Source organism: Methylobacterium sp. Leaf117, from assembly GCF_001422985.1.
Classification (GTDB): domain Bacteria; phylum Pseudomonadota; class Alphaproteobacteria; order Rhizobiales; family Beijerinckiaceae; genus Methylobacterium.
The window spans coordinates 273,896-330,049 of sequence record NZ_LMNL01000037.1 but is presented as its reverse complement, the minus strand read 5'-3'; the positions used below and the strand labels follow the sequence as shown (position 1 = coordinate 330,049).

The following is a 56,154-nucleotide window of genomic DNA, read 5'->3' as shown; positions in this document are numbered from 1 at the left end:
CCCGGCCCAGGACCCAGTCGCCGATCGGCCCGATCAGGCCCGTCTCCTCGGCCAGCGGCACGAACTCGGCGGGCGGGACGAAGCCGCGTTCGGGATGGCGCCAGCGCAGCAGGGCTTCGAAGCCGGTGAGTTGCCCGGACCCGACCCCCAGGATCGGCTGGTAATGGACCTCCAGGGCGCCCGCCGCGAAGGCGGTGCGCAGGTCCTGCTCCAGGGCGCGCCGCCGTTGAAGCCCCGCCTCCATCGCGGGTTCGAAGACCCGGTGGGTGTTCCGGCCCGCGGCCTTGGCCTGGTACAGGGCGAGATCGGCATTGCGCAGGAGACGGTCGGGATCGGTCCCGTCCCGGGGCAGGCGGGCGAGCCCGATGCTGACGCCGATCCGGACCGCCTGCCCCTGGATCGGGAAGGGCCGGCCGAGGCTTCGGATCAGCCGGGCGGCGAGGGTCCGCACGCGCTCGACCGGGATCGGCGCGGAGGCCGGGTCGTCCACCATCAGGATCGCGAACTCGTCGCCGCCCATGCGCGCGACGACCACCTCCCGTCCGACCGCCGGCCCGGCTTCTCGGCCCTCTTCTCGGCTGCCTTCTTGCCCGGATTCTTGCCCGGATTCTTGCCCGGATTCTTGCCCGACCCCCTCCAGCAACCGTTCGGCGACGCCGCACAGCAGCGTGTCGCCGGCGGAATGCCCGAGGGTATCGTTGACGGATTTGAAATGGTCGAGGTCGAGGCAGAGCAGCCAGGCCCCGACGCCGCTCCAGCGCGGCTGCGCGATCACCTCCGCGAGGCGGTCGCGCAGCCGCACGCGGTTGGGCAGATCGGTCAGGGCGTCGTGATGCGCCATGTGGGCGATGCGGGCCTCGGCCCGGCGCCGCTCGGTCACGTCCACCACGGCGGCCAGCACCGCCGCGCGCCCATGGAACTCGAGGCGGCGCTCGAACAGGTTGACCTCGATCCGGGTGCCGTCGGCCCGCCGATGGACCCGGGGCAGGCCCGGATCCGTCATCGCCCGGGTTGCGGGCTCGAGGTCGCCCTGGGTCAGGGCGAGGAAGCGATCCCGGGCGTAGCCGTAATGGACCAGGGCCGCATCGTTGACCGCGAGAAAGCGATGATTGTCGCGGTCGACCAGCCACATCGGCAGCGGGTTGTTCTCGAACAGGAGGCGCGCGGACGCCTCGCGGGCCTTCAGGTCGCCCACATCGACGAAGGTCAGGGCGAGGAGATCGCCGATGCAGCCGGCCTCGATCTTCAGGTGGAGGACGGCCCCGTCCGGCACCGGAACGCTGAGCTCGAACACCGCACGGCGTTCCGCCTCGATGATGCGGAACAGGCGCCGCAGGGCCCGGGTCTCGACGAGGCCCGGGACGATATCGGTGAGGCGCCGCCACTGCAGCTCCGGGATGGTCCGGCCGAGCATGCGGGCGGCTCCCTCGTTGGCCGCAACGATCTTGAAATCGTTCAGCCGCCCGTCGGGGCCGCGGACCGTGCTCAGGGCCAGCATGCCCTGGTCGGTGGCGCCGAAGATCGCCTTCACGAGGTCGTAGCGCGAGGGCGGACCCGACAGGCTGACCAGGACCAGGGGCTGCTCCGCGCCCCAGGACAGGGGCAGGGCCAGGAACGTGATGCCGGTGACGATGCCGTCCTGCACGCGGTCGCAGCGTGTCCGGGCGGGACCGTTCTGGTCGAGGGCCCGGGCGACGACCTCGTCGAGAGGCTGGCGCACGTCCTCGCCGAGATCCGACACGGCGCAGCGGACCTCGCCGGGAACCCGCTCGCTGCGCCCGAGCCAGATGGCGAAATGGCTGCCGCTCCAGAGGATCCGGGTCGGCCGGCCGTCCTGCGTGGCGATCAGGGCGGCGTGGTCGGCATGGCGCCCGAGCGTGCCGAGCACCACGGACTCGTAGGTGGGGATCGCCTCGCCGGCGCGGCGGGCGGCGTGCCAGCGATCGATCAGGGGCGTCGGCCGCGCGGCGTCGCGTCGCGATCCCCGGGGTTCGCCCTGGCCCTGGCTCGGCATCGACCCCGCTCCCCTGGTTGCAGGCGGGAGGCTGCGCACGGGAAGGTTGACGCCAGGTTCATCAGCCGGCGCAGGACACTGATCCTTGAAAACCGATCGTCGAAAACCGGTCCGTGCCCTATCCGGCGCCCAGCAGCCGGATCGCGGCGTCGCGCTCGAACAGGTAGAGCAGCACCCGCAGGGCCTGGCCGCGCGTGCTCTTCAGGCCGGGATCGCGCTGGACCACGAGTTGCGCATCGTCGCGGGCCACCTGCAGCAATTCGGCGTCGGTCTCCAGGCTGGCGAGGCGGAAGGCCGCGAGGCCCGATTGCCGGGTGCCCAGCACCTCGCCCTCGCCGCGCAGGCGCAGGTCTTCTTCCGCGATGCGGAAGCCGTCCTCGGTCTCGCGCATCATCTCCAGGCGCGCCCGCGAGACCTGCCCGAGGGGACCGCGATAGAGCAGCAGGCAGGTGGAGGCGCGGGTACCCCGCCCGACCCGGCCGCGCAGCTGGTGGAGCTGGGCCAGCCCGAAGCGCTCCGCATGCTCGATGACCATGATGGTCGCTTCCGGCACGTCGACGCCGACCTCCACCACCGTGGTGGAGACCAGGATCCTGGTCTCGCCCCGCTGGAAGCGCTCCATGGCGGCGTCCTTGTCGGGCCCCGGCATCTTGCCGTGGATGAGGCCGACCGCGTCGCCGAAGCTGTGGCGCAGATCCGCGAAGCGCTCCTCGGCGGCGGCCAGATCGACGAACTCGGATTCTGCCACCAGGGGGCAGATCCAGTAGACCCGGTCGCCGGCGGCCACGGCCCGGCCCAACCCCGCCACCACCTCGTCGAGGCGGTCGGTGGAGACGAGGCGGGTGGCGATCGGCTGGCGTCCGGCGGGCTTCTCGTCGAGCACCGAGACGTCCATGTCGCCGAAGCAGGTCAGCGCCAGGGTGCGGGGAATCGGGGTCGCGGTCATCACCAGGATGTCGACGGCGGCGCCCTTGGCCCCCAGCGCCAGGCGCTGGTGCACGCCGAAGCGGTGCTGCTCGTCCACCACCGCCACGCCGAGATCGGCGAACACCACGCTGTCCTGGAACAGCGCGTGGGTGCCGACCACGATGTCGACCGCGCCGGATGCCAGCGCCGCCAGGGTGGCGCGACGCTCGGAGGCCTTGTCGCGCCCGGTGAGGAGGCGCAGGCGCAGGCCGTCGGTGAGAGGCGCCAGGCGCTCGAAATGCTGGCGCGCCAGGATCTCGGTGGGGGCCATCAGGGCGGCCTGGCGCCCGACCTCCACGGCCGACGCCATGGCGAGCAAGGCCACGGCGGTCTTGCCGGAGCCGACATCGCCCTGGAGCAGGCGCAGCATGCGCCGGTCGGAGGCGAGATCGGCGCGGATCTCGGCGACGGCGCGGCTCTGCGCCCCCGTGAGCGCGAAGGGCAGGGCGGCCTCGATCCGGCCGCTCAACCTGCCGTCCCCCGCATTGGCCCGGCCCGGGGCGCGGCGGTTGCGGGCGCGCATCAGGGCCAGCGCCAGCTGCGAGGCGAGAAGCTCGTCATAGGCGAGGCGCCGCCGGGCCGGCGTGCGCGGCGGCGCGGTCATGCCCTCCGGCACGGGCGGCGGCGCGCTCTCGGGCCGGTGCTCGGCCCGCAGGGCGTCGGCGAAGGCCGGCAGCCCCTCGCGGGCGATCCAGGCCGGGTCCTGCCACTCGGGCAGCACCGGCAGGCGCTCCAGGGCGGCATGGGCGAGCTTCGAGATCGCCCGCGAGGTCAGCCCCTCGGTGGCGCCGTAGATCGGCTCGACCACGGGGAGAGCGGCCAGCCCTGCCTCGTCGACGATGCGGGCGGGATGGACCATCTGGCGGTGCCCGTCCCAGAGATCGATGCGCCCGGTGATGTAGCGGTGGCTCCCGAGCGGCAGCATCTTCTCGACCCGGGCCTGGGGCATGCCGAAGAACACCAGGGTGATGTCGCCGGTGGCGTCCTCGACCAGCACCCGGAACGGCCGCCGGCCGGCCCCGGGCTGGGGCGCCCGGTAGCCCGTCACGGTGACGCCGAGGGTCACCGGCTCGCCAGGGGGCGCCTCCGCGATGGAGCCCATCAGGCGACGGGCGACGCCGCCCTGCGGCAGGTGGAACAGGAGGTCGACGATGCGGGCCGGCTGCTCGGGCGTGCCGAGCAGCCGCTCGATCATCGGCGCCATCTTGGGGCCGATGCCCGGCAGCCCGCGCGCGGGCGCGAACAGGGCATCGAGGATGCTCGGACGGAGCAGGGGCTGGCGCGGCGCGGCGTCGGTCATGCGGCTCGTTGGAGGGAAGGCACGGATGGGATGCGGAACGGGCGCCACCGTGCGTGACGGCGGGATGGTGGCGCGGGCGGCTGTCTCTATATACACCCACGAAGGCTTGGTCCTGCGACGGATGCCGCATCGGGGCCGGGCAGGGGATGGCATGATCCGGGGATCCCCGGATCACAGCATCCCGGGATCCCCGCATCACAGGCTGACCGCATGTCCGGCACCACCCGCACCAGCGCCGACCTCGATCCGCGCCGCCGCCGCACCCTCTTCCGCGCCTGGCACCGCGGCATCCGCGAGATGGACCTGATCATGGGTCGCTTCGCCGATGCCGAGATCGGCACCCTCTCGGAGGAGGAGCTGACCCTCTTCGAGGCCCTGATCGAGGTGCCGGACCGCGACCTGTTCCGCTGGCTCACCGGCGAGGACCCGACGCCCGAGAACTACGACACCCCGGTCTACCGCCGCCTCAAGGCCTTCCATAAGCACGACGCGCCGATTCATTAGGGGGCGATGGCGACAGGGGGCGATGGCGACCCGTTCGCGCCCCTCGGTATCGCCTGTCGATCCTGCCCCGTGCAGACATCCTGTCTGGCTTGAGCCGCAAGCGTCGGCGTCGGCCCGGAGCATCACGCCATGACGTCCGTCGCGTTTCCAGACATCCGCATCACCGCCGGGTTGATCGACGACGGTCACGGTCGGCTCCTGCTGGTGCGGAAACGGGGCACCCGCTGGTTCATGCAGGCCGGCGGCAAGATCGAAACGGGCGAAAGCGCGCGGTCGGCCCTGTGCCGTGAACTCCACGAGGAAATCGGCGTGACGCTGGAGGAGGGCGAGGCCCGCCATCTCGGCTGTTACCGGGCTGTCGCCGCCAACGAGACCGGGATGATGGTTCAGGCCGAACTCTTCCATCTGAGACTGGCCGGGACGCCGACGATCGGCTCGGAAATCGAGGAGGCGATCTGGGTCGCGCACGACGCAGCAGGGGGCCTCCCGCTGGCCCCGCTCACGCGCGACCATGTCCTTCCGCTGGCAAGAGCCCTTCCCCTGGCAAAAGCCCTTCCGCTGGCAAGAGCGCTCTGAACGTCCGGTCCGGCACCCACGGAGACCGTCGATTCCGTTTCGGTGTCACGCTGATCGACGGCGTCCGATTGCAGAGGGATCGCGTTCGCGCCAAGTCTTGCGCCGACCGCAACCTGCAGCTGCATCTTTCGGGGTGCAGCGGCGTCAGCCGAGACGAGCCCTGTGAGCGCATCCATCGCGACCGCGAAGAACGGGGCGGCCCTCGCCGCCGTTTCCCTGTCGGCCCTCATGCTGGGACTCGAGATCTCCAGCATCCCGGCCATCCTGCCGACCCTCGAGCGGGTCCTGCCCGCCGACTTCCGGCAGCTGCAATGGATCGTGAACGCTTACACGATCGCCATGACGACCTGTCTCATGGCGATGGGGGCCCTCGCCGACCGCCTCGGGCGAAAGCGCGTCTTCATGGCCGGCGTTCTCGCGTTCGGCCTCGCCTCCTTGGCCTGCGGGCTGGCAACGCAGGCGCCGGTCCTGATCGCCGCCCGCTTCGTGCAGGGTGCGAGCGCCGCCGCCATGCTGGCCTGCCAGATCGCCATCCTGTCCAACCAGTTCCGCGATGGGGCGGAGCGTGGCTCGGCCTTCGGCTGGTGGGGCGTCGTCTTCGGCTTCGGTCTCGGATTCGGCCCGCTGATCGGCGGGCTCACCGTGGCGGTTGCAAGTTGGGAATGGGTGTTCCTGGTTCATGTCGAGCTCGCCGCCGTGACGTGGGCCGCCGCGAAGGCCGGCATCACGGAATCCTTCGACACCCAGGCGGTGCGGTTCGACTGGCCGGGCGTGGCCACGCTCTCCTTCTCCGTCTTCGCGCTGGTCTATCTCATCACGCAGGGCGAAGCGCCCGTCCCTGCCAACCCCGCAGCCCTCGCGCTCGCCCTCGCGGGCCTTGCGAGCGTCCTCGCCTTCCTTCTGGTGGAGACGCGCACGCCTCGCCCGATGTTCGACTTCGGCGCCTTCCGCAACCGGGCCTTCTCCGGCGCCCTTCTCGGCGCGGCCGGCATGAACTTCAGCTTCTGGCCCTTCGTGATCTACCTGCCGATCTACGTCCAGGCGGTTCAAAACCTCGACAGCGTCCGGATGGGTCTGGCGCTTCTCGCCTAGACGTTGCCGACGCTCCTCGTCCCCCCGCTGGCCGAGCGATTGCTCCTGGCGCGCGGACCCCGCTTCGTGATCCCGCTCGGCCTCCTCACCATCGGCCTGGGCTTCGTCCTGATGCGGCTGGGGGCAGGCCTCGGCGAAGCGGCCTGGGTCACCCTGCTGCCCGGCTGTGTCGTGACCGGTCTCGGCGTGGGCCTCACCAACACGCCCGTCGCCAACACGGCGACAGGCTCCGTCGCGATCGAGCGCGCCGGCATGGCCTCAGCCATGGACATGAGCGTGCGGATGATGGCGCTCTCGATCAGCATCGCCCTGATGGGCCTCATCCTCGTCCGGGGCATCCGCGCAAGCCTGGAACCCGTCGCGCCCCACGCGGCTTCAGGCCTGACCGCGCTCTCCGAATCCGTCGCCGCCGGCAACCTCGCCGCGGCCGAGGCCGCCGGTATCCCCGTTGAGATGGCCCGTCACGCGCTCGGAGAGGGGTTCGATGCGGTGATGCTCTATGGGGCGACAGCAGCCTTCGGGTTTGGGTGTCTCAGCTTGTTGACCCTGAAGGGCGGAGCAAGGATGCCGGCTCTCCGCTGACGCATGGGATTTGTCAGGGATCATCGGGTTTGTCAGGGATCCGTGGAAACCGGTGATCCCGACAGGACAAACGAAAACGAAAGCGTCTCAAGCCTCGCGCTCCGCGGATCAGGTGCCGAACCCCGTCGTCGTCCGAGTTTCGAGTTCCGAGCGTCGGCAAACGGCAGGCTGTCGTCGAAAAGACTTGACAATATTCCTATATTGTGCCTCTATCCTCACACCTGCCGCCCGAACGAAGCGGGAGCCTGACCGGAGACCGACCGGGTGGGCTGGAGGGCGGCGGGGCGGTGCCCGCGTCGGTGGCTTCGGTCGCTGCCGCCTCGGGCGACGGCTCGTTACAACCGTTGGCTCGGGTCTGGGCGGCGCGCCGGGGGAGGAAATGCCCTCGCCGTTCGACCCGTCCCTGGGGCAGCGGGGAAAAGCTGCGGCGCCGCCCATGACGAGGCGGCGTGCGACGAAGGCTCGCTCCGAAGCGTGCGGGGTCTCTCCGAAACCCGCCGAACTTAGCGCCAGCACGAGATCCGTTGGAGACATCGCGACGTGAACGGCCCCGGCGGCGACGCCGGAGCCCGGGACGCCGGGGGACCGGCAACCATCAAAAGCGCACAGAAGGGTTCCGCGGCGTCCCGCGTCCCCGTTCGGCGTGTTCCTTGGGCCATGCCCCCGGCGCAAAACCGCGCGCGGGGGTAAAGCCGCTTGGGGGGGGGGCCGCTTGGGGGGGGGCCGGCCGCACGCCGCTGCGCTGGATCAACGCGGCGGGGTGCGTTAACGCCGGTACGGCGCGGGGCAGGTCTGGTAAGGACCGGGCTCAGGGATACATACGCGTTCGTCGCTTCCGGGTCCGCGCCCGGGGGAACGCAACGTCCTTTCGAGGCCGCCGCGGCGGTCCTTCCGAGACAGGAGGGCGGACGGAGACAGTCGCTTCCGCCCGGCCCAGCACGAGTTCAGAACCCCGACCCGATGGCCAAGCCCCAGACGAACCCGCCTCAGATCAAAGCGGCCGCCCCCGCGCCGAAGCCCCAGACGGCGCGCTTCGCCCTGCCGAAATCCGGGGCGCTGGCCCGCGCCCTCGACGCGCTGAAGCGCGGCGACAGCCCGACCCTGGCCAATGTGCCGGAGGGCTTCGACGCCCTCGTGGTGGCGGATCTGGCCCGGGCGCTCAGCCGCGATTTCGAGGGGCCGGCGGTGCTGGTCCACGTGGCCCGCGATTCCGGGCGCTCGGCCGCCTTCGTCAGTGCCCTGAAGTTCGTCGCGCCCGAGATCGAGACGATGAGCGTGCCGGCCTGGGACTGCCAGCCCTACGACCGGGTCTCGCCCAACGGCGCCATCGCGGCCCAGCGCATGACGGCCCTGTCGCGGCTCGCCCGCTCGCGCTCCTCGGAGGAGCAGCCCCGCATCCTCTGCACCACCGTCAACGCCCTGATCCAACGCGTCCCCCCCCGCGAGAAGATCGCGGTCGAGACGTTCTCGGCCGCCATCGGCAACGTGGTCCCGATGGACACGGTGACGGCCTGGGTCGAGGCCAACGGCTTCCTGCGCACCGGGACGGTGCGCGACACCGGCGAGTACGCGGTGCGCGGCGGCATCCTCGATCTGTCGCCCCCCGGCCTGCCCAATCCGATCCGCCTCGACTTCTTCGGCGACACCCTGGAGTCGATCCGCGCCTTCGATCCCGAGACCCAGCGCACCGTCGGGCAGCTGCGCTCCCTCGACCTCGTGCCGATGAGCGAGGTGCAGCTCACCACCGAGACGATCCGGCGCTTCCGCCAGGGCTATCTCTCCACCTTCGGGGCGGCCACCCGCGACGACCGGCTCTACGAGACCATCAGCGAGGGCCGGCGCTATGCCGGCCTCGAGCACTGGATGCCGCTGTTCTACGACCATCTCGACACGCTGTTCGACTATGTCGGCGGGGTGCCGCTGGTGTTCGACGCCCAGGTGGACGAGGCGGCGGGCGAGCGCCTGACCCTGATCCGCGACTATTACGACGCCCGCGCCGAGGCGATGAAGGCACCGTCCCCGGGCGTCGCACCCTACAAGCCGCTGAAACCCTCCGCCCTCTATCTCACGCCGAACGAGTGGCGCGACCGGGTGGCCGCGGCCTCGGTCGCCCGGCTCTCGCCCTTCTCGATGCCGGAGAGCCCCGACCGGGCGACCATCGACTGCGAGGGCCGTCAGGGCCGCACCTTCGCGGCCGAGCGCGCCGACGAATCCGCCAGCGTGTTCGACGCCGCCGTCGCCCACGTGAAGGACCTGCAGGGGTCCGGTCATCACGTGATCCTGGGCTCCTGGTCCGACGGCTCGCGCGACCGGCTCTGCTCGGTGCTGGCCGATCACGGGCTGAAGAAGCCCGTCGCCATCAACACCCTGACGGCGGTGAACGCGCTGAAGCGCGGCACCGACGTGGCGGTGGCGGTGTGGGGCCTCGAATCCGGCTTCGTCGTCGACCGGCTCGCGGTGATCTCGGAGGGCGACATCCTCGGCGACCGGCTGGTGCGCCAGAAGCGCAAGGCCAAGCGCCCGCAGGACATCATCCTGGAGGTGCAGGCCCTCCAGCCCGGCGACCTCGTGGTCCATGCCGACCACGGCATCGGCCGCTTCGTCGGCCTCAAGACGGTGACGGCCGCGGGGGCGCCGCACGATTGCCTCGAGATCCAGTATGCCGGCGGCCTGCTGCTGCTGCCGGTGGAGAACATCGAGCTTCTGACGCGCTATGGCTCGGAGGATGCCGAGGTCGCCCTCGACCGTCTCGGCGGCGGCGCCTGGCAGGCCCGCAAGGCCAAGATGAAGAAGCGCATCCTGGAGATGGCGGGCCAGCTCATCCGGATCGCGGCCGAGCGCTTCGTCCGTCAGGCGCCCCGGCTCCACGCACCGGAAGGCCTGTACGACGAGTTCGCGGCGCGCTTCGCCTTCAACGAGACCGAGGATCAGGCCAACGCCATCGACGCGGTGCTCACCGACCTCAACGCCGGCCGGCCGATGGACCGCCTCGTCTGCGGCGATGTCGGCTTCGGCAAGACCGAGGTGGCGTTGCGCGCCGCCTTCGCGGGCGCGCTCGGCGGCAAGCAGGTGGCGGTGGTGGTCCCCACCACGCTGCTGGCGCGCCAGCACTACCGGACCTTCGCCGAGCGCTTCAAGGGCCTGCCCGTCGAGGTCGCCCAGATGTCGCGCTTCGTCTCGAACACCGAGATGAAGCGGGTGCGCGACGGGCTCACCGCCGGCACCGTCGACATTGTCGTCGGCACCCACGCGCTGCTGGCCAAGACCGTCGCCTTCAAGGATCTCGGCCTCATCATCGTCGACGAGGAGCAGCATTTCGGCGTCGCCCACAAGGAGCGCCTCAAGGCGCTCCAGGCCGACGTCCACGTGCTCACCCTGTCGGCGACGCCGATCCCCCGCACCCTGCAGCTCGCCATGACGGGGGTCCGCGAACTCTCGATCATCGCGACGCCGCCGGTGGATCGCCTGGCGGTCCGCACTTCGGTGACGCCGTTCGATCCCCTGCTGATCCGCGAGGCGCTGCTGCGCGAGCGCTATCGCGGCGGCCAGTCGTTCTACGTGGTGCCCCGCATCGAGGACCTCGCCGAGGTCAAGCGCTTCCTCGACCAGGAGATGCCCGAGACCACCGTCGCGGTCGCCCACGGCCAGATGGCGGCGGGCCAGCTCGAGGACGTGATGACGGCCTTCTACGAGGGCAAATACGACGTGCTGCTCTCGACCACCATCGTCGAATCCGGCCTCGACATCCCCACCGCCAACACCCTGATCGTGCACCGGGCCGACATGTTCGGCCTCGCCCAGCTCTACCAGCTGCGCGGCCGCGTCGGGCGCGCCAAGGCCCGGGCCTACGCGCTGTTCACCACCCCGGCCAACCGCACCCTCACGGTCCAGGCGGAGAAGCGCCTGCAGGTGCTCCAGACCCTCGATACCCTCGGGGCCGGCTTCCAGCTCGCGAGCCACGACCTCGACATCCGCGGGGCCGGCAACCTCCTCGGCGACGCGCAGTCCGGCCATATCAAGGAGGTCGGCTACGAGCTCTACCAGCAGATGCTGGAGGATGCCGTCACCGCGCTCAAGGCCGGCATCGACGAGCCGGTGGAGGAGGCGTGGTCGCCCACCATCGCCCTCGGCGCGCCGGTCACGATTCCGGAAGACTACGTGGAGGATCTCACGGTCCGCCTCGGGCTCTATCGCCGGCTCTCGACGCTGGAGAACGACGCCGAGATGGAGAGCTTCGGCGCCGAGCTGATCGACCGCTTCGGCCCCCTGCCGCCGGAGGTGGAGCAGCTCCTCAAGATCGTCACCATCAAGATCCTGTGCCGCGACACCAACGTGGAGAAGGTCGAGGCCGGCCCGAAGGGCGTCGTCGTCCACTTCCGTGACAAGGCCTTCGCCAACCCGCAGGGGCTGGTGACCTACGTCGCCGAGCAGGCCTCCTTCGCCAAGGTGCGGCCGGACATGAGCATCGTGTTCATCCGCGAACTCGACACCATCCCGGAGCGCCTCAAGGTGACGACCACGATCCTGCGCAGCCTGTCGACCATCGCCCGCCGCAAGAAGGCCGCCTAAGCCGCGAAGCGACGGGTCTCCCAAACGCGAAACGGGCGCGCCGCGCGGCACGCCCGTTTCGAAAAGCCGTTCTCCAAGAGCCGTTTCGGCCCGGTCGCTCAACCGATTCCGGTCAGAGGTCGGGCTCGTTGAGCACGTAGGGACCGATCTGGCTCTGCAGGTCGATGGCCGTTCCGGACCGGCGCGCCATGCCCTCGTCCACCACGATGACGGGAATGCCCGCCTGCCGCATCTGCTCCCGCAGACGCTCCGAGAGCTGGGCATAGGCCGGATCCCGGCGGGACGAGGCCTGGAGCAGGATTGCGGCCGGGCGCGCGATCACCGCGAGCACGTCGTGCGCCGCCTCGAGCGAGGCGGTGACGCTGGCATAACCGAGCTCGGCGAGTTCGGCGGCAAGCGAATGATCGATGGCGCGGTGACCATCATCGACAACGAGAACTTGTTGCAGCGCACCCATGAGCATCAGTGCTAGCCCATCCATCGTCCCTTGGAAAGAGACCCGTGTGACAACACACATGGGGGCGGTTGGTTCGCCGGCCACGTTTCGAACATGACCGTGACGTCGGCCGCCTGACCGGAACCTGAACCGATTCGGTGCGCCGCATCATTCCGTGCCGGAACGGCGCGAAGGTTTCGGCGCAAGATCCTCCAACGACCCGACAATCCGGTTCGCGGCGCTGCGCGCCCGCATCCCTCGCCCTTTGACCGCGCGCATGACGGGCAGCGCCCGGATCATCGGCTCCCGCGTGACGGGAGCATGACGCGTCAGGCGCGACGGATCGCGAGGGTCTGGTCGTCCTCGACATCGACCGAGAAGGCCGAAGCCGCCCAGGCATCCACCGTTTCGGGGATGGTGATGTCGCGCTGCAGCGCGCCGGCATGGCAGGCCCGGCCCCGGAAGGCGAGGCGTCCGTCGGGGTCCCGCCGCAGGGCCATCAGGGTCGAGAACAGGTGCCCGCGCTCGGGATAGGTCAGGGACAGGGCGACATCGTTGGCCTCGCGGGCCCCGGCGAGCAGGGCGGTCTCCTCGAAGGCGACCGCATCGATGACCGGCCGGTTCGCCTGCGGGGTCAGCCATCGGGGGCCGAGGCGTCCCGGCGCGCGATGGGCAAGGACGATTCCGTCGAGGGAGGTCGGCAGCCGGCTGGCGGCGAGGTTGCGTTCCAGGGCGGCGGGCACCACGAGCCGGGTCGGCAGCGGCCCGTCGAGGGTGGCGGCGAAGCTGCGGGCCTCGAACACCGGGAGCGTCTCCAGGCCGGCTCCCGCCACCAGGGCCGCACCAAGCCCGGTGACGAGGCCGCGCAGGTCGGTCTGCGGCAGCAGGCTGAGAATGCGGTCTCCGGGCTGGACCCGGGCCGTGACGAGGTAGACGGCGATCGCCGCGAGCAGCGCGTCGCCGCTGCGATGGACGGGCCGTGCGGGGTCTCCCTCCGCGAAGCTGATGAACCCGCCGGGTCCGGGCGCGAAGGGGCCGCCCGCCGCATCCAGGACCATCGCGTCGAGGTTGATCACCCCGTCGGGAACGTCGGGTCCGAAGGCGGCGAGGTAGCGCAGGCCGAAATAGCGCACCGCGACGCGACACAGGCGCTGCGCCGGGGCGAGGGGGCCGAACCGCGTCTGGGTGATGACCGCCGGGAGGCCTGCGGTCTGCACCGCCGCAAGCAGGCCGTCCTCGTCGAGGGCGAGCGGCAGCAGGCACGGGATGTGACCGGCGGCCTCCACGGCCAGATAGGCGAGAAAACTCTCGGAGCTGCCTGCGAGTGCGATGCCGATGCGGCTCGCCGGTGCGAGGCGCCAGCCGCGCAGGCCGTTGGCGAGGCGGGCCACGATCTCCGCCGCCGCCGCGTAGGTCCAGGTAATGGCGGCCCGTCCGCTCCACAGGGGCTTGTGCGGCGGATCGATGAAGGCGACGCGGTGCGGATGCGCCTGCGCCGTGGCGGCGAGCAGGGTACAGAGACGCTGCGCCCGGGGCGGAACCCGTACGGTATCCGGACCCTCGCCGGCCGGGCCGGAACCCGCCCCCGGACCGATCAGGGCCGGGCGGTCGCGGCCGGCGGGGGGAAAGCCAGTCATCCGGCCACTGGCCTGGGACAGGGGAATCCCTGCCCGGACGGAGTCCAGAAGGTGGGCGGCTTGAAGATGGGCTGCATGCTGCGCCGGCACGTGCGCTGACTCCCGAGACCCTTCGTTCATGGGGCTTTAGGGTTAAGCGCCCCTTAACCGATCGGCCGCCGGGCAACGGCTTCGATGTCATGTCTTCGCCGCATTCGGGAGGAAAGCAGGCCGCCTTGTCGTCGAGGCGGGACTGGCCATGAACGGTCTGGTCCGAGGGGTGCCGCGGCGCGGGAAGGATCTTCCACGGCGCCGGTGCGGTCCCGGTTCCATCAAGTCTCTCCGTCCCGGGGGAATTCGGTCAGAAGGCGCCGTTTCGGCAGGCTTGGGTTCGGTGATTCCGCCGACCGGGTGCCGGAAGTCCGCTCCGACGCCCGAAGCGCCCTTGCAGTCCGAACCGTTCGATGCGAATCCGCGCCCCAGCTTCGAGGCGCATCCCGCGAGCCGAATCCGTTACGCCGTATCTTAAGGGGTCAGAGCTGATGTTCTTCGCCAACCATCCTGCGCGCCCGCTGCGCGTCGCCGCGTTCCTCGCCCTGGCGGGTGTTACCGGAGTCGCGGGTCTCGCCGGACCGGCCCTCGCGCAGGCGCCGAAGGGTAAGGCTGCGCCGGCCCCGACCGCTCCCGCCCCGACGGCTCCTGCGGCTGCCGCGCCGACCGGCGCAGCCCAGACGGGGCCGCAGATCGTCAACGTGAAGTCCGATCCGGCCCAGACGGAATGGACCAAGGTCTGCGGCAAGGACCAGGGCAGCGGCACCGACGTCTGCTACACCACCCGCGACTTCGTCTCCGACCAGGGCCAGCCCGTGCTGGCAGTCGCCGTCTACGAGATGAAGAATGCCGCCCAGAAGCAGGAAGTGCGGGTCATCCGCTACCTGCTACCCCTCGGTCTGCTGCTGCAGCCGGGCATTCGCTTCACCATCGACGGTCAGCAGGGCACCGCGGGCAAGTTCGCCGTGTGCTTCCCCAACGGCTGTTTCGCCGAGGCCGGCAATGTCGGACCCGAGATCATCGCTGCAATGAAGAAGGGCACCACCCTCAACGTCAGCGTCCAAAATCAGACCCAGCGCGAAGTCACCTTCGCGGTGCCGATCGCGGGCTTCGGCAAGGCCTTCGACGGCCCGGCCATCGACCCGAAGGTGCTGGAGGAGCAGCAGAAGAAGCTGCAGGCGGAACTCGAGAAGCGCAGCGAGGACATGCGCAAGAAGCTTGAGCAGCAGAACGCCTCCGGCGCCGCCCCGGCGGCGGGCGCACCGGCCACCGCGCCGAAGCCTTGAGATCGCGAGGCTGAGACCTTCGATCCTGCCGGCCGCGCAAGCGGCCGGCCCCAACGAAACGAGGCCGGGCGCGATGCCCGGCCTCGTTTCGTTTCGGGGTATGGCCGGCCGGATCCTCGGGCCGCGCCGTCGCCGTCGCCGTCAGTTGGCGTGGGCGGCCCCGCGCATGCGGTAGCTGCCATCGTCGCCGCGCTCGAACACCTCGGCGATGCCGGTATGGCGCAGGGCCTCGCCGGAGGTGTCGGGCACGAGGTTCTGCTCGGAGACGTAGGCGACGTACTCACTTTCCGCGTTCTCGGCGAGCAGGTGATAGAAGGGCTGGTCCTTGCGCGGGCGGACTTCCTCGGGAATCGCCAGCCACCACTCCTCGGTGTTGTCGAACACCGGATCGATGTCGAAGACGATCCCGCGAAACGGGTAGATGCGGTGACGCACCACGGCACCGAGGCCGAACTTGGCGGTTCTCATCATGGAATCGGCAGTGGTCGTATCAGTCATGATCACAAAATAAGATGCCTCGGTGCCGTTGTCATCGGCGGCCCAGCGCCGATGACAGGGAGGCGGAGGGAAAAGCTCAGGCGAGACCGTAGGTCTTGGCCAGATCCGGGTCCTTCTCGGCAACGAGCCTGGCGAGATCGACGATGACCTTGGCCTGCTTCCAGGTGGCGTCGTCCTGCATCTTGCCGTCGAGCATCACCGCGCCCGTGCCGTCGGGCATCGCCTCGACGATCCGCACCGCGAAGGCCACCTCGGCCGGATCGGGCGCGAAGACCCGCTTGGCGATGGCGACCTGATTCGGGTGCAGGGTCCAGGCCCCGGCGCAGCCCATCAGGAAGGCGTTGCGGAACTGGGCCTCGCAGGCCTCGCCATCGGAGAAGTCGCCGAAGGGGCCGTAGAAGGCTTTGAGGCCGTTGGCCATGCAGGCATCGACCATTTTCGCGATGGTGTAATGCCAGAGGTCCTGCTGGGCGGAGGCGCGGGCGGCGCCATCGCTCGTCGGGTCGGCGATGACGCGGTAATCCGGGTGGCCGCCGCCGACGCGAGTGGTCTTCATGCCGCGGGAGGCTGCGAGATCGGCAGGGCCGAGGCTCATGCCGTGCATGCGGGGCGAGGCGGAGGCGATGGCATCGACGTTGGCGACGCCCTCGGCGGTCTCCAGGATGGCGTGGACGAGGATCGGCTTCGAGACGCCGTGCCGTGCCTCGAGCTGGGCCAGCAACTGGTCGATGTAATGGATATCCCACGGCCCCTCGACCTTGGGCACCATCACGACGTCGAGCTTGTCCCCCACCTGGGACACGATCTCGAACAGGTCGTCGAGGATCCAGGGCGAGTTCAGGGCATTGATGCGGGTCCAGAGGCCGGTGCCGGTGCTGGCGAAGTCGGTCGCCTGCGCCATCGCCACGAAGCCCTTGCGGGCGGCCTCCTTCTGATCGATCGGCACTGCGTCCTCGAGATTCCCGAGCACCACGTCCACAGTGGCGGCGAGTTCCGGCACGCGGGACCGGACCTTCTCGTTGTGGGGCGGAACGAAGTGGATCATCCGCTCCAGCTTGATCGGAAGCTCGCGGAACGGGGCCGGCGCGCCGGTGGCGAGGGGCTGAAAGAAGCGACGTGGCAGTTTCATGGGCGTTTCGGGCTCCCGGTTCTTCTTGATGAGATGGGCGTGCCGGACCAGCCGTTAGGGCAACCTCAGGCCCCCCGTAAAGGTGTGCGGGCACACGCAAGCCATTTGCCACGCCGCTGCCTGGAGTGAAGTCGCGGAACGGGCGGCCCCGCCTCACGTTCTCACGATCGAGGGGGCTCCTCACCAGATACGAAGGACGGACCCATGTCCGGATCATCGATCAGCCGAACCGGCTTGCGCCATCCGGCTCTGCTCTGGGCCACCGTCATCGGTCTCAGCCTTCCGCAGACGGCCTTCGCAGGCGAGCGCGCCAAGCCCCACGTGGACACGGCGTCGGCCGAGAATCAGGTTCGATCCGAGAAACAGAGCGGGCGCGTGATCTTCACGGCGGCCGAGGCCGCGACCGCCCGGCCGGACGGGCTTTCCGCGGACATCCGCCTCCCCGGCGACGACGCCGGCGCCTTCCGCGCCCTGATCGATCAGGCCTCCGCCGCCGATCGGCCCTGGCTCGTGCTCTCGGGCGGGGGCGAGAACGGCGCCTTCGCGGCGGGCCTGCTCAACGGCTGGAGCGAGGTCGGCACCCGACCGGATTTCGGGGTCATCACCGGTGTCAGCACCGGCGCCATGATCGCTCCCTTCGCCTTCATCGGCGCGCGTGGAGACGCCGCGCTGCGGGAGAACTACACCGAGATCTCGGCAGCCGACGTGTTCGAGTTCGGCGGCACCAACGAGGCGCTCACCGACACCTGGCCGCTCAAGCGCCGCATCGACCGGGCGGTGACGCCGGCGCTGCTTGAGGCGGTGGCGGCCGAGCACGCCAAGGGTCGCCGCCTTCTGGTGGCGACCACGGCGGTGGACGGCGAGCGCCCGGTCCTGTGGGACATGGGCGCCATCGCGAAGGCCGGCGGCCCGAAGGCCCTGGCGCTGTTCCGGTCGGTGATCCTGGCCTCGTCCGCGGTACCGGGCGTGTTCCCACCGGTCATGATCGACGCGGTGGCGGGCTCCGGCAAGCGCTTCCAGGAGATGCACGCCGACGGCGGAACCACAGCGCCGTACTATCTCGCCCCGGAATCGGTGCTTCAGGCCAAGGACCCGACACCGCTGCCGACTCGTCAGGTCTATCTCGTGGTCAACAACACCCTGACGCCCGACTTCCAGATGGCGTCGCGTACCACCTTGAGCGTGCTCGGCCGCTCGATGTCGGCGGCGATCAAGGCGCAGACCCGCGCGGCGCTCGCGCTGAGCGAGGGGTTTGCCCGGCGCACCGGCCTCGACCTGCAGGTGGCCCAGATCGACGGACGCTTCGGCAAGACCTCGTCCGCGCCTTTCGATCAGAGCTACATGAAGGCGCTGTTCGCCCACGGCGTGGCCCTGGGCAAGGCCGGCACGGCCTTTCAGGACAGCCGAACGGACCCGGCGGAGATCGCCACCGGTTCGGTGGAGCGCCGGGCTACGCAGGACGCTCCGGTCCGAAGCGTGGCCGGACGCTGATCAGCGCATCAGGCTCGGCGCGCCGAGGCGGGGCAGCACGCCCTCGCGCATGACGACGCGGCGCAAGGGACCGATCGTCGTCATGGCGAGGAGCCCGAGGCCGCGCAGGGCGTCCACCGGCAGGAGGCTGGTGAGAAGGCTGCGGTTGAGGGCGTCGACGGCGGTATTCCGCAAGCGCGCGTCGAGGTCACGTCCCCGGGCGAAGGCCGACAGCGCGGCGCGCGAGCCCGGGTCCCGCCCATCCTCCACCGCCCGCATCACCACGTCGCGCAAGGACGCCGCGTCGCGCAAGCCGAGGTTCAGACCCTGCGCCCCGATGGGTGGGAAGACGTGGGCGGCCTCGCCGATCAGGGCGAGGCGGGCCGCGACCGGACTTGGCACGGACAGGCCTCGCATCGGCACCAGGCCGCGCGGGCCGTCGATGCGCATGGCGCCCAGCATCGCCTGGGCCTGATGCCCCACCGCCCCGGCGAGGGCCCCGTCGTCGAGGGCCGCCAGGCGCTTGGCCGGACTCTCGCCCATCACCCAGACCAAGCTCGAGCGGTGCCCGCCGGGCAGCGGCACGAGGGTGAACGGCCCCTGCCGGGTGTGGAACTCGGTGGAGACGTCACGGTGCGGCCGCGTATGGGCCAGGATCGTCGTGAGGGCGCTCTGCGGGTAGGTCCAGGTGCGCGGCACGATGCCGGCGGCCTCACGGACCTTCGAGCGCGCGCCGTCCGCCCCGGCCACGAGGCGGGCCGACAGGGTGGCGCCCCCCGCCAGGGTGATCGTGGCCGCGTCGGCGCCTGCGGCGAAGCCCGCGGCGTCTTCCTCGAACAGGGTGAGGTTGGCCGCCGCCCGCGCCTCGGCCCGCAGGCCCTCCACGAGGCGGGCGCTCTCGACGTTCCAGCCGAAGGCGTCGAGCCCGATCTCGGTGGCGACGAAGCGGGCCGGCGGCGGGCGGAACAGGCTACCGGTGTCGTCGACGATGTGGAGTTCGGCCAGCGGGCTCGCATGCGGCGCGATCGCCGCCCAGACCCCGAGGGCGTCGAGGAAGCGCACCGATCCGTCGAGGAGCGCCACCGTGCGCCCGTCGGCCACGGGGGCGTGCCGGCCGACCAGGGCCGTGGCGACGCCGTCGCGGGCGAGCGCCAGAGCGAGGCTCAGGCCCGCCGCGCCGGCTCCCACCACGGCGACCGCGAAAGGCTCGGGTTTCGCGAAAGGTTCGGATTTCGGAGGAAGTGTCGCCACGGCTTCGCGGACTCCTGAACGGCATCGGGCCGAGCATCGGCCCGGGGCTTAGCGAAAGACCCTGACGCTTACAGAGGCGTGTCACCGCGCCGGTCAAGGCCGCGATGGTGCCGCAGGGGCGGGGCTTGTACCATCCGGCGCAAGGCCGTGACCATCGGCTGCCCGGAGGCCACCCCGATCATGAGCCTGTTCATCGCGCTGCTGGCGCTCGGCTTCCTGATGCTCGTCGCCTACCGGGGCTTTTCCGTCATCCTGTTCGCGCCGGTGGCGGCCCTGCTGGCGGTGCTGCTCACCGATCCATCGGCGGTGCTGCCGGTCTTCTCCGGCCTGTTCATGGAGAAGATGGTCGGCTTCGTGAAGCTGTACTTCCCGGTGTTCCTGCTCGGCGCGGTGTTCGGCAAGGTCATCGAGATGTCGGGCTTCTCCCGCTCGATCGTGACTGCGGTGATCGACCTCGTCGGCGCACGGCGGGCGGTGCTCTCCATCGTGCTGGTGTGCAACCTGCTCACCTATGGCGGCGTCTCGCTCTTCGTGGTGGTCTTCGCGGTCTATCCGTTCGCGGCGGAGGCCTTCCGCCTCAGCGACATCCCCAAGCGCCTGATCCCCGGCACCATCGCGCTCGGGGCCTTCTCCTACACGATGGACGCGCTGCCCGGCACGCCGCAGATCCAGAACATCATCCCCACCACCTTCTTCGGCACCAACACCTGGGCCGCCCCCTGGCTCGGGCTGATCGGCGCGGCCTTCATCCTGGTGGTGGGCGTCGCCTATCTCGACCGGCGCATCGCCTCGGCCAAGCGTCAAGGCGATGGCTACGGCACAGGCCACAGCAACGAGCCGCAGGTGATGGACGAGGCCGCCCGCGCCCACCCGGCCATCGCGCTCCTGCCGCTGATCGTGGTGGGGGTGTCGAACCTCGCCTTCACGGCCGTGATCCCGCGTCTCTACGGCCCCAAGGCCGAGACGGTTCTGGCCGGCCTCGACAAGCCCATCGTCACCGCGGTCTCCTCCGTGACCGCGATCTGGGCGGTGGAGTTGGCGCTGCTCGCCGGCATCCTCACCGTGCTGGTCTTCGCGTGGCGCCCGGTCTCGCAGGGCTTCGCCGAGGGCAGCCGCGCGGCGGTGGCGGGCTCGCTGCTGGCGGCCATGAACACCGCCTCGGAATACGGCTTCGGCGCGGTGATCGCCGCGCTCCCGGGCTTCCTCGTCATCCGCGACGCGCTCGCGGCGATCCCCAACCCCCTGGTCAACGAGGCCGTGACGGTGACGGCGCTCGCCGGCATCACCGGCTCGGCGTCGGGCGGCATGAGCATCGCGCTGGCGGCCATGTCCTCCACCTTCATCGCGGCCGCGCAGGCCGCCAACATCCCCATGGAGGTGCTGCACCGGGTCGCCGCCATGGCGAGCGGCGGCATGGACACGCTCCCCCATAACGGCGCGGTCATCACCCTGCTGTCGGTGACGGGCCTGACCCATCGGCAGGCCTATGCCGACGTCTTCGCCATTACGCTCCTGAAGACCGCGGCGGTGTTTCTGGTGATCGGCGTCTACTATCTCACCGGCCTCGTCTGAGCCGGTGTGCCGGCGCCCGCCTCCGACGCGACGAGCCGCAGGGCGAGACGGGGTGAACGGCCGGAGGCCCCTGTCCGGTGCGCCGCCGCACATGGCGCGGCCCGAGAGGGATGAGACCCTGCGGCATTGCCGGCGCACCGGGACCGTCTATGTCGCTGCTCATCGGGGTCTTGGACCCGGGCGGTGTCGACGACCGACCGGAGCCCCGTCGAAGATCATTCGAAGACCATTCGAAGACTTGCATTAGGGAACGACACGATGCCGAAGGCGATCCAGGTTCACGAGTACGGCGGCCCCGAGGTGATGCGCTACGAGGACGTGACCCTGCCGACACCAGGCCCCGGCCAGATCCACGTCCGCCAGACCGCCATCGGGGTCAACTTCATCGACATCTACTTCCGCTCAGGCGCCTACAAGGCGCCGCAGCTGCCCTTCACCCCCGGCAAGGAGGGGGCCGGCGTGGTCGTGGCCCTGGGCGAGGGCGTCACCGAGTTCCGGGTCGGCGAGCGGGTGGCCTACGGTTCGGCCGCCAGCACCTACGCGGAGGAGGTGGTGATCGAGGCGAGCGCCGCCGTGCATCTCGCTGACGGCGTCGACGACCAGACCGCCGCCGCCATGATGCTGAAGGGCCTCACCGCAGAGTACCTGCTGCACCGGACCTACGCGGTGAAGCCGGGCGACACCATCCTGTTCCACGCCGCCGCGGGCGGCGTCGGCCTCATCGCCTGCCAATGGGCCAAGCACATCGGCGCCACGGTCATCGGCACCGTCGGCTCCGCCGAGAAGGCCGAGCTCGCCCGCGCCAACGGCTGCGACCACGTCATCCTCTACCGCGACGAGGACTTCGCCGCGCGCGTCAAGGAGATCACGGGGGGCAAGGGCGTGCCGGTGGTCTATGACGGCGTCGGCAAGGACACCTTCCCGGCCTCCCTCGACTGTATCAGCCCCTTGGGGATGTTCGTCAGCTTCGGCTCGGCTTCCGGCCCGGTGGACGATTTCAGTCTGGCCCTGCTCGGCCAGAAGGGCTCGCTCTACGCCACCCGCCCGTCGCTCTTCGCCCATGCGAGCAAGCGCGAGACCCTCGACAGCATGGCCCGGAACCTGTTCTCGGTGGTGGCGAGCGGCGCGGTGAAGATCCCGGTCCACCACACGGCCAAGCTCGCGGACGTGCAGCAGGTCCATCGCGATCTTGCCGGCCGCAAGACCACCGGCGCCACGGTGATGATCCCGTGAGACCGACCGAGGGGGACGTCCTCCTCGTCATCGACCTGCAGGCGGACTTCCTGCCCGGCGGGGCGCTGGCCGTGCCGGACGGCGACGCGGTGATCGCGCCGATCAACCGCCTTCTCGGGCAGTTTCCGCACGCGGTCCTGACCCAGGACTGGCATCCGCCGGGGCACGTCTCGTTCGTGACGAGCCATCCCGGCCGGGCACCCTTCGAGACCGTGCCGCTGGCCTATGGCCCGCAGGTACTGTGGCCGGAGCATTGCGTGCAGGGCAGCGCCGGCGCGGAACTCGCGCCCACCCTGAATGCGGCGCGCGCCGAACTGGTGATCCGCAAGGGCCATCACCGCCACGTCGACAGCTACTCGGCCTTCCTGGAGGCCGACCGGCGCACGCCGACAGGGCTCGCCGGCTACCTGCGGGAGCGCGGTTTCACCCGCGTGGTCCTGTGCGGCCTCGCCACCGATTACTGCGTCGCCTGGAGCGCCCTCGACGCGCGGACGGCGGGGTTCGAGGCCGTGGTGGTGGCGGACGCCGTGCGGGGGATCGACCGCGACGGCTCGGTGGCGCAGGCCTGGGCCGAGATGGCAGCGGCCGGGGTCGGACGGGCCATGAGTGGGACAATCCTTGATCGATAGACCGGCACAGAGCGACAGCCCGCCCTTGAAATCACACCTCAGGTTAACAAGATTCCAAATTGTTAACCTGAGGTGTGAAAATGGCTGATGATCTGACGCAGCGTGGCTTACCCGACCAACGCCGCATCAACGTAAACGAGGATTGGGAGGTTAGAGATTGGTCCAAAAAATTCGGCGTCACGCCAGATCAACTGCGCGCCGCCGTCAAGGCTGTCGGTGTGATGGCCAAAGATGTCGCGAAGTATCTCGGAAAACCGTACCCGTAGGGTAAGAAGTAGAAAGGGGCTTATGGCCCCTTTCATTCGAATTATCCGATCCGGCAAGTGCCCACTGGAAACGCTAAACCGCGCTCCCATACAGATCGTACGCATCCGCGCGCTCGATCTTCACGGTGACGATGTCGCCCACCCGCAGGGGGCGGCGTGACGTGATGTGGACGGTGCCGTCGATCTCGGGGGCGTCGTACTTCGAACGGCCTTTGGCGACGGTGCCGTCAGCCGCGTCGATGAGAACCGGCAGGCGCTTGCCGATGCGGGCCTTCTGCAGGCGGACGGAGACGGTCTGCTGCGCCTCCATGAAGCGGCGCTTGCGCTCGGCCTTCACCTCCGGCGGAACCGGGTCGCCGAGGCCGTTGGCCACCGCCCCGCCCACCGGCTCGAACTCGAAGCAGCCGACGCGCTCGAGCTTGGCTTCGCGAATCCAGGTCAGCAATTCCTCGAACTCGGCCTCGGTTTCGCCGGGGAAGCCGACGATGAAGGTCGAGCGGATGGCGAGATCGGGGCAGATCTCGCGCCAGCGCCGGATGCGCTCGAGCTGGCGTTCCTGGTTGCCGGGCCGGCGCATGCGGCGGAGCACGGACGGGCTCGCGTGCTGGAGCGGCATATCGAGGTAGGGCAGGATCTTGCCCTCGGCCATCAGCGGGATGACCTCGTCCACGTGCGGATAGGGATAGACATAGTGCATCCGCACCCAGGCCCCGAGCGTGCCGAGTTCGGCGGCCAGATCATAGAACTTCGCCCGCACCTCCCGGTCGCGCCAGGGGCTCGAGGCGTAGCGGATGTCGACGCCGTAGGCGGAGGTGTCCTGCGAGACCACCAGCAGTTCCTTGACGCCGGCCTTCACCAGCTTCTCGGCCTCGCGCAGCACGTCGCCGGCCGGCCGGCTGACGAGATCGCCGCGCAGGGACGGGATGATGCAGAAGGTGCAGCGATTGTTGCAGCCCTCGGAAATCTTCAGGTAGGCGTAGTGGCGCGGCGTCAGCTTCACGCCCTGCGGCGGCACGAGATCCAGGAACGGGTCGTGCGCCGGGGGCACCGCCTCGTGCACCGCCGCCACCACCGATTCGTAGGCCTGCGGCCCGGTGACTGCGAGCAGGTTCGGATACTTTTCGCGGATTTCCTCGGGCTGGGCGCCCATGCAGCCGGTCACGATGACGCGGCCGTTCTCCGCCATGGCCTCGCCGATGGCCGAGAGCGACTCGGCCTTGGCCGAATCGAGAAAGCCGCAGGTGTTGACGATGACGACGTCCGCGCCGTCATGCCGCCGGGCAAGCTCGTAGCCCTCCGCCCGCAGGTGCGTGAGGATGCGCTCGGAATCCACCAGCGCCTTGGGGCAGCCGAGGGAGACGAAGGAGATTTTCGGCGCCGCCTTGGCGGGGGCCGGCGGCAGGAGGGATGCGGTCATGGATGCTCGTCGGGCCGGATCGGCTTCTGAAACCGGATCGGCCGTGGAATCGGGGGAGGGCGGGACAAAGAGGTTGACAGCCCTATAACGGGATTCGCGCGCCCAAGCGAGCCAGGCCGCGCCGAGCCATGCGCGGATCGCGCTTTTGCCACGGCATCGCGCATGCCACCTGTGCATGATACCGCAAGCCGCGACGGATGCTTCGGCCCCAGTTCCTCAGTCCGGGTTCTTCACTTCGAGTTCTTCACTTCGAGTTCTTCGGCCCACCGGGATCGTCCGTCCGCGGCGTCCCCGAACCTTCGAGTCATCATGTGGATTGCTGACCTCCCGTTCGTCGAGCCGGTCGCGGCGGCCGAGGCCCTGGGCGCCCTCCCGGGCCTCGCCTTCCTCGACAGCGCCATGCACCACGACACGCTCGGCCGGACCTCGACCCTGGCGGCGGACCCGTTCGGGCGCTTCCGGTTTCGCGATGGCGTCGCCACGCTCGACGGACGGACGGTGCCGGGCAGCGGTCTCGCGGCGCTGCGGGCTTGCCTCGCGCCCTACCGCACGGCACCCGACCCCGATCTCCCGGCCTTCGCCGGCGGCGCGATCGGCTATGTCGCCTATGATTTCGGGGCGGCCCTGGAGCGGGTGGCGCCTCCGGCCCGCCGGGCGGGCCTCTGCGATGACATCGCCTTCAATCTCTACGACACGGTGCTGAGCCTCGACCACGCGACCGGGCGCTGCCGGCTCCTCGCCACGGGCTTTCCCGAAACCGAGCCGGCCGCGCGCGAGGCCCGCGCTCAGTCCCGGCTGGCCCAATTCACTAGCCTGCTGGAGCGCGCGCGCCCGAGCCCGGAACCTCCGGCGCAGGGGCCGCTGGCCTGGCGCTCGAACTTCACCCGCCCGGCCTACGAGGCGGCGGTGGAGCGGGTGCGCGACTACATCCGGGCCGGCGACATCTACCAGGCCAACATCGCCCAGCGCTTCGAGACCGACCTGCCGGAGGGCTTCGACTCCTTCGCCCTCTACCGACGCCTGCGCGCCACCAACCCGGCGACCTTCGGTGCCTATCTCGACTTCGAGGGGCTGCGGGTCGCCTCCAGCAGCCCCGAGCGCTTCATCCAGCTCAAGGGGCGGGCGATCGAGACCCGGCCAATCAAGGGGACGGTCCGCCGCGTCCCCGATCCGCAAGAGGATGCACGCCTCGGGGAAGCCCTCCAGGCCAATGCCAAGGAGCGGGCCGAAAACATCATGATCGTCGACCTGCTGCGCAACGACCTGTCGCGCATCTGCGAACCCCACAGCGTGCAGGTGCCGGTGCTGTGCGGGCTCGAATCCTACGCGTCCGTCCACCATCTCGTATCGGTGGTCACCGGAACCCTGAAAGCCGACATGGACGCCCTCGACCTGATCGCCGCCACCTTCCCGGGCGGCTCGATCACCGGCGCGCCGAAGCTGCGCGCCATGGACATCATCACGGACATCGAGGGCGACGCGCGCGAACTCTATTGCGGCGCCATCGGCGCGTTGGGCTTCACCGGCGACCTCGACACCGCCATCGCCATCCGGACCGTGTTCATGAACGACCGCACGGCTGTGCTGCAGGCCGGCGGCGGCGTCACCCTGTTGTCCGAGCCGGGGCCCGAATACGAGGAGACCCTGACCAAGGCCGCGCGGGTGTTCCAAGCCTTTGAACCGGACGCCTTCGAACCGGACGCCTTCGTACCGCACGCTTGCGAACCGGATGCCCAGTCCGGGGCGGGGAGGGCGCCGTGATCCTCGTCATCGACAATTACGACAGCTTCGTCTTCAACGTGGTGCGCTACTTCGAGGAACTGGGTGAAACCGTGCGGGTGGCGCGCAACGACGCCCTCGACGTCGCCGGCATCCGTGCCCTCGACCCCGCCGCGATCGTGATTTCGCCCGGTCCCTGCACGCCGGCGGAGGCGGGCATCTCGCTGCCCGCCATCCGTGAACTCTCCGGGGCGGTGCCGCTGCTCGGCGTCTGCCTCGGCCACCAGGCCATCGGGGCGGCTTTCGGCGGCCGGGTGGCGCGCGCCGGGCGCCCCCTGCACGGGCAGGCCACGCCGATCCGCCACGACGGGGCCGGTCTGTTCACCGGGCTGCCCGACCCGATGCAGGTCGGGCGCTATCACTCGCTGATCGTGGCGCCGGAGCCCGGCATGGCCGACCGGCTCAGCATCGATGCGGTCTCGACCGAAGGGGAGGTGATGGCCCTGTCGCACCGGACCCACCCGACCTGGGGCGTGCAGTTCCATCCGGAATCGGTGCTGACCGAGAACGGCCATGCCGTCTTCGCCAATTTCCTGCGCCTCGCCCGGGATTGGCGCGCGACCCGGGATCTGCCGGCTGCGACCGATGCTGTGGTTTGACGGACGACTCACCGAGGGGCCGGTGTCCTTCGACCTCGCCGACCGGGGCCTGACCCTCGGAGACGGGGTGTTCGACACGGCGCTGGCCCGGAGCGGCCGCATCCTGTTCGAGGCCGCGCACGTGGCCCGCCTCGCCGCCGCGACGGCGACGCTGGGCTTTCCCGTGGCGCCCGCACACATCGCGGCAGCGATGATTTCGCTCGCGGCGGAAATGGGGCGGGTCCACCCCCTGGCGGCGATCCGCACCACCGTGACCCGCGGCTCCGGCCCGCGTGGGCTCAGCCCCCCGGTCGAACCCCGGCCGGTGCTGTGGGCGAGCGCCGCCCCGGTGGGAGACGCCCTCGCCTTCGCGCCGCTGACCCTCCACGCGACGGGCATTCGCCGCAACGAGACCTCGCCGGCCGCGAGCCTGAAGACGCTCGGCTATCTCGACGCGGTGCTGGCGGCGGGCGCGGCGCGGGCGGCGGGCTTCGACGAGGCCCTGTTCCGCAACACGCAAGGGCGCGTCGCCTGCGCGGGCACCGCCAACCTGTTCGCGGTGCTCGACGCCACTCTCGTCACCCCGCCTCTCTCGGACGGCGTCCTGCCCGGCATCCTGAGGGCCGAGATTCTGTCGCGGGCACAACGCCTCGGCCTGCCCACCGCCGAACGGAGTTTCGACCTCGACGCCCTGCACGCCGCCGAGGCGGTGTTCCTCACCAATTCCCTGCGCGGTCTCGCCCCCGTGACGGCCATCGACGCCACCGCCTTCGCCAGCGCGGGTCACCCGCTGGTGACGGCCCTGGTCGACGACCTGCGCGGGGACTTCACCCCGTGACGGCGTCCCGGCTGTGGTGGCGCCTGCCGCTGATGGCGGCCTATGGCTTCATCGGCGTGGTCCACCTCGCCGCCCCCGACGCGTTCCTGCCGATCATGCCGGCTTGGGTGCCGGAGCCTCGGCTCACCGTGATCGTCACCGGCCTGTGCGAACTCGCCGGGGTGCTCGGCCTCGCCTATCCGCCGACCCGGCGCTGGGCCGCGATCGGGCTGGCCCTCTACGCCGTCTGCGTCTTCCCGGCCAACCTCAAGCATGCGCTGGAGGGCATCGTCGTGCCGGGCCTGCCCGACAGCTGGTGGTATCACGGCCCCCGGCTGGCGTTTCAGCCGGTCTTCGTCTGGTGGGCGCTCTATGCCGGCAGAGTCATCGACTGGCCGTTCCGCCAATCCTCGGTCAGCCCGTCTCCGACATCTTGACCTCCAACATCTTGACCGCCCGCCAGGCCGCCTCCATCGCGTCGAGATCGCAGTCGGAGAGGCCCGAGCCTTGAGCCTCCAGGATCGCCGCCATGGCGGTGAAGCGGCGCGCGAATTTCATATTCCCTTCTCGTAAGGAATATTCCGGGTCGATTCCGAGGTGGCGGGCGAGGTTGGCGACCGAGAACAGCAAGTCGCCGAGTTCCTCCGCCACCGCCGCCCGGGTGCCGTGGACCATGGCGTCGGCGACCTCGTCGATCTCCTCGCGCACTTTCAGCACCACCTGGGCCGGATCGCTCCAGTCGAAGCCGTAGGTCGCCGCCTTGGCGGAGAGCTTGTGGGCGCGGGTCAGGGCGGGGAGGGGCAGCGGAATGCCGGCGAGCGGGCCCGTCTCCTGCGGAGGCTTGGCCCGGCGCTCTTCGGCCTTGATCGCCTCCCATTGCCGCGCCACCGCCCCTGGATCGCGCCGGGGCGAGCCCTTCGGCAGCAGAGTTCCGTCCGGCGCGAATACGTGCGGGTGGCGCCGGACCATCTTCTCCACCACCGCCCGAACCACGTCCGGGAAGGCGAACAGCCCGGTCTCCTCGGCAATGCGGGCGTGGAAGACCACCTGGAGCAGCAGGTCGCCGAGCTCGTCGCGCAGGTCGTCCGTGTCGCCCCGCGCGATGGCGTCGACGACCTCGTAGGCCTCCTCCACGGTGTAGGGGGCGATGCTGGCAAAATCCTGGGCCACGTCCCAGGCACAGCCGACCTCCGGGTTGCGCAAGGTCGCCATCAGGGCCAGCAGATCCTCGATCTTCACCACGTCTTCTCCGCCCATCGGTGTCGGTCCAACCCCTGTAGCGGATTGCGGGCCAACCGGTGAGGCTGGGGATGGTGGCGGGAGAAGCGGTGTTGTCTTCCCCAAATTCCCTTGAAAAAGCCTTGGCCGGGCGCGTGTTCGTTCTTCCGAACGGGCATCTCGACCCTTAGGAAAGGTATCAGTAAGAGATTCTCAGAGAGTCATTTCTGAGAGTTATATGGAGGGCCGAAAAACCCTGCCCGACTCAGGACTTATGGGTGGTTCGCGTATCGAACTCTGCGCAGGTTCGTATCGAACTCTGCGTGCCGGCGTATCGGATTCGGCGGTAGAATCCGGGTCGTGCGTATCCGAGTCTGCGTGAACCCGTATCGGGTTCGGCGTGGATAAGGCCTCCCGCCGGTGAACTCTGGGGATTGTGCCGAATCCGGTCCCGTATCGAACTCTGCGTCAGCGTCTGCGCGCCGGATGCGGCCTGCGGATCGACGGCAATTTTTCCCGTTCCGGACGGTGGATAGCCGGGATGATTCCCACTTGCGGCGCTTGCCGCCGAGACTCCGCCGCGGGGAATCGGGCATGGTCGGCGCATCGCGGTCCGGGACTCACTGTCGGGATCATGGGCCAGGATCGATCGGGGCGGGGTCTGTTGGGGATCGAGGACACATTGGCGGGCATCCGCGACGCCGACCTCCTCGCCGAGGTCGAGGCGGCGCGCGGCAGCTTCCTGTTCGCCACGATCGCGGAGACCATCCTGCACCGGCAGCGGGCCCGGGATGCGGAGGTTGCCGCGCGCGGAGCCGTGGCCGGGCGACGCCAGGCCATGGGCCGCGACCAGCGCCGCCGCGATGCCATTCGGGAGGTGATCGAGACTGAGCCAACCGGCCCGGAGAACCTGCAGCACATCCACTCGGTGCTGGCCCTGTGCGGCCTGCCCTATCGCGACCCCGGTGACGCCCGCGAGTTCTTCCGTGAGTACGGACGGAATTCCCTGAGCCTGCTGGCGGGGCGCCTCAAGAACCCGGCCACCGGCGAGATGGAGTTCCAGGGCCTGCCCTACGGCCCCAAGGCCCGCCTCGTGCTGCTGCACCTCTGCACCGAGGCGGTGCGCCAACGCAGCCCGACCATCGCGGTGGCCGACAGCCTGTCGGGCTTCATGAAGGAGATGGGATTCGCCGTCACCGGCGGCGAACGTGGCACCATCCGGCAGTTCAAGGAGCAGCTCGCGCGGCTGGCCGCCTGCACCCTGCAGATCGGCCTCTGGGACGGGGCGGGCAGCGCCAGCACCCTCAACGTGCCGCCCTTCCGCCAGCTCGACCTCTGGCTGCCCCAGGGGGCCGACGGAGTTGTCTGGCAGAAGAGCGTGCAGTTCCACCAGGATTTCTACGACAACCTGATCCAGCACGCCCTGCCGGTGGACATCCGCGCGGCCCGGGCCTTCTCGGGCTCGGCGCGCAAACTCGACCTGCTGTTCTGGGTCGGCTACCGCCTGCGCGCCCTGCAGCGCCCCTTACGCCTCACCTGGGACAACCTGCACAGGCAGTTCGGCGCCGACAACGCCAGCATCCGCAGCTTCCGGCAGGCCTTCAAGGCGGATCTCGCCCATCTGCAGGAGGTGTTTCCGAAGCTGCCGATCCGCCTCGACGACACCGGCATGCTGCTCCAGCCCGCCGACCCGAGCGCCCTTCTGATCCCGCCGCGCGGGACGAAGCTGCCGCGCGGTGCCAAGCCGGCAAGCAGAGCCGCAGCGACGGGCTAAGTCCGTATTCCCTCTTTACAGAAGGAATATACGGCAGAAGAGGACTTGCGACGCGGCCTGCCATAGGGAATAGGATCTGGAATACGGAGTTGCCGCGGCAACACACGGAATATTCCAAGGGGATCCGATGTTTCTGTCCGAAGCCGAAGCGGAAGCCGCCCTAGGGGATCTGCGCCGCCGCCGCGACGAACTCGACCGCGCCATCGCCGACCACCAGCTCTACCTCGAACTCGGCCGGCGCCTGCGGCCGATCGGTCCGGCGCCCGCCGCTGCACCGCAGGCGCCTCCGCTCGGCGCCTGGGCTGCTCCGGGCCACTCGTCCGCCGCGGCGGAACCGGCCTCCATGCCAGGGCAGGCCTTCGTTGCAGAAGACGACTTCGTTGCAGGAGACGACGTGGCGCCGGGCTCGATCTCGGGTCCCGGGCCGGTCGAGCCCGCACGCGCCGGCGACGATCTCGTGGCGGCGCGCCGGCACGGACGCGCGCTCGTCGCGGCGGCCGTCAACCTGCTGCACGAGGCCGGCCGGCCTCTCCATGCCGGCGAGATCTGGCAGGGCCTCACCGGCCTCGGCTTCGAGATTCCGGGCCACGACCCGGTGGCGGCCCTCAACACCCGTCTGTGGAAGCGCGCAGGCCCGGGCGGCCCGCTGAAGCGCCTCGGCGAGGCGGTCTATGCCCCGGCCGAAGAGGACGAGGATCTGGGCTGAGCCGCGCCCCGGCACGGGGCAGGGTGACGGGGCGAGGGGGGGGCCGCCTTCGCGGCCTTCGAACGAGGCTCCGTGCCGATCGGCCGGCTCCTTGGATCAGCGGGAACGCCGTCGGCCGGCTGCGCCGGACGCGTTCGATCCTGGGCCGGCGGAGGCGTGAACATCCGGCACCTTGCGTCATTCGGATCCTGGGCTTGGCTGCGCGGATCCGGCATGACGAGGACTGGAAGCGGGGTTCCGGTTCGGCGCACCGCCTCTGCGATCCCATCACACCCCTGAAAAAAATCACTCCGGCAGGGCGAACACGGTGAGCTGCCCGCCGAGCGCCGTGTAGCGCGACAGCGCGGCGTAGCCGCCGACCGCGCCGGCGCCGTCGTTCGGATCGGTGAGGCCGGCCGCCAGTCCGATGCCGGCCCAGCCGCCGATTCCGGAGAGCACGGCGACGTATTGCCGGCCCTTATGCAGGTAGGTGGTGACGTTGCCGACGATGCCGGACGGCGTCTTGAAGCGGTAGAGTTCGCGGCCGTCCCGCGCGTCGACGGCCTTGAGATAGCCCTCGAGGGTTCCGTAGAACACGACATCCCCGGCGGTGGCGAGCACGCCCGACCAGACCGAGAACGGCTCGGGAATGGTCCAGCGGATCGCCCCAGCGACCCCGTCCCAGGCGGTGAGGGTGCCGGTGCGGGGATCGTCGGGGGCCGGGTGCAGACTCACGGTGGCGCCTACATAGGGCAGGCCGGGGGTGTAGGAGACCCGGAACGGCTCGTAATCCATGCAGATGTGGTTGGTCGGCACGTAGAACAGCCGCGTCCGGGGCGAGTAGGCCGCCGGCTGCTGGTTCTTGGCCCCGATGGCACCGGGGCAGATGCCCGTGGTGGTCTCGTCCTCTCCGGTGGCCTCGGGGGCATGGCGCGGATCGAGCACCGGGCGCCCGTAGCTCGGCGAGGCCGCGTCGAGGTCGATCTGCGTCGCCCAGTTCACCGCGGGGTCGAATTTCTGCGCCACCAGGAGTTCGCCGGTGGCGCGGTCCAGGGTGTAGCCGAAGCCGTTGCGGTCGAAATGGGTGAGGAGCGGGCGGGTGGCGCCGCCGAATGCCTGGTCGGTCAGGATCATCTCGTTGACGCCGTCATAGTCCCACTGGTCGTGGGGCGTCATCTGGTAGAGCCAGCGGGCGATGCCCGTATCGGGATTCCGCGCCACGATCGACGTCGCCCAGCGGTTGTCGCCGGGGCGCTGCGCCGGGTTCCAGGTCGAGGGATTGCCGGTGCCGTAATAGACGAGGTCGAGGGCGGCATCGTAGGCGAACCAGCCCCAGGCGCAGCCGCCGCCGGTCTTCCACTGGTCGCCTTCCCAGGTCTTCAGGGAGGAATCGCGGCCGATGGGCTTGCCGAGCGACGTGGTCCGTTCGGGGTCGACCCGCATCTGTTCGTCGGTGCCCGTGGCGGTGGCGCGCCAGAGCCGGTCCCCGGACTTCGCATCGTAAGCGGTGACGTGGCACTGGACCCCGAACTCGCCGCCCGAGAGGCCGACCAGGATCTTGCCCTTCACCGGCAGCACGGCGGCGGTGTTGGTCTCGCCCCGGGCCGGGTCGCCGTTCTTCACCGACCAGTTCACCCGGCCGGTCTTCGCATCGAGGGAGACCAGGGTGGTGTCGGCCTGCTGCAGGACGAGGGCGCCGTCCGCGTAGGCGAGGCCCCGGTGGACCGTGTCGCAGCACAGCAGGGCCGAGACCGCCGGGTCCTGCTTCGGTTCGTAGCGCCAGAGAATGCGGCCCTCGTGGTCGAGGTCCAGGGCCGTGACGGTGTTGGGAAAGGGGGTGTGGACGTACATCACCCCGTCGACCACCAGGGGCGCACCCTCGTGGCCGCGCAGGATGCCGGTGGAGTAGGTCCAGGCGACCTGAAGCCGGCCGACATTGGCGGCTTTGATCCGGTCGAGGTCCGCGTAGCGGGTGTTGGCCGCGTCGATCGTCGGCAGCACCGTCTGGGCCGCGGCGGGACCCGGAAAGGCGCCCGCCAGCAGGACGAGCAGGAGGAGGGCGCGCATGGGACTCCCGGTTGCGAAGGGGCGGAGACGTCCCCTCCCCGTGCCACAGCCGGGGGCCGAAGCGAAGGGACCGGCAAGCGCGTGGGCCGGGATGCGGCACGCGGCCCGGCCCCCTCGAACCGATCCTAGAAGTAAGGCCCGAACGGCGGGCGCGGGCGATGATATCCGTAGCGCGGTCCGTAGAACGGCCGGGGGCCGTAGAACGGACGCGGACGATAATAGCCGTAGGGGCGGTACATCGGCCGGCAGTCGCCGAACCGATTCGGGATGAAACCGGGGCCGCAGCCATAGGCGACGGTCTCGACGGCGGCGCCCGCCAGCGTCCCGGCAGAGGCAGGGGCAGGGGCGATGGGCGCGGCCTGGGCGACCGCGGCGAGGCCAACGGTCCCGCCGAGCCCGAGCGCCGCAGCGAGCATCGTGCGGGCAAGCATTGTACGAGCGGAAATCGGGTGAGTCAGCGATTTCACGGACATGACGCCATGACCTTCTGCTGGTGTGACCTTTGCTGTTCTTGATCTTCCGGCTTCTCGAAGGCCGCGGGACTATCCCGAAGCTGCAGACCTTCCTGACGCCGGAAGAGTTTCATCCTGCCGGATGGTTGCTGAACGCTCGCTGACGGGATGCGGTTCACCGCGCCGCGCGGCCCAGCGCAGGATGCGCCGGCGGGCGGGCTCCTCGAGGCCGAGATGCAGGGCGAGGCTGAGCGCGAAGCTGAGCGCGGTGGCGAGCCCCGCCCCGAGCCAGGGCGCGGCGGCAAGCCGGCCCCCGAGGGCGATCCGGTCGAGGCTGTTCACCAGAGCATAGGCCGGGACGTGGATGAGGTAGAGGGCGAAGGAGATCCGGCCCAGGAACACGAAGGCGGGCGCCACCAGGGGCCCGGAGCGGATCTGCGCGCCGGCCAGGATCAGGGGCGCCCAGGCCAGGGCGGTCAGCCCGTTGTGCAGCAGCACCTCGGGCAGGATGGGTGCCGCTGCAATGAGGCCAAAGGCGGCCACCGCCGCGCTCCCGAGGAGGGCGGCCGTCGGGATGCGCCGGCGGGTCCAGGCTACGTAGAGGAGGAGCCCGGCGACGAATTCTGGCAGGCGCAGCAGGGGATTGTACTTGATCGCCTGGGCCAGCAGCACCGGTCCCGGTCCCCCCGCCTCGGGCCCGATCAGCGACACGCCGGGGGCGTAATGCGCGAAGGCGAGGCCGGCCCCGCCGGTCAGGACGATCCAGGCGCCGAGGGTCAGGCGCGCGATGCGGCCCGGCGCGCCGAGCACCAGGGGCAGCAGGGCGGGAAACAGCGCGTAGAAGAACAGCTCCACCGAGACCGACCAGCTCGGGCAGTCGAGGGCGCAGGCCGCGCCCGGCACCCAGGCGTGGAGACCGAGCGGTGCCAGGACCGCGCTCGCGGCCATCAGCCCCTGCAGCGGCGGGGCCGACTTGGCGACCCAGCTGACGAACCAGGGCAGGGCCAGTACGAGGGCCAGCAGGTAGACCGGCATGACCCGGGCCACCCGCGCCCAACGGAAGCGAACGCGGGCGGCCCGGTCGCGGAGGTCTACGGCGCGGTAGGTGTAGGCCAGGATGAAGCCCGAGAGCAGGAAGAAGAAGGTCACGCCGGAATATCCGAGGCGGATCGGGGCCGGCACCGCGGCGTCGGCGAAGAACGCGCCCGCATAGTGGAAGGCCAGCACGAGGGCGGCGGCCACGAAGCGCAGGGCGGTGAGCGCCGGCAGCGGCGTCACCGGCGGATGGGCCTGAGGCGGGCGCGGACCGCTCACCGCGGCCGGCTCCCGACCACCCGTCCGGCGGCCCCGAAGCGCAGGCCGAGGACCGAGAGGGCGAGCAGGAAGAACAGCGCGTTGGTGGCCTGGTAGAACACCGATTCGAACACCCCTACCATCAGGCCGAACAGCCAGATCCGCAGGAACAGCAGCCGCAGCGGGTCGAGGGCGGCCCCTGCGCCGTCCTGGCGCTGGGCCTGAAGATCCGAGACCGGCGCCAGAATCATCCACCACACCGTGAGGGCGAGGCCGGGCAGGCCGCTCTCCAGGGCGGTGTTGAGGTAGCCGTCATGGGCGTCGGTGGCGCGATTGACCCAGGTGGTCGCATCGCCGCCGCCGCCGTAGAACACGCTTTCCCAGAAGGCCCCGTAGCCGAAGCCGGTCAGCGGCTTCTTGGCGATGTTGTCGAGGGCGAAGCTCCAGATCTCGGTACGGCCGGTATAGGTCGGGTCGGCGGCGAGGCTCGCGACCAGCGCTCCGACGCCCGGCACCATCACCGAGCCCACCGTGAGCACCAGCAGCAGCGCCAGGGGCCCGAGGAGCACCAGCCGGCGCCAGGCGCCCGAGGCGGAGCGGGTGCAGGCCCAGGTCAGACCGAGCACCGCAGGGGTCATGACCATCGATGTCTTGGCGTTGGTGAAGACGAGAAACACGCCCGCCACGACCACCACGGTGGTGCCGAGGATGCGCTGGCCCATCGCGGCCCAGAACAACCCGACAATGATGAACAGGCTCATGGCCGCGCCGGCACCGTTCTTGTGCGCGAAGACGCCGCGCCAGCTGCCCGCGTGTTCGGGCTCGATCAGGTCGAGGGCGGTGTGCATCGCGCGCTCGGGCACCAGCACGAGGCCGAGGTAGCAGAGCGCCAGCACCAGGAGCACGCTGCCGCCGAGGGCCTGCGCGAACTGGCGCGCGTCGCGGGCGAGCACCAGCACGCTCACCACCCCGCCGAACATGATGACGAGGGAGATCAGGCGCCGTGCCGAGACGGCGGGCTCGATGGAGAGGGCGGTGGAGACGCCGATCCAGCCCAGCGTCGCCAGGATCGGCAGGGTGGCCAGTGGCCGCAGGGCCTCCCGCCCGCGCCAGGCCAGCACGGCCACGGCGAGTCCGCCCATCGCCAGATACAGCACCTGGTTGACGATGTTGCCGCCGGCCCGCGAGGCCGCGTTCTCGGCTGCCGTCCCGTCAAGGAACGGATCGGCCCCGATCAGCACGATCAGCAGGATCACGCCCATCGCCCCGATGCGCAGGGCATCGGGGAGATCTGCCCGCGCCGGCGCGCCCGCGTCGGTGGCGATGCCCGTCGTCATGGTCCACTCCCGCGCTCGAGGGCCGGCAAAGACCCGCACTCTAGGGCCGCCGGTGCCGCCTGATAGGCGCGCAGAATACGTTTAAGAACCACGAAGGCCGTCTCCGTCTGCCGTCAAGGCTTGGGTTTCGGCCATGCGACGATGGCGGGCGCTCCGCTGATCGCCCCCACGATGCGCTCGCGCTCGGCCCGGCCGGCGGCGAGGCGGGCGCGCGTCGCCGCGAGGACGGCGGGACTGGCGGTGGCGGGCGTGCCCGCCGCGAAGGGCGGCGCCGGCGCGTATTCGAGGCCGAGCTGGATCGTTTCCGCCTCCGGTCGGCCGGCGATCTCGGCCGCCAGCGTCAGGGCGAAGTCGATGCCGGCGGTCACTCCGCCCCCGGTGAGGAGGTTGCCGTCGCGCACCACCCGCTCGGCCACCGGGATCGCCCCGAAGGCCGCCAGGAGGTCGAGGCTGGCCCAGTGGGTGGTGGCGCGCCGGCCCCGCAGCAGCCCGGCCGCCCCGAGCACCAGGGCGCCGGTGCAGACGGACGTGACGTAGCGGGCGCGCGCCGCCTGCGCCCGCACGAAGGCGAGGAGTGCCGCATCCTGCATCAGCGCATTCACCCCGATCCCGCCCGGGATGCAGAGCACGTCGAGCTGGGGGCAATCGTCGACCGTGTGCGTCGGGGTGAGCACGAGACCGGTGGAGCTGGTGACAGGCCCCGGGCCGGTGGCCACGAGGCGAACCCGGGCGTCCGGAATCCCGACGAACACCTCGTAGGGCGCGGTGAGGTCGAGCTGCTGGACGTTCGGGAAGGTGAGGAGGCCGATTTCGAGGGGCATCGCGGCAGAACTCCGGGTGTCTGGACAGGACGACCCTACTCGGCCAGGCTCCGGCCGAAATGACCAAAACTCCTCGTTTTCTGCCAGGGCGCAGCGCGGATGGTCCCCGCCGCGTCGAGATCCTGGCTTTCCGGGATGTCCAGCTCCTCGACGTGGCGGGGCCGCTCCAGGTCTTCGCCACGGCGAACGACCTCGCAGGCGCAGGCCCTGCGCCCTACGCTCTGCACGTGGTCGCGGCGGGCGGCGGCCAGCTCCGCAGCTCCGCCGGTCTCGGCCTCGCGATGGAGCCGCTTCCGTCCGCGGACCAGCCCGTCGACACCCTCGTGGTGGCGGGCGGGCGCGGCGTCGCCGGGGCGGTCGCGGGGGGCCTGCCCGCCTGGGTCGCCGCCCGGGTGCCTCGGGCCCGGCGGGTGGCCTCGGTCTGCACCGGCGCCTTCCTGCTCGGGGCGGCCGGCCTCCTCGACGGGCGTCGGGCCGTGACCCACTGGACCCGTTGCTCCGAACTGGCGCGGCGCCATCCGGAGGCCCGGGTCGAGCCCGACCCCATCTTCATTCGGGACGGCGCGGTCTGGACCTCCGCCGGGGTGACGGCGGGCATCGACCTGGCGCTCGCCCTGGTGGAGGCGGATCTCGGCCGGGATGCGGCGTTGGCGGTCGCCCGGCACCTCGTGGTCTTCCTCAAGCGCCCGGGCGGCCAGTCCCAGTTCAGCACCGTCCTGGCGCTGCAATCCGGTGGCACGCGCTTCGAGGGGCTCCACGCCTGGATCGCCGACCACCTGTCCGAGGACCTGACCGTCCCGCGACTGGCCGAGGCGGCCGGCATGAGCCCGCGCGGCTTTGCCCGCCATTATCGCGCGGCCACGGGGCTGACCCCCGCCCGCGCCCTTGAGCGCCAGCGCGTCGAGGCGGCCCGGCGGCTCCTGGCCGAGACCGCGCTCCCGCTGAAGCGGGTCGCGGAGCGCTGCGGCTTCGGCTCGGAGGAGACCTTGCGGCGCAGCTTCCTGCGCCACGTGGCGGTGGCGCCCGCCTCCTACCGGCAGCGGTTCCGCGACGATGGGGAGGGGATGCCGGACGGCCGGCCCGAGGCGCCTGAGATTTGACATTCCCGGCCGCATCATCGACACCGCCGGCCGTCGCGGCATCGACCGGAACCACGGGCCGAGCGCCGGTCCGGAGCCGCGTATGTCCCCCCTGACGGCCCATCCTTCCGCATGACCGAGCGCGCCACCGTGCCTCCCCCGGCCCGCGGCCACGCCGTCGCGTTCCCGGACACCCTCCTGGCCGCTGCGACCCGGAGCCATGCCTGGGCCTGCGCCCTCCTGATCGCCCTCTGCCTCGTCTGCTTCCTGCCGGGCCTCGCCTCGCTCCAGCCCATGGACCGCGACGAGCCGCGCTTCGCCCAGGCGTCGAAGCAGATGCTCGAGACCGGCGACCTCGTCGACATCCGCTTCCAGGCGGAGGCCCGGCACAAGAAGCCGGTGGGCATCTACTGGGCGCAGGCGGCCGTCGTCGGCGCCGCCGAAGCGCTCGGCGTGCCGGACGCCCGCACCACCATCGGCCTCTACCGCATCCCGTCGCTGCTCGGCGCCATCGGGGCGCTGCTCCTCACCTACTGGTCGGCCCTGGTCTTCCTGCCCCGGCGGGGGGCCTTTCTCGCCGCAGCCCTGTTCGGGGCCTGCGTCGTGCTCTCGGCCGAGGCGCGCCTCGCCAAGACCGATGCGCTCCTCTGTGCCTGCGCGGTGGCGAGCTTCGGCGGTCTCGCTCGCGCCTGGCTCCGGCGCGACCGCGCGTCCGGCCCCCTCGACACCGCCACGGTGCTGACCTTCTGGCTCGGCCTCGCCCTCGGCATCCTGATCAAGGGGCCGATGGTGCCGCTGTTCTGCGGACTGCCGGCCCTGATCCTCTCCGTCCGGTCGGGCTCCGGCCGCTGGCTCGGCGCCCTGCGGCCCGGCCTCGGCCTGCCCCTCACCCTGCTGATCGTGGCGCCCTGGTTCGCCGCCATCACCTGGAAGAGCGGCGGCGCCTTCTACGGGGAGGCGGTCGGCCACGACATGCTGAGCAAGGTCCAGGGCGGCTCGGAGAAGCACTTCGCCCCGCCCGGCGCCTACCTCGTGGCGTTCTTCGGCACGTTCTGGCCGGGGGCGGCCTTCGCGGCGCTCAGTGCGCCCTTTGCCTGGGGCTACCGGCGCGAGCCCGCCATCGCCTTCCTGCTCGCCTGGATCGTGCCGACCTGGATCCTGTTCGAGATCGTGCCGACCAAGCTGCCCCATTACGTGCTGCCGCTGATGCCGGCCATCGCCATCCTCACCGTGCGGGCGCTCGCCGCCGGCGCGCTGCACCCCGAGCGCCGGGGCGCGCGCCTCACCGCCGGGCTCGTGGTGCTGATTCCCGTCGGACTCACCCTCGGGCTCTCGGCCTTCGCCTTCGCCTACGACCGGACTCTGCCCTTGGCCGGGCTGCCGCTGCTGCTCGGCGCCAGCGCGGTGGCGGCCCTGGCCTGGCACGCCTTCTCCCGGGGGCTGCCCGAGCGCGCGCTGGTGCTCGGCATCCTGGCCTCGATGCTGCTCTCGCCCGCCGTGTTCGGCCTGACCCAGCCGGTGATGGCCGCCCTCAAGGTCTCGCCGCGCCTCGCCGCGATCCGCGATCGCCTGCCCTGTCCGCATCCCCGCGTCGCCAGCCTCGGCTACCGCGAACCGAGCTTCGTCTTCCTGATCGGCACCGACCTCGCCATGCTGGGGACCGGTACCGAGGCCGCGGCCTTCCTGAAGGGCGAGGGAGCACCGGATACCGGAGCCTGCCGCCTCGTCTACGTCGAGGGCCGGTTCGCGGCCGCGTTCGATGACGCCGCCCGGGCCGCCGGGCTGGTGCCGAACCGGGTCGGCGCGGTCTCGGGCTTCAACATCAATGGCGGGCGCCGGGTCGATCTTTCGGCCTATGCCGTGACGCCCTAGACACGACGCCCGAGACATCCTTGGATCGAACACCCATGCGCCTCTCCGTGATCATCCCGGTGAAGAACGAGGCCGGCAACATCGCGAGCCTCGTCGCCGAACTCGAGACCGCCTGCGCCCCGCTGGCGCCCTTCGAGGTGATCTACGTCGACGACGGCTCCACCGACGGCACCGCCGAGGCCCTGAAGGCGGCCCGGGCCGGACGGCCCTGGCTGCGGGTGCTCGCCCACGACCGCACCGCCGGCAAGGCCGCCGGCATCCGCAGCGGAATCGCCGTGGCCCGCGCCCCGGTCTGCGCCCTGATGGACGGCGACGGCCAGAACGACCCGGCCTTCCTCGCGCCCCTGCTCGACGCCATTGAGGCGGGCGGTGCGGGGGTCGGCCTCGCCCAGGGCCAGCGCATCGGGCGCAAGGACGGACGCCTGAAGACGATCCAGTCGCGCATCGCCAACGGGGTCCGGGTCCGCATCCTCCGGGATTCCACCCGCGACACCGGCTGCGGCTACAAGCTCGTGCGCCGCGACGTCTACCGCACGCTGCCCTTCTTCGACGGGCAGCACCGCTTCATGCCGGCCCTCGTCGCCCGCGAGGGCTTCGGCGTGGTCCATCGCGACGTGGTCGACCGGCCGCGCTTCACCGGCACCTCGAAATACGGCCTGTTCGACCGGCTCTGGGTCGGCCTCCTCGATCTCGCCGGGGTGTGGTGGCTGATCCGGCGCAAGCGCGTGACGCCCCGGGTCACGGACGTGACGGGAGCCTGAGCCATGCTGATCCAGCTCGCCGAGGACCTGCGCGGCTACGTCTACGACGTCTTCGTCACCCGCTTCGATGCCTGGCTGGTCTTCGGCATCCTGGCCCAGGCGGTGTTCGGCGCCCGCTTCGTGGTGCAGTGGCTCGCCTCCGAGCGGGCCGGCCGAAGCGTGATGCCGCTGGCCTTCTGGTTCCTCTCCATCGCGGGCGGCCTGATGACCCTGGTCTACGGCCTGGTGCGGCGCGAGCCGGTGATCATCTTCGGCCAGGCCCTCTCGACCTTCATCTATCTCCGCAACGTCTTCCTGATCCTGCGCGAGCGCCGCGCCGCCCGGGCGGCGCTGTGACCATGGACCCGCTGCCGCCCTTCCACGACGACCTGGACGCGGCACGGGCGGAGGTCTGGCGCCTCTTGGAGGAGGGGCCTGCCTTGCGCCGCAACGCCTTCCACATGCCGGCGCTGGCCACCGTCGATGCGGCGGGGCACCCGCAGGTCCGCACCGTGGTGCTGCGGCAGGCCGATCCGGCGGCCGGAGCCCTGCGCTTCCACTGCGACCGCCGCTCCGACAAGGCGTCCGAGATCGCGGCCTCCGGGCATGCGGCCCTGCACGGCTACGATTCCGCCGCCAAGATCCAGATCCGCGCCTCCGGCCCGGCGACGCTCCACAGCGACGATGCCCTGGCCGAAGCGGCCTGGGCCGGCGCGATGGCCATGAGCCGGATCTGCTACGGCGCCGATCCCGCCCCCGGGGCGGTGCTGCCCCGCGGCGACGCCTACACCCTGCCGGACGCCGAGACGGCGCTGACCCTCGGCCGACCGAACTTCTGCGCCGTGGTGGTGCGGGTGGCCCGCCTCGAATTCCTCTACCTCGACCGGCGCGGCCACCGCCGGGCGGCCTGGGAGCGGGCCGGGAACTGGCGCGGATGCTGGCTGGCGCCGTGAAAATCCGCCACGCCTGAACGGCCGTGCGGGAACGGCCCCGCCGCCGGTTCCGGCGCGGGGGGATGGCCAGGACACGAAACGGGAGACGCGGGACGCCGCGAAACCACGTTGTTGGAATCATAGGCCGGTCCCCCGGCGTCCCTCGGCCCGGCCCCTCGCGGGGCCGACCCTTTTCGTCACGGCGTCTTCTCGGCATCGGCGACCCGGCTCATGGCAGCCCCCCTCCGGGCTCCGACGCCCTGGCGGGCGGCGGCGTCCGGCGGCCGTCTGATCAGAGCCCGAGGCTCCGAGCCCGCCTCGTAGTGGGCGGACCGTCCGATCTCTCGTTGCGTCCCAGGGGACCGGGTCCAGCCTTGCGGCCTACCCGTCCGAGACGCCTTGCGTCGCCGATGCAGCCCGGGGCGATGGCGAAACCGGGCCATCGACGCGGGGCGCCGTCTCCTCCCCCCGAGCCCCCCGACCCGGTCCGCCGGAGGGCCTCCCGTGTGGGAGGTGAGTGCCCGCACTGAACCACGGAATAGGAATATTGTCAAGTTTTTTCGAAAGGGGCGGTGGGTCTGGGTACAACCCTCCTCCGTTTCCCGTCAGTGAGTTTGCGCCTGCTGCAAAGCAAGGCAGGTGTAAACGGCTGTTCACAGTATGGATTACGTGACATGTATTCGATTGCTTAGGGTCGGATTCGCTTATAATTGGTTGTGATCGGGCTCAGAAGCCATTGGGTTATTTCATTAATTTGAGGCCTTAGATGTCTGAAAAGCAGAGTGATAGTCTTATAAAACCGGATATGAGTGCGGTTCTCTCTAGAACTCATGTGAGTAATAACACACATGGGTTTTTACTTCCGGTATTTGAGGCCATATCGAATGCAATGCACGGAGTTGAAGCTCGATTCGGCTCGAGCGCACACGTAAATGGTATTATAAATGTCAGATTTGTAAATACCCAGAATCCTGGATTAATACAAGTTTCAGTCATTGATAATGGTATTGGTCTAAATGATCCAAATTACAAATCATTCAAAACTCCCTTCAGCGGGTATAAGCTGAAGCAAAAGGGGCGCGGATTCGGTCGATTCATAGCGTTTAAAGTATTTTCAAGAGTAACGTACTCAACAAGATATGAGTTTTTCAATACAATAGGACGTCGGGATTTTCGGTTTGATATTCGACAGGATGACGAAATCTCATTTATCCAGAGCGACTCAGAGCTTGTAGATTCGGGAGTGCACGTTTCGTACGAGCAGCCACTTACAAATTGGCATGATCTGATTCGGAGTTTGAATGAAGAAGAAATATTAACCGAAATTGGCAGCCATTTTCTTCCATATTTTCTTTATAAATGGCTACCACTCATAAATGTCCAGTTTGATGATGGTGAACCTGAGGATATATCCAAGCGATTTAAAGCAGTTTTCGTCCAGTATGCAGATGGAGAATTCACATGTGAGATAGATGGAGTTGAAGAAAGGCTCTACTATTCTCTTGCGCGTATTAATCGAAGCAAAAACTTCAGGAACCATTGCCTGTTGCTTTCTGCTGCGGACCGAATCGTTGGAACCCCCCGCGATTTATCGCAGAAAATCGGCGAACCCTTTTTTACTGACGAAAATGAAAATAAATACGTTGTTATTGCTGTTGTTCGAGGTGAGGTTTTTGAAAGTCGGCTCAATGATGCAAGGACGGGTATTAATCTCAGTTCAAGAACCGTAGAAGACATCGTAAAAAAAATAAGCGATATCATTCAGAGTAAAGAACATCAACAAATCGCAAAGATTAAATTTAATCAGTCGCATAGCTTAGACTCGGCATTGAAAGAAAATCCTATCCTGCGCTTAGGACTCAAAGGGAAATCTATAGCGGAATATGTTGCATCTAAACCAAACAACTGGTCAGAGGAAGAATTTGTATCTGATTTGGCTGTCGAAAGATTTAGGGCTACCAATGATTTGATCAAGCAAATTGTGGCTGCTTCTGCAAATTCTGAAAATTACGAATCTACAATTAAAGTAATTGTAGATAAAATAGATAGAAGTAAGAAAGAAGCTCTAGCTGAATACGTAATACATCGTAAAAACATTATTTCTTTAGTTGAATCCGCTAGAAAGTTCCAAAAGGATGGTAAGCATTCTCCTGAAGACACCATTCATGATCTAGTTTTTAAGAGATTTTCAGACAACGTCTCGGTTGACTATTTTGAACATAATCTGTGGCTCATAGACGATGCACTTGCATTTCTGCCTTACGTTTCAAGCGATAGGACTATCCATGGAGGCCGACGCAAGACCGGCGATAAAATCACAGACTTACTGTTTTTTGACGAAAGTTTAGTCTTAGGAGACAGCGACGGAACGACTTTGACTATAGTTGAATTTAAAAAACCTAGCAGGAATAATTTTATTTTCGGTCGTGAGAAGGACGATCCTGTTTTCCAAGTTATAAAAACTTTGAATCAAGTGACCAAAGTTGGTGGGATTTCAAAATCCGATGGAACACATTTCTCGTTCGCTGGAGTTGTGAAGAAATTCGCATACATCATTGCTGATCTCACGCCTTCACTTGTAGAAGTACTTAAAATGCATGATTTTAAAAATGACTGGAATCCCAGAATATTTGTAAGATTTAGAGATCATGAGCAAATATTTATCCAGGCGTTTGGGTATGATACCTTGGTCGAAAATGCAAAGAAGAGAAATCAAGCTTTCTTCTCTGTGTTGTTCGACGAGTAGCGGAGTTCATCACAACGCGGCGCGCAACCGCGCAAACCCCGCGTCGAGATCCGCCTGCAGGTCCGCAAGGTCCTCCAGGCCGATGTGGAAGCGCAGGCCCGGGCCGCCGGGGTTCCACCGGGTGGCGGTCCGATAGGTCTTGCAGTCGAACGGGATGACGAGGCTCTCGAAGCCGCCCCAGGAGAAGCCCATCCCGAACAGTTCGAGGCCGTCGAGCATGGCCGCCACGGCCCGCTCCGGGGCGGGCTTCAGGATGACGCCGAACAGGCCCGAGGCGCCGGCGAAGTCGCGCTTCCAGAGGGCGTGGCCGGGATCGTCGGGGAGTGCGGGATGGAGCACGCGGGCCACCTCCGGCCGGGCCTGGAGCCACTGCGCCATGGCGAGCCCCTGGGCGCCGTGCTCGCGCAGGCGCAGCGCCATGGTGCGCAGGCCGCGCAGGGCCAGGAACACGTCCTCCGGGCCGGGGCACATGGCGAAATGCTCGAAGGTCCGGTGCAGGGCCGGCCAGTATTGCGCGTTGGCCGAGGTCAGGCCGAGGAGCAGGTCCGAGCCGCCGGAGAGGTACTTGGTCCCGGCCTCGACCGCGATGTCGACGCCGCGCGCATGGGGCGGGAACAGCAGCGGCGTCGCCCAGGTGTTGTCCATGATCACGGCCGCCCCGCGCGCGTGCACGATCTCGGCGATGGCCGGCACGTCCTGCATCTCGAAGCTCTGCGAGCCCGGGGCCTCGACCAGCACCGCCTTGGTGGTGTCGCGCATCAGGTCGGCGATGCCGGCGCCGATCAGGGGATCGTAGTATTCCACCGCCACCCCGAAGCGTTTCAGGACGCCGTCGCAAAAGATGCGGGTCGGGCGGTAGGCGGAATCGCTGATGAGGAGATGGTCGCCGGCCGAGACCACCGCCATCAGCGCCACCGTGAGGGCGGCGAGGCCCGAGGGGGTCAGCACCGTGCCGGCGGCCCCGGCCAGCTCGCTCCAGGCCTGGGTCAGCGAATCCGTCGTCGGCGTGCCCGAGGTGCCGTAATCGTAGCGCCCGCGCCGGTGCTGGAGGTCGTCGTAGGTCGGGAACAGCACTGTCGAGCCGCGGTAGATCGGCGTGTTGACGAAGCCGTGCTGGGCGGAGGGATCGCGCCCCGCATGGACGAGGCGGGTGCTCGCCCCGAAGCGGGCGGGATCGCGGGGAGGGGTGTTCGACATCGGTACCGGCGGGCGAGGGGTGAGCGTGCGGCGACCGAAGCCCGCCGCACGCGCCGGCGTCAAGCCGGGCGGGCGCTGGGTCAGAGGTGGAACCGCGTCCGCCGTCGAACCAAACCCGTCATTCCGGGGCGCCGCAAGCGAGCCCGGAATCCAGAACCGCAGGGGATTTTGAATCGCACAGGATTCCGAAACATCGCTGGCGCAGCTGCACGATCGACGGTCGACGCCCTATCCCGTCTCCATGCTCGCGAGCGGACGACACGGCACGCTGTCGATGGGCGTGACGAACGACCGCCCGCCGCATTCACCAGCACAAGGCGAAGCGATCGGACGGTGTCACGGAGGTTGCGGCTGATGGCCCAGCCGCGCGCGTCTGGATTCCGGGCTCGCCTTCGGCGCCCCGGAATGACGGGGTTGGGTCGGATGGCGGATGTGAGCTTGCGCTGGCTGGAGACGTTTGGATGGGGCGTTGACGTGATTCCACTGTCAATCCCGTCATTCCGGGGCGCCGGAGGCGAGCCCGGAATCTAGAACCGCGACTGGGCTCGAAGAAGCGCTGGCGCAGCCGTACGATCGGCGCATCATTGACCCGCTCTACCCTGCGATGACCGCCATGCCTTTCGCCGTCTACATGCTCGCGAGCCGGCGGCACGGCACGCTGTATATCGGTGTGACGAACGACCTGGCGCGTCGTGTCCATGAGCACAAGGCGAAGCGACCGGCCGGATTCACGGCGCGGTACGAGGTCGATCGCCTGGTCTGGTACGAACTCTATGAACGGGCCATCGAGGCGATTCAGCGCGAGAAGGCGCTCAAGACTTGGCGCCGCGACTGGAAGATCCGATTGATCGAGGAGGCCAACCCGGATTGGTCCGATCTGACGGCGAGCCTCGCCCTGTGAGACCACCTCACGGAGGTTGCGGCTGATGGCCCAGCCGCGCGCATCTTAATTCCGGGCTCGCCTGCGGCGCCCCGGAATGACGGGGTTGGGTCGGATGACTCGGGGCACACGGGATCGTCCCCGGCTTGACCCCGGCGCGCGATGCCCTGCAATGCGCGCATGCGATCCCTGTCGATCCCGCTCCTCGCCGCCCTGCTCGCCGCGTCTCCGGTGCTGACCCGGACTGCGGCGCTCGCGCAAGGCGATACCCTGGCCCAGGTCAAGGCGCGCGGGCACCTCGTCTGCGGGGTCAGCGGCGGGGTGGCGGGGTTCAGCATGCCGGACGGGCAGGGGCGCTGGCACGGGCTCGACGTGGATTTCTGCCGGGCGCTCGCCGCCGCGATCTTCGACGATCCGGACCAGGTGCGCTTCATCCCGCAATCCTCGGCCGCGCGCTTCACCGCCCTGCAATCGGGCGAGATCGACGTGCTCGCCCGCAACACCACCTGGACCCTGTCGCGCGACACCGCCGCGATGAACTTTCCGGTGATCACCTTCTTCGACGGCCAGGGATTCCTGGTCCGAAAATCCCTCAACATCACGGCCGTCAAGCAGCTCGACCGGGCCACGATCTGCCTGCAGCAGGGCACCACCACGGAGCTGAACACCGCCGACTGGTTCCGCACCCGCGGGCTGACCTACCAGGTGGTCACCTTCGCCAACAGCGAGCAGACGCTCGGCGCCTACGAATCCGGCCGCTGCGACGCCTATTCCACCGACAAGTCCTCCCTCTACGGCGAGCGCCTGAAGACCGCGCATCCGGAGGAGCATGTCATCCTCGCGGAGGCGATCTCGAAGGAGCCCTTCGCGCCGGGCGTGCGCCAGGGCGACGATGCCTGGCGCGACCTCGTGGCCTGGACCCACTACGCCATGATCGACGCGGAGGAGGCGGGTATCGGCCAGGCCAACGTCGAGGCGCTCCGGACGGAGACCCTGAGTCCGGACGTGAAGCGCATCCTCGGTGTCGAGGGCACCTACGGGCAGGGCCTCGGGCTGACCACCGACTGGGCCTACCGGATCGTCCGTCACGTGGGCAATTACGGCGACGTCTTCGCCCGCAACCTCGGCGACGCGACGCCCCTGAAGATCCCGCGCGGGCTGAACGCGCTGTGGACCAACGGGGGCCTGCAGTACGGGCCGCCGATCCGGTGAGGGCGGTCCTTTGCCAGACCGCTCTGCAAAAGCGCACGCGTTCCCCCTCCTCCGTGTGGAGAGAGCGATCGCAGATACCGATTTGCTGGCCGGAAGCCCATGCGTGGCACCGCGTCATCCCAGGGCCGCGCAGCGGAGCCCGGGATCCAGAAACGCAGGTGGCGCAAGACTCGACACTGTCGGCGGCTCTGGATCGCGCGCCTCCGGCGCGCCCCTTCGGGTCCGGGTTCGCCTGCGGCGCCCCGGAATGACGGTGCGCTGTCCTATGCAATCGCACTGCCCGCAGAGGGAGGGTTTTGCGCTCCGCAGGTCGGCACATGCGTAAGGCCCCCCGCGCCCTCGCGCTCCAGGCTCTCGTCGTGCTCGCACTGGCGGCGCTGGCCTATGCGGCGGCCACCAACGCATCCGAAAAGCTCGCGCGCCAGGGCATCGCCGCCGGGTTCGGCTTCCTCGGGCGCCCGGCGGGGTTCGACATCAGCCAGCGGCTGATCTCCTACGCCGCCGCGACCTCGACCTATCGCGACGCGTTCGTGGTCGGGCTCCTCAACACCCTGCTGGTCTCGGGCCTCGCCATCGGGCTCGCCACGCTCATCGGCTTTGCCGTCGGCATCGCCCGGCTCTCGCCGAACTGGCTCGCGCGGACGCTCGCGGCGATCTACGTCGAGACCCTGCGCAACCTGCCGCTGCTGCTGCAGCTCCTCGTCTGGTACGTGGCCGTGCGGGTGGCCCTGCCCGAAGCGCGCGACCCGGCGGCCTGGGGCGGGGCGTATCTGAGCCAGCGCGGGCTGGTCCTGCCACGACCTGAGTTTTCCGGGGTTGCCTGGCTGGTGCCCCTGACCTTCGTGGCGGGGATCGGCGCGGCGGTCGCCTGGACCCGGCGCGCCAACCGGCGCGTCGCGGCCGGGGCCGAAGCCGGTCCGGTCGCGGGGCCGGGCCTCGCCCTGGTGCTCGGCCTGCCGGCCCTGGCCTGGATCGGTCTCGGCCTCTCCGGTCATCCCGTGCCGGTCGCGTGGCCGGCGCCCGGTCCCTACGGGCCGGACGGCGGGCTCGGGGTGCTGCCGGAATTCGCCGCCCTGCTCCTCGGGCTCTCCACCTACACGGCGGCCTTCATCGCCGAGATCGTGCGCGCCGGCCTCAACAGCGTGGATCGCGGACAGGGGGAGGCGGCGGCGGCCCTCGGCCTGAGCCGGGCCAAGGCCCTGGCGCTCGTCACCATCCCGCAGGCCATGCGGGTGATCGTGCCGCCGCTCACCAGCCAGTATCTCAACATCACGAAGAACTCGTCGCTGGCGGTGCTGATCGGCTATCCCGACCTCGTCCACGTCTTCATGGGCACGGTGCTCAATCAGACCAACCAGGCGGTGGAGGTCGTGACCATCACCATGGCGGTCTACCTGACCCTGAGCCTCGGCCTCGCCGCCCTGATGAACGCCTATAACCGCCGTGCGGCCCCGGTGACGCGATGAAACCGGTGAGCCGATGGAAACCGGTGAGCCGATGAAACCGGTGACGCGATGACGGTGATCCGCGAGACCCTGCTGCCCCCGGCTCCGCCGCCGCGCCGGACCGGCGGCCCCCTCGGCTGGCTGCGGCAGAACCTGTTCGAAGGGTGGGGCAACACGCTGACCACGCTGGTGATCCTGGCCGGGCTGGCGCTCCTGTTGCCGCCCGTGATCCGCTTCCTCGTCACCGACGCGGTCTGGAGCGGGACGTTGGGCGAGGCCTGCCGGCCGGAAATCGCCGGGCACCCGGTCGGCGCCTGCTGGGCCTTCATCGGCAACAAGATCAACTACCTCGTCTACGGCTCCTACCCGGCGGCGGAGCGCTGGCGCCCGAACCTGTTCTTCGGGCTCGTGGCGCTCAGTGCGGTCTGGATGCTGTGGCTCGATGCGCCCAAGCGCGGCCTCGGCGCCGTCTTCGTCTTCCTGGTCGGCCCGATCCTGTCGTTCTGGCTGCTCTCGGGCGCCGAATTCCTCAGCCTCGCCCCGATCGCCACCAGCCTGTGGGGCGGCATGCTGGTGACCCTGGTGGTCTCGCTGGTCGGCATCGTCGCCGCGCTGCCGCTCGGCATCCTGTTGGCGCTGGGGCGGCGCTCCGCGCTGCCGGTGCTGCGCTATGCCTGCATCGGCTTCATCGAGTTCTGGCGCGGGGTGCCGCTGATCACCGTGCTGTTCATGGCCAACGTGATGCTGCCGCTGTTCCTGCCCGGCGACCTCACCGTGGACCGGCTGGTCCGCCCGCTCGTCGGCATCGCGCTGTTCGCCTCCGCCTACATGGCCGAGGTGGTGCGCGGCGGCCTGCAGGCGATACCCGAGGGACAGGGGCGGGCGGCCCTGGCGCTGGGACTGACGCGGGCGCAGACCCTGCGCCTCGTCATCCTGCCCCAGGCCCTCAAGGTGGTGGTGCCCGGTATCGTCAACACGCTGATCGGCCTGTTCAAGGACACCACCCTGGTCTCGATCGTGGGCATCGCCGACTTCATCCGGGTGCTGGAGGCGGCGCGCGCCGATCCGCGCTGGTCGGCCCCGACCATTCCCGCCACGGCCTACGCCTTCGCGGCCCTGTTCTACCTCGCGGTCTGCTTTTCGATGGCGCGCTATGCCGCCTTCATCGAGCGGCGGCTGGCCGCCGGCGAGCGGGGCCGGGCATGACGCCCGCCGATCCAGCCCCGCCCGCACTCGAGTTCCGCGGCGTGAACAAGTGGTTCGGCGCCACCCACGTGCTGCGCGACGTCTCCCTCACGGTCGCCGAATCGGAAAAGATCGTCATCTGCGGCCCCTCGGGTTCGGGCAAGTCGACCCTGATCCGCTGCGTCAACGGCCTCGAATCCTATCAGGGCGGCACCCTCCGGGTCGCCGGCCAGGATCTCACCCCGGCCCGCATTCCGGCGGTGCGGCGCGCCGTCGGCATGGTGTTCCAGCACTTCAACCTGTTCGCGCACCTCACCGTGTTGGAGAACTGCACCCTGGCGCCGATCCACGGGCGCGGGATCGGGCGCCGGGCGGCCGAGGCCCGGGCGCGCGCGGAACTCGAGCGCCTCGCCATCGCGGATCTGGCGCCGCGCCATCCCGGCCAGCTCTCCGGCGGGCAGCAGCAGCGGGTCGCCATCGCCCGCGCCCTCTGCCTCGACCCGGCGGTGATGCTGTTCGACGAGCCGACCTCGGCCCTCGATCCCGAGATGGTGCAGGAGGTGCTCGACACCATGACGGACCTGGCGGCCCGCGGCATGACCCTGCTCTGCGTCACCCACGAGATGGGTTTCGCCCGCCGCGTCGCCGACCGGGTGGTGTTCATGGACGAGGGCCAGATCGTCGAGGTCGCGCCGCCGGACGCGTTCTTCGACCGGCCCGAGCATCCCCGCACCCGGGATTTTCTCGCGCGTCTTCTCTGAGGGGCGGTCAGGGGCGCGCCTGCGCGCGACCTTTTTGGCTGGAAGGCCGCGCCCGCGCGAAACCGTTTTGGTTGGAAGGCCGCGCCCGCGCGAAACCGTTTTGGTTGGAAGGCCGCGCAAGCGCGGCACGGGAGTTGTGCCGGCGCAGGAAGTTTTCGCGAAGACGTGTGCTCCGGTTCGTTAACGCAGACCCGCTAAATCCTGTCTCGCACTCGCGTATTCGGGAAGCTCGTCGCTTGCGTATCCTGCGGAACATCGTCGTCGGCAGCATCTTCGGCGGCAGCGCCCTGGTCATCGCCTTCGCCTGCGTCGACCGGCTCGACCATCCGGCGCCCGTCCGCGCCACCGCCCCGGTGGCGGCGCTCACCCGGCTCAGCCTGCCCGAGCCAAGCATGACGGGGTCGCTGCCGGTGGAGACCGGCCCCTCGATCCGCGACATCCTCGGGCGCGACCCGGTCGCCCGCGCGACGGTGACCCGTCCGCCGGTGCCCCGGGCCTCCACCGCCCGCGAGACCACCGCCCGCGAGACCACCGCCCGCGAGACCACCACACGCGAGGCGGCGGGCCGGCCCCCGGCCAAGCCCGTGGCCAAGGTCGCCGCCGTGGCGCCCGCGAAGCCGGCCAGGAAGGCCGCCGAGGGCTTCGACACCGAGCGCCTGAACGCCCTCATGCGCGGCGACCCCACCGTCACGCTGGCGCGTAGCCGCTGAGTGCGCTCGCGCACCCTGCGCCGTCCCGCACCGGCGCGGCCGTGCGAAGCGGGCTGACGGGCTTGCTATAAGCCCCACCCGGTCCCCTTCCGGGCCGTGGCGGGCCGACGGGCCCGCGAGGGGAGGCGGCCTTTGGGTCTGATCTACGCGCTCGGCGCCTATCTGAGCTGGGGCCTGGTGGTCCCGGTGCATTTCCGCCTGCTCGACGCCGTGCCGGCCCCGAGCATCCTGGCCCACCGCATCGTCTGGTCGAGCCTCCTCGTCGCCGGCCTGCTGGTGGCGCTCCGCCGCCGCATCCGCTCTCCCTTCCCCCTGGTGCGCCGGCACGGGCTCCTGGTCCTGTCGGCCGGGCTGATCGGCGTGAACTGGCTCCTCTATCTCCGGGCCGTGCAATCCGGGCACATGCTCGATGCCAGCCTCGGCTACTTCATCAACCCGCTGGTGAGCGTGGCTCTGGGCGCCGTGGTGCTCGGCGAGCGCCTGCGCCCGGTCCAGGCCGCGGCCGTGGCGCTGGCCGCCGGCGCCGTGCTGCTGGCCGTCGTCCTGGCGGGCAGCCTGCCCTGGGTCTCCCTGGCGCTGGCCGGCAGCTTCTCGCTCTACGGGCTCGCCCGCAAGGTCGTCGGCGTCGACCCCATGGTGGGCTTCGCCGCCGAGACGCTGCTGCTCCTGCCGGTGGCGCTGGTCTATCTCGCGGTCTTCGCGCCGCCGGTGATCCAGGGCGACCCCGTGCGGGCCGGGCTCATCCTGCTCACGGGAGCCACCACGGCCCTGCCGCTGATCTGGTTCGCGGCCGCCGCCGAGCGGCTCACCCTGGCGACCCTCGGGCTGATGCAGTACCTCGCCCCCTCCTGCCTCCTCGTCCTCAGCACCCTCGTGTACGGCGAGCGGCTGGAGCCGCACCGCATGGTGCTGTTCGGGCTGATCTGGCTGGCGCTGGCGATCTACGCGGCCGATGCCACCCGTGCCGCCCGGCAGGCGCGGAGCGCCTGAGGACCGTCCGGGTGAGCGGACCCCGGACGCCGTCGTGTCACCGCTCGATCCGCCCTGTGGTTTCGCATAGGATTGACGCACGGCCGATTCCGGAGACCGCCATGTCGCTGACCGCGCTTCTCGTGCCGACCTATCGAAACATGCTGGCGACCCTCGCCGGGCTGCTGGACACGGTCGAACGGCAGGCGCCGACCCGGGCCGAAAGCCTGCTGTCGGCGCGCCTCGCCACCGATATGCTGCCGCTGGCGGCCCAGCTGCGATTCGCCGCCTTCCTGGCGCAGGAAGCGACCTTCCGCCTGCGTGGGCAGCCCATTCCTTCGTCGCTCGATGCGGTGGCGGCCGAGGGGCGTCAGGCCGGCGACGTTCCCGGATCCTTCGCCCAGGCGCGGGGCCGGATCGGCGAGGCCTTGTCCCATTTGGACGATCTGGCCGACGACGCGCTCGACGCGGGGGCAACGGCGCCGATCGCGATCGAGCTTCCGGGCGGCCCGACCTTCGACATGACGGGCGAAACCTACGCGCGCGACTGGGCGCTGCCGCAATTCTACTTCCACGTCATCACGGCTTACGCCATCCTGCGGAACCACGGGATCGCAATCGGCAAGGCCGATTACGTGCCGCACATGTTCGCCTATCTCAGGTCCGCACCGGCGGCGTCGGCCCAGGTAGAGCCCGGCGACGCGCGATCCTGAATCCTGCGGGCTCTCCGATCGGAGCCCGCGCCGAGCGACCCGCGGGGAGGCGCCATGCTGACCAACCGCATCACCGACATCGCCGGCCTCCGGGTCGGCCACGCCACCGATCTGCGGCTCGCCAGCGGCGTCACCGCGCTCCTGTTCGACGCGCCCGTGGTGGCCGGAATCGACGTGCGCGGCGGCGGTCCCGGCACCCGCGAGACCGACCTTCTCGATCCCGAGCGCACCGTGGCGCGCATCGACGCCCTGGTGCTGTCCGGCGGCTCGGCCTTCGGCCTCGACGCGGCGGCCGGCGTCGTCGCCCACCTCGCCGAGACCGGGCGAGGCTTCGCGATCGGCCCGGCCCGGGTGCCGATCGTGCCGGCCGCGATCCTGTTCGATCTCCTCAATGGCGGCGACAAGGCCTGGGGCCGGTACGCGCCCTATCGCGAGCTCGGCCATGCGGCGGCGGTGGCGGCGACGCGGGATTTCGCCCTCGGTTCGGTCGGGGCCGGGACCGGGGCGGCCACCGCCAACCTGAAGGGCGGGATCGGCTCCGCCTCGGCCGAGGTCGCCGGCCTCGATCCCACGGGCCTCGATCCTGCTGATTGGCCCGTCCGGGTCGGGGCGCTGGTGGCGGTGAACGCCTTCGGCCGGGTGACGCTGGGGGAGGGGCCGCATTTCTGGGCCGGCGCCGACGAGATCGGCGCCGAGTTCGGGGGCCTCGGGTGTCCCGCCGCGATGCCGGCCGATGCGTTCACCTGGCCCCCGCGCAAGGGGTCGGCCGGGGCCAGCACGACGCTCGCGGTGGTGGCCACCGACGCGACCCTCACCAAGGCCCAGGCCCGCCGCCTCGCCGTGATGGCCCAGGACGGTCTCGCCCGGGCGATCCGCCCCATCCACACGCCGCTCGACGGCGACGTCGTCTTCGCGGTCTCCACCGGGCGGGTGGCGCTCGCCGACCCCGTCATCGACCTCGCCCGCATCGGCGACGCGGCCGCCCGGACCTTGGCGCGCGCCGTGGCGATCGGCGTCCATCGCGCCACGACTCCGCCGGGATTCGCCGGACCGCCGGCCTGGCGCGACCGGTTCGGGGGGTGACCGGTTCAGGCCCGGTCTTGGCATTGGATCGGGCCGAATCCGGCCTTGGGCATTAGATCGGGCCGGGTTCGGCCTTGGGCATCAGGTGGGGCCGGGTTCGGCCTTGGGCATCAGGTGGGGCCGGGTTCGGCCTTGGGCATCAGGTGGGGCCGGGTTCGGCCTTGGGCATCAGGTTTGGCCGAGTTCGGCCTTGGCATCCGCGATGAGGCCGGCGAGGCCGGCATCGACCTCGGCGCCGAGCATGCGGCGCTCGGCCTCCGTCAGGTCGGCGGCCCAGCCGCGCTGACCGAAGCCTTCGGCGCACTTGGCCCGCTCGGCCGTGAGATAGGCTTCGGTCTCCGCGGGCTGCGTCCGCATCGCCTGGACCAGGCCGAACCAGGCCGCGCGCTCCACCACCGCGAGGCGGGCGCGCAGGCGGATCATCACCGCGCGTTCGGGATCGATGTCATCCATGCTGTGTCCGGTATTCCTGGCGTGTCCGGTATTCCTGGCGTGTCCCGCCCTTCCGCGCGGCGTCAGCGCCGCGGTTCGCACCGCGTCTTCACGTAGGTGCCCTGGTCGTTGCCGTGCCCCGCATTGGCGGCGAGCACGGGTCCCTGCATCAGGCATTCCTGCAGCGTGTGGGCGGGGCCCGTGATGATGTCGAGCGCCGTTTCCCGCGAGCAATCCGGGGCCTGGACGGTGGAGGCGCAGACGAGGGCGACGACGAGGACTGGGTTCATGACGGGATTAACTGGAACAGGCCGGCGGAGCGGCAAGGGCTGCCTTTGCCGCGGGTGGCTTTGAAGGCCTGCGACTCTCCCTCAAGCCTGCCGAACTTGTGACGATTGTCGATCGTCGTGCCGGCAGGTCTCCCTCCCGGCAGGTCTCCGCGACAGCGATCGTTCGGTTTTTGTTCCATACGGACCGCCATCGACGCCATCGCGCGGGTGAGACAGGTCAAAATACCTAGGACAAAGAGCATAGGTTCGGTATCCTAGGATTAAAGATAATACCCTTTTGGTGCCTTTGGAACGAAAGCGGAACAAGAAAAGATTCGCCGGCTCAGCCCCCACCCGGGGTGCGGCCCCTGGCCTGTGGATGCCGGCCTCGCGTGACGGACCGGCCGGCCGGCCCGCGTGTTAAGACCTTCGTGCAAGAGCCAGGAGGCGCGGCGGAACAGCCCCCGCGCGGGAGCCGGAGCAGGCATGACGGTCGGCATCGAGATGGGTCTGAGCATGGGGCCGGGGGCGGAGCCCGCGCGCCTCGACCTCGAGGAACTCCTGGCGACGCGTCTCCTGGTCCAGGGCAATTCCGGCTCGGGCAAGTCGCACCTGCTGCGGCGTCTGCTGGAGCAGAGCGCCGGCGCGGTG

The 56,154-nt window shown here is 69.6% G+C and carries 49 protein-coding genes and 1 pseudogene (2 of these 50 only partly in view); 32 read left to right on the top strand and 18 right to left on the bottom strand.

Annotated elements, in window-relative coordinates; translation table 11 throughout:
• Both ASF57_RS21770 and recG read right to left on the bottom strand, forming a co-directional pair.
• Positions 1–2,014 carry the 5' portion of an EAL domain-containing protein gene (locus ASF57_RS21770; RefSeq protein WP_244477057.1) on the bottom strand. The gene continues 545 nt to the left of window position 1, outside the view, so the window shows 2,014 of its 2,559 coding nt (coding positions 1–2,014); its start codon is at positions 2,012–2,014; its stop codon lies beyond the left edge, outside the window.
• Positions 2,015–2,132: 118 nt separating this feature from the next.
• Positions 2,133–4,280 (bottom strand): ATP-dependent DNA helicase RecG, encoded by a 2,148-nt coding sequence (gene recG, locus ASF57_RS21765; protein ID WP_056487273.1) that lies wholly within the window; start codon positions 4,278–4,280, stop codon positions 2,133–2,135.
• Between the two features lie 210 nt (positions 4,281–4,490).
• On the opposite strand from recG, the gene ASF57_RS21760 reads away from it, so the two are divergent.
• From ASF57_RS21760 to mfd, 4 genes and pseudogenes are all read left to right on the top strand, one after another.
• Positions 4,491–4,784 (top strand): succinate dehydrogenase assembly factor 2, encoded by a 294-nt coding sequence (locus tag ASF57_RS21760; protein ID WP_056181110.1) that lies wholly within the window; start codon positions 4,491–4,493, stop codon positions 4,782–4,784.
• Positions 4,785–4,913: 129 nt separating this feature from the next.
• Entirely contained in the window at positions 4,914–5,360 is a 447-nt protein-coding gene (locus ASF57_RS21755; protein WP_056487270.1) for an NUDIX domain-containing protein, read from the top strand.
• 162 nt (positions 5,361–5,522) lie between these two features.
• Positions 5,523–7,034, top strand: a pseudogene (locus tag ASF57_RS21750) (MFS transporter).
• A gap of 960 nt (positions 7,035–7,994) precedes the next feature.
• Positions 7,995–11,603 (top strand): transcription-repair coupling factor, encoded by a 3,609-nt coding sequence (mfd, locus tag ASF57_RS21745; RefSeq protein ID WP_056487267.1) that lies wholly within the window; start codon positions 7,995–7,997, stop codon positions 11,601–11,603.
• A gap of 112 nt (positions 11,604–11,715) precedes the next feature.
• Here the strand turns inward: mfd and ASF57_RS21740 are convergent, their stop codons facing one another.
• Positions 11,716–12,060, bottom strand: coding sequence for a hypothetical protein (locus tag ASF57_RS21740; protein ID WP_056181292.1), 345 nt, complete (start codon positions 12,058–12,060; stop codon positions 11,716–11,718).
• Positions 12,061–12,368: 308 nt separating this feature from the next.
• On the bottom strand, positions 12,369–13,676 hold the full coding sequence (locus ASF57_RS21735; protein WP_082504267.1) for an AMP-binding protein: 1,308 nt from the start codon (positions 13,674–13,676) through the stop codon (positions 12,369–12,371).
• Positions 13,677–14,197: 521 nt separating this feature from the next.
• On the opposite strand from ASF57_RS21735, the gene ASF57_RS21730 reads away from it, so the two are divergent.
• On the top strand, positions 14,198–14,992 hold the full coding sequence (locus tag ASF57_RS21730; protein WP_056181123.1) for an invasion associated locus B family protein: 795 nt from the start codon (positions 14,198–14,200) through the stop codon (positions 14,990–14,992).
• A gap of 141 nt (positions 14,993–15,133) precedes the next feature.
• On the opposite strand, the gene hspQ is transcribed toward ASF57_RS21730, so the two are convergent.
• Positions 15,134–15,490 carry a heat shock protein HspQ gene (hspQ, locus tag ASF57_RS21725; RefSeq protein WP_056181298.1) on the bottom strand — a complete coding sequence of 119 codons (357 nt, stop codon included), beginning with the start codon at positions 15,488–15,490 and terminating at the stop codon, positions 15,134–15,136.
• Between the two features lie 76 nt (positions 15,491–15,566).
• A complete protein-coding gene (locus ASF57_RS21720; RefSeq protein ID WP_056487264.1) occupies positions 15,567–16,619 on the bottom strand; it encodes a CoA ester lyase in 1,053 nt (350 codons plus the stop codon).
• A gap of 204 nt (positions 16,620–16,823) precedes the next feature.
• Here ASF57_RS21720 and ASF57_RS21715 point away from each other — a divergent pair, with 204 nt between their 5' ends.
• On the top strand, positions 16,824–18,110 hold the full coding sequence (locus tag ASF57_RS21715; RefSeq protein WP_056487260.1) for a patatin-like phospholipase family protein: 1,287 nt from the start codon (positions 16,824–16,826) through the stop codon (positions 18,108–18,110).
• On the opposite strand, the gene ASF57_RS21710 is transcribed toward ASF57_RS21715, so the two are convergent.
• A complete protein-coding gene (locus ASF57_RS21710; RefSeq protein WP_056487257.1) occupies positions 18,111–19,340 on the bottom strand; it encodes an FAD-dependent monooxygenase in 1,230 nt (409 codons plus the stop codon).
• A 180-nt stretch (positions 19,341–19,520) separates the two neighbouring features.
• On the opposite strand from ASF57_RS21710, the gene ASF57_RS21705 reads away from it, so the two are divergent.
• The 4 genes from ASF57_RS21705 (at position 19,521) to ASF57_RS25075 (ending at position 23,040) form a co-directional block, all read left to right on the top strand.
• Positions 19,521–20,912 carry a GntP family permease gene (locus tag ASF57_RS21705; protein ID WP_056487534.1) on the top strand — a complete coding sequence of 464 codons (1,392 nt, stop codon included), beginning with the start codon at positions 19,521–19,523 and terminating at the stop codon, positions 20,910–20,912.
• Positions 20,913–21,170: 258 nt separating this feature from the next.
• Positions 21,171–22,145 (top strand): quinone oxidoreductase, encoded by a 975-nt coding sequence (locus ASF57_RS21700; RefSeq protein WP_056487254.1) that lies wholly within the window; start codon positions 21,171–21,173, stop codon positions 22,143–22,145.
• Positions 22,142–22,774 carry a bifunctional nicotinamidase/pyrazinamidase gene (gene pncA / locus ASF57_RS21695; protein WP_056487251.1) on the top strand — a complete coding sequence of 211 codons (633 nt, stop codon included), beginning with the start codon at positions 22,142–22,144 and terminating at the stop codon, positions 22,772–22,774. Before ASF57_RS21700 ends, pncA begins: the two co-directional genes overlap by 4 nt.
• 80 nt (positions 22,775–22,854) lie before the next feature.
• Positions 22,855–23,040, top strand: a complete 186-nt coding sequence (locus ASF57_RS25075; RefSeq protein ID WP_082504265.1) for a DUF3606 domain-containing protein — start codon at positions 22,855–22,857, stop codon at positions 23,038–23,040.
• Positions 23,041–23,113: 73 nt separating this feature from the next.
• On the opposite strand, the gene rimO is transcribed toward ASF57_RS25075, so the two are convergent.
• Positions 23,114–24,457 (bottom strand): 30S ribosomal protein S12 methylthiotransferase RimO, encoded by a 1,344-nt coding sequence (gene rimO / locus ASF57_RS21685; protein WP_056487246.1) that lies wholly within the window; start codon positions 24,455–24,457, stop codon positions 23,114–23,116.
• A 309-nt stretch (positions 24,458–24,766) separates the two neighbouring features.
• On the opposite strand from rimO, the gene pabB reads away from it, so the two are divergent.
• Genes pabB through ASF57_RS21665 form a run of 4 tightly spaced genes read left to right on the top strand, consistent with a single transcriptional unit; the run spans position 24,767 to position 28,068 of the window.
• Positions 24,767–26,218 carry an aminodeoxychorismate synthase component I gene (pabB, locus tag ASF57_RS21680; RefSeq protein ID WP_056487243.1) on the top strand — a complete coding sequence of 484 codons (1,452 nt, stop codon included), beginning with the start codon at positions 24,767–24,769 and terminating at the stop codon, positions 26,216–26,218.
• On the top strand, positions 26,215–26,835 hold the full coding sequence (locus ASF57_RS21675) for an aminodeoxychorismate/anthranilate synthase component II (protein WP_056181150.1): 621 nt from the start codon (positions 26,215–26,217) through the stop codon (positions 26,833–26,835). The genes pabB and ASF57_RS21675 overlap by 4 nt, the downstream gene beginning before the upstream one ends.
• A complete protein-coding gene (locus tag ASF57_RS21670) occupies positions 26,822–27,652 on the top strand; it encodes an aminotransferase class IV (protein WP_056487241.1) in 831 nt (276 codons plus the stop codon). Before ASF57_RS21675 ends, ASF57_RS21670 begins: the two co-directional genes overlap by 14 nt.
• A 32-nt stretch (positions 27,653–27,684) precedes the next feature.
• The gene (locus ASF57_RS21665) at positions 27,685–28,068 is read left to right on the top strand and encodes a DoxX family protein (protein WP_056487530.1); all 384 of its coding nucleotides are present in this window, start codon (positions 27,685–27,687) and stop codon (positions 28,066–28,068) included.
• Here the strand turns inward: ASF57_RS21665 and mazG are convergent.
• Positions 28,046–28,888, bottom strand: a complete 843-nt coding sequence (gene mazG, locus ASF57_RS21660) for a nucleoside triphosphate pyrophosphohydrolase (RefSeq protein WP_056487229.1) — start codon at positions 28,886–28,888, stop codon at positions 28,046–28,048. The two genes, ASF57_RS21665 and mazG, sit on opposite strands and share 23 nt — an antisense overlap.
• A 595-nt stretch (positions 28,889–29,483) precedes the next feature.
• Here mazG and ASF57_RS21655 point away from each other — a divergent pair.
• A complete protein-coding gene (locus tag ASF57_RS21655; protein ID WP_244477056.1) occupies positions 29,484–30,623 on the top strand; it encodes a replication protein RepA in 1,140 nt (379 codons plus the stop codon).
• 127 nt (positions 30,624–30,750) lie between these two features.
• Positions 30,751–31,329, top strand: coding sequence for a hypothetical protein (locus tag ASF57_RS21650; protein ID WP_056487227.1), 579 nt, complete (start codon positions 30,751–30,753; stop codon positions 31,327–31,329).
• A 285-nt stretch (positions 31,330–31,614) separates the two neighbouring features.
• Here the strand turns inward: ASF57_RS21650 and ASF57_RS21645 are convergent, their stop codons facing one another.
• From ASF57_RS21645 to ASF57_RS21625, 5 genes are all read right to left on the bottom strand, one after another.
• Positions 31,615–33,375 carry a methanol/ethanol family PQQ-dependent dehydrogenase gene (locus tag ASF57_RS21645; protein ID WP_056181165.1) on the bottom strand — a complete coding sequence of 587 codons (1,761 nt, stop codon included), beginning with the start codon at positions 33,373–33,375 and terminating at the stop codon, positions 31,615–31,617.
• A gap of 125 nt (positions 33,376–33,500) precedes the next feature.
• Positions 33,501–33,806 (bottom strand): hypothetical protein, encoded by a 306-nt coding sequence (locus ASF57_RS21640; RefSeq protein ID WP_056487225.1) that lies wholly within the window; start codon positions 33,804–33,806, stop codon positions 33,501–33,503.
• A gap of 111 nt (positions 33,807–33,917) precedes the next feature.
• Positions 33,918–35,141 (bottom strand): acyltransferase, encoded by a 1,224-nt coding sequence (locus ASF57_RS21635; RefSeq protein WP_162241583.1) that lies wholly within the window; start codon positions 35,139–35,141, stop codon positions 33,918–33,920.
• Positions 35,138–36,457, bottom strand: a complete 1,320-nt coding sequence (locus ASF57_RS21630) for an O-antigen ligase (RefSeq protein WP_056487220.1) — start codon at positions 36,455–36,457, stop codon at positions 35,138–35,140. Before ASF57_RS21630 ends, ASF57_RS21635 begins: the two co-directional genes overlap by 4 nt.
• A gap of 113 nt (positions 36,458–36,570) precedes the next feature.
• A complete protein-coding gene (locus tag ASF57_RS21625; protein ID WP_056487217.1) occupies positions 36,571–37,278 on the bottom strand; it encodes a DJ-1/PfpI family protein in 708 nt (235 codons plus the stop codon).
• Between the two features lie 59 nt (positions 37,279–37,337).
• On the opposite strand from ASF57_RS21625, the gene ASF57_RS21620 reads away from it, so the two are divergent.
• From ASF57_RS21620 to ASF57_RS26000, 6 genes are all read left to right on the top strand, one after another.
• The gene (locus ASF57_RS21620; RefSeq protein WP_056487214.1) at positions 37,338–38,378 is read left to right on the top strand and encodes a GlxA family transcriptional regulator; all 1,041 of its coding nucleotides are present in this window, start codon (positions 37,338–37,340) and stop codon (positions 38,376–38,378) included.
• 111 nt (positions 38,379–38,489) lie between these two features.
• The gene (locus ASF57_RS21615; protein ID WP_056487211.1) at positions 38,490–40,229 is read left to right on the top strand and encodes a glycosyltransferase family 39 protein; all 1,740 of its coding nucleotides are present in this window, start codon (positions 38,490–38,492) and stop codon (positions 40,227–40,229) included.
• 35 nt (positions 40,230–40,264) lie between these two features.
• A complete protein-coding gene (locus tag ASF57_RS21610) occupies positions 40,265–40,990 on the top strand; it encodes a glycosyltransferase family 2 protein (RefSeq protein ID WP_056487209.1) in 726 nt (241 codons plus the stop codon).
• 3 nt (positions 40,991–40,993) lie between these two features.
• On the top strand, positions 40,994–41,326 hold the full coding sequence (locus tag ASF57_RS21605; RefSeq protein WP_056181186.1) for a lipid-A-disaccharide synthase N-terminal domain-containing protein: 333 nt from the start codon (positions 40,994–40,996) through the stop codon (positions 41,324–41,326).
• 2 nt (positions 41,327–41,328) lie between these two features.
• Entirely contained in the window at positions 41,329–41,922 is a 594-nt protein-coding gene (locus ASF57_RS21600) for a pyridoxamine 5'-phosphate oxidase family protein (RefSeq protein WP_056487521.1), read from the top strand.
• A 745-nt stretch (positions 41,923–42,667) separates the two neighbouring features.
• On the top strand, positions 42,668–44,647 hold the full coding sequence (locus tag ASF57_RS26000) for an ATP-binding protein (protein WP_156376264.1): 1,980 nt from the start codon (positions 42,668–42,670) through the stop codon (positions 44,645–44,647).
• A gap of 9 nt (positions 44,648–44,656) precedes the next feature.
• Here the strand turns inward: ASF57_RS26000 and metC are convergent, their stop codons facing one another.
• Positions 44,657–45,844, bottom strand: coding sequence for a cystathionine beta-lyase (gene metC / locus ASF57_RS21595; protein WP_056181304.1), 1,188 nt, complete (start codon positions 45,842–45,844; stop codon positions 44,657–44,659).
• A gap of 613 nt (positions 45,845–46,457) precedes the next feature.
• Here metC and ASF57_RS21590 point away from each other — a divergent pair.
• The 9 genes from ASF57_RS21590 to ASF57_RS21550 all read left to right on the top strand — a co-directional run bounded on the left by ASF57_RS21590 (position 46,458) and on the right by ASF57_RS21550 (position 54,802).
• Positions 46,458–46,745 (top strand): GIY-YIG nuclease family protein, encoded by a 288-nt coding sequence (locus tag ASF57_RS21590; RefSeq protein WP_056487518.1) that lies wholly within the window; start codon positions 46,458–46,460, stop codon positions 46,743–46,745.
• A 159-nt stretch (positions 46,746–46,904) separates the two neighbouring features.
• Positions 46,905–47,936, top strand: a complete 1,032-nt coding sequence (locus tag ASF57_RS21585) for an amino acid ABC transporter substrate-binding protein (RefSeq protein ID WP_056487514.1) — start codon at positions 46,905–46,907, stop codon at positions 47,934–47,936.
• 317 nt (positions 47,937–48,253) lie between these two features.
• Positions 48,254–49,402 (top strand): ABC transporter permease subunit, encoded by a 1,149-nt coding sequence (locus ASF57_RS21580; protein WP_056487206.1) that lies wholly within the window; start codon positions 48,254–48,256, stop codon positions 49,400–49,402.
• A gap of 48 nt (positions 49,403–49,450) precedes the next feature.
• Positions 49,451–50,587 carry an amino acid ABC transporter permease gene (locus ASF57_RS21575; RefSeq protein ID WP_056487202.1) on the top strand — a complete coding sequence of 379 codons (1,137 nt, stop codon included), beginning with the start codon at positions 49,451–49,453 and terminating at the stop codon, positions 50,585–50,587.
• Positions 50,584–51,327 carry an amino acid ABC transporter ATP-binding protein gene (locus tag ASF57_RS21570; protein WP_056487199.1) on the top strand — a complete coding sequence of 248 codons (744 nt, stop codon included), beginning with the start codon at positions 50,584–50,586 and terminating at the stop codon, positions 51,325–51,327. The genes ASF57_RS21575 and ASF57_RS21570 overlap by 4 nt, the downstream gene beginning before the upstream one ends.
• Before the next feature lie 236 nt (positions 51,328–51,563).
• Positions 51,564–52,037 (top strand): hypothetical protein, encoded by a 474-nt coding sequence (locus ASF57_RS21565; protein ID WP_056487197.1) that lies wholly within the window; start codon positions 51,564–51,566, stop codon positions 52,035–52,037.
• Between the two features lie 132 nt (positions 52,038–52,169).
• Positions 52,170–53,027, top strand: a complete 858-nt coding sequence (rarD, locus tag ASF57_RS21560) for an EamA family transporter RarD (RefSeq protein ID WP_056181209.1) — start codon at positions 52,170–52,172, stop codon at positions 53,025–53,027.
• A 101-nt stretch (positions 53,028–53,128) separates the two neighbouring features.
• On the top strand, positions 53,129–53,719 hold the full coding sequence (locus ASF57_RS21555) for a DUF1993 domain-containing protein (RefSeq protein ID WP_056487196.1): 591 nt from the start codon (positions 53,129–53,131) through the stop codon (positions 53,717–53,719).
• 54 nt (positions 53,720–53,773) lie between these two features.
• Positions 53,774–54,802 carry a P1 family peptidase gene (locus tag ASF57_RS21550; RefSeq protein ID WP_056487194.1) on the top strand — a complete coding sequence of 343 codons (1,029 nt, stop codon included), beginning with the start codon at positions 53,774–53,776 and terminating at the stop codon, positions 54,800–54,802.
• 168 nt (positions 54,803–54,970) lie between these two features.
• Here the strand turns inward: ASF57_RS21550 and ASF57_RS21545 are convergent, their stop codons facing one another.
• The 3 genes from ASF57_RS21545 to ASF57_RS25995 all read right to left on the bottom strand — a co-directional run bounded on the left by ASF57_RS21545 (position 54,971) and on the right by ASF57_RS25995 (position 55,766).
• Entirely contained in the window at positions 54,971–55,255 is a 285-nt protein-coding gene (locus ASF57_RS21545) for a hypothetical protein (protein WP_056181223.1), read from the bottom strand.
• A 62-nt stretch (positions 55,256–55,317) separates the two neighbouring features.
• Positions 55,318–55,524: a hypothetical protein gene (locus ASF57_RS21540; protein ID WP_056181226.1), complete on the bottom strand. Its 207-nt coding sequence runs from the start codon at positions 55,522–55,524 to the stop codon at positions 55,318–55,320.
• The gene (locus ASF57_RS25995) at positions 55,521–55,766 is read right to left on the bottom strand and encodes a hypothetical protein (protein ID WP_156376263.1); all 246 of its coding nucleotides are present in this window, start codon (positions 55,764–55,766) and stop codon (positions 55,521–55,523) included. Before ASF57_RS25995 ends, ASF57_RS21540 begins: the two co-directional genes overlap by 4 nt.
• A 223-nt stretch (positions 55,767–55,989) precedes the next feature.
• On the opposite strand from ASF57_RS25995, the gene ASF57_RS21535 reads away from it, so the two are divergent.
• Positions 55,990–56,154: the start of an ATP-binding protein gene (locus ASF57_RS21535; RefSeq protein WP_056181229.1), read on the top strand. 1,407 nt of this gene lie beyond the right edge of the window; only the first 165 of its 1,572 coding nucleotides appear in the window; its start codon is at positions 55,990–55,992; its stop codon lies off the right edge, out of view.

Bases quoted from the DNA above. Each gene is read 5' to 3' on its own strand.
- recG (WP_056487273.1), bottom strand. From the start codon at position 4,280: ATGACCGACGCCGCGCCGCGCCAGCCCCTGCTCCGTCCGAGCATCCTC.
- ASF57_RS21760 (WP_056181110.1), top strand. From the start codon at position 4,491: ATGTCCGGCACCACCCGCACCAGCGCCGACCTCGATCCGCGCCGCCGC.
- ASF57_RS21755 (WP_056487270.1), top strand. From the start codon at position 4,914: ATGACGTCCGTCGCGTTTCCAGACATCCGCATCACCGCCGGGTTGATC.
- mfd (WP_056487267.1), top strand. From the start codon at position 7,995: ATGGCCAAGCCCCAGACGAACCCGCCTCAGATCAAAGCGGCCGCCCCC.
- ASF57_RS21740 (WP_056181292.1), bottom strand. From the start codon at position 12,060: ATGGGTGCGCTGCAACAAGTTCTCGTTGTCGATGATGGTCACCGCGCC.
- ASF57_RS21735 (WP_082504267.1), bottom strand. From the start codon at position 13,676: ATGACTGGCTTTCCCCCCGCCGGCCGCGACCGCCCGGCCCTGATCGGT.
- ASF57_RS21730 (WP_056181123.1), top strand. From the start codon at position 14,198: ATGTTCTTCGCCAACCATCCTGCGCGCCCGCTGCGCGTCGCCGCGTTC.
- hspQ (WP_056181298.1), bottom strand. From the start codon at position 15,490: ATGACTGATACGACCACTGCCGATTCCATGATGAGAACCGCCAAGTTC.
- ASF57_RS21720 (WP_056487264.1), bottom strand. From the start codon at position 16,619: ATGAAACTGCCACGTCGCTTCTTTCAGCCCCTCGCCACCGGCGCGCCG.
- ASF57_RS21715 (WP_056487260.1), top strand. From the start codon at position 16,824: ATGTCCGGATCATCGATCAGCCGAACCGGCTTGCGCCATCCGGCTCTG.
- ASF57_RS21705 (WP_056487534.1), top strand. From the start codon at position 19,521: ATGAGCCTGTTCATCGCGCTGCTGGCGCTCGGCTTCCTGATGCTCGTC.
- ASF57_RS21700 (WP_056487254.1), top strand. From the start codon at position 21,171: ATGCCGAAGGCGATCCAGGTTCACGAGTACGGCGGCCCCGAGGTGATG.
- ASF57_RS25075 (WP_082504265.1), top strand. From the start codon at position 22,855: ATGGCTGATGATCTGACGCAGCGTGGCTTACCCGACCAACGCCGCATC.
- rimO (WP_056487246.1), bottom strand. From the start codon at position 24,457: ATGACCGCATCCCTCCTGCCGCCGGCCCCCGCCAAGGCGGCGCCGAAA.
- pabB (WP_056487243.1), top strand. From the start codon at position 24,767: ATGTGGATTGCTGACCTCCCGTTCGTCGAGCCGGTCGCGGCGGCCGAG.
- ASF57_RS21670 (WP_056487241.1), top strand. From the start codon at position 26,822: ATGCTGTGGTTTGACGGACGACTCACCGAGGGGCCGGTGTCCTTCGAC.
- ASF57_RS21665 (WP_056487530.1), top strand. From the start codon at position 27,685: ATGGCGGCCTATGGCTTCATCGGCGTGGTCCACCTCGCCGCCCCCGAC.
- mazG (WP_056487229.1), bottom strand. From the start codon at position 28,888: ATGGGCGGAGAAGACGTGGTGAAGATCGAGGATCTGCTGGCCCTGATG.
- ASF57_RS21655 (WP_244477056.1), top strand. From the start codon at position 29,484: ATGGGCCAGGATCGATCGGGGCGGGGTCTGTTGGGGATCGAGGACACA.
- ASF57_RS21650 (WP_056487227.1), top strand. From the start codon at position 30,751: ATGTTTCTGTCCGAAGCCGAAGCGGAAGCCGCCCTAGGGGATCTGCGC.
- ASF57_RS21645 (WP_056181165.1), bottom strand. From the start codon at position 33,375: ATGCGCGCCCTCCTCCTGCTCGTCCTGCTGGCGGGCGCCTTTCCGGGT.
- ASF57_RS21640 (WP_056487225.1), bottom strand. From the start codon at position 33,806: ATGCTTGCCCGCACGATGCTCGCTGCGGCGCTCGGGCTCGGCGGGACC.
- ASF57_RS21630 (WP_056487220.1), bottom strand. From the start codon at position 36,457: ATGACGACGGGCATCGCCACCGACGCGGGCGCGCCGGCGCGGGCAGAT.
- ASF57_RS21625 (WP_056487217.1), bottom strand. From the start codon at position 37,278: ATGCCCCTCGAAATCGGCCTCCTCACCTTCCCGAACGTCCAGCAGCTC.
- ASF57_RS21620 (WP_056487214.1), top strand. From the start codon at position 37,338: ATGACCAAAACTCCTCGTTTTCTGCCAGGGCGCAGCGCGGATGGTCCC.
- ASF57_RS21615 (WP_056487211.1), top strand. From the start codon at position 38,490: ATGACCGAGCGCGCCACCGTGCCTCCCCCGGCCCGCGGCCACGCCGTC.
- ASF57_RS21610 (WP_056487209.1), top strand. From the start codon at position 40,265: ATGCGCCTCTCCGTGATCATCCCGGTGAAGAACGAGGCCGGCAACATC.
- ASF57_RS21605 (WP_056181186.1), top strand. From the start codon at position 40,994: ATGCTGATCCAGCTCGCCGAGGACCTGCGCGGCTACGTCTACGACGTC.
- ASF57_RS21600 (WP_056487521.1), top strand. From the start codon at position 41,329: ATGGACCCGCTGCCGCCCTTCCACGACGACCTGGACGCGGCACGGGCG.
- ASF57_RS26000 (WP_156376264.1), top strand. From the start codon at position 42,668: ATGTCTGAAAAGCAGAGTGATAGTCTTATAAAACCGGATATGAGTGCG.
- metC (WP_056181304.1), bottom strand. From the start codon at position 45,844: ATGTCGAACACCCCTCCCCGCGATCCCGCCCGCTTCGGGGCGAGCACC.
- ASF57_RS21590 (WP_056487518.1), top strand. From the start codon at position 46,458: ATGCCTTTCGCCGTCTACATGCTCGCGAGCCGGCGGCACGGCACGCTG.
- ASF57_RS21585 (WP_056487514.1), top strand. From the start codon at position 46,905: ATGCGATCCCTGTCGATCCCGCTCCTCGCCGCCCTGCTCGCCGCGTCT.
- ASF57_RS21580 (WP_056487206.1), top strand. From the start codon at position 48,254: ATGCGTAAGGCCCCCCGCGCCCTCGCGCTCCAGGCTCTCGTCGTGCTC.
- ASF57_RS21575 (WP_056487202.1), top strand. From the start codon at position 49,451: ATGACGGTGATCCGCGAGACCCTGCTGCCCCCGGCTCCGCCGCCGCGC.
- ASF57_RS21570 (WP_056487199.1), top strand. From the start codon at position 50,584: ATGACGCCCGCCGATCCAGCCCCGCCCGCACTCGAGTTCCGCGGCGTG.
- ASF57_RS21555 (WP_056487196.1), top strand. From the start codon at position 53,129: ATGTCGCTGACCGCGCTTCTCGTGCCGACCTATCGAAACATGCTGGCG.
- ASF57_RS21550 (WP_056487194.1), top strand. From the start codon at position 53,774: ATGCTGACCAACCGCATCACCGACATCGCCGGCCTCCGGGTCGGCCAC.
- ASF57_RS21545 (WP_056181223.1), bottom strand. From the start codon at position 55,255: ATGGATGACATCGATCCCGAACGCGCGGTGATGATCCGCCTGCGCGCC.
- ASF57_RS21540 (WP_056181226.1), bottom strand. From the start codon at position 55,524: ATGAACCCAGTCCTCGTCGTCGCCCTCGTCTGCGCCTCCACCGTCCAG.
- ASF57_RS25995 (WP_156376263.1), bottom strand. From the start codon at position 55,766: ATGCTCTTTGTCCTAGGTATTTTGACCTGTCTCACCCGCGCGATGGCG.